The sequence below is a fragment of the Streptomyces roseifaciens genome (assembly GCF_001445655.1).
In the GTDB taxonomy this organism is placed as follows: domain Bacteria; phylum Actinomycetota; class Actinomycetes; order Streptomycetales; family Streptomycetaceae; genus Streptomyces; species Streptomyces aureoversilis.
Genome location: NZ_LNBE01000009.1, coordinates 1 through 53,326, shown reverse-complemented (window position 1 = coordinate 53,326; position 53,326 = coordinate 1). Strand labels below are relative to the sequence as shown.

22 protein-coding genes and 1 pseudogene are annotated in these 53,326 nt (G+C 72.2%); 21 read left to right on the top strand and 2 right to left on the bottom strand.

The annotated features are described in order from the left end of the window. The 13 genes from AS857_RS36650 to AS857_RS36590 form a co-directional block, all read left to right on the top strand. Positions 1 to 3,500 (top strand): SDR family NAD(P)-dependent oxidoreductase (locus AS857_RS36650; protein ID WP_144440937.1); only part of this gene is annotated, 3,500 nt, incomplete at its 5' end. A gap of 46 nt (positions 3,501 to 3,546) precedes the next feature. Then, entirely contained in the window at positions 3,547 to 13,617 is a 10,071-nt protein-coding gene (locus AS857_RS36645; RefSeq protein ID WP_058047815.1) for a type I polyketide synthase, read from the top strand. Between the two features lie 61 nt (positions 13,618 to 13,678). Continuing rightward, positions 13,679 to 14,935 (top strand): crotonyl-CoA carboxylase/reductase, encoded by a 1,257-nt coding sequence (gene ccrA / locus AS857_RS36640; protein WP_058047814.1) that lies wholly within the window; start codon positions 13,679 to 13,681, stop codon positions 14,933 to 14,935. A 53-nt stretch (positions 14,936 to 14,988) separates the two neighbouring features. Next, positions 14,989 to 16,188 (top strand): cytochrome P450, encoded by a 1,200-nt coding sequence (locus tag AS857_RS36635; protein ID WP_058047813.1) that lies wholly within the window; start codon positions 14,989 to 14,991, stop codon positions 16,186 to 16,188. 327 nt (positions 16,189 to 16,515) lie between these two features. Next, a complete protein-coding gene (locus AS857_RS36630; protein WP_058047812.1) occupies positions 16,516 to 17,730 on the top strand; it encodes a cytochrome P450 in 1,215 nt (404 codons plus the stop codon). An 11-nt stretch (positions 17,731 to 17,741) separates the two neighbouring features. Continuing rightward, positions 17,742 to 17,936: a ferredoxin gene (locus AS857_RS36625; RefSeq protein WP_058047811.1), complete on the top strand. Its 195-nt coding sequence runs from the start codon at positions 17,742 to 17,744 to the stop codon at positions 17,934 to 17,936. A 426-nt stretch (positions 17,937 to 18,362) separates the two neighbouring features. Beyond that, positions 18,363 to 19,019, top strand: a complete 657-nt coding sequence (locus AS857_RS36620; protein WP_420824012.1) for a PAS domain-containing protein — start codon at positions 18,363 to 18,365, stop codon at positions 19,017 to 19,019. A gap of 207 nt (positions 19,020 to 19,226) precedes the next feature. Continuing rightward, positions 19,227 to 22,037 (top strand): helix-turn-helix transcriptional regulator, encoded by a 2,811-nt coding sequence (locus AS857_RS36615; protein ID WP_058047810.1) that lies wholly within the window; start codon positions 19,227 to 19,229, stop codon positions 22,035 to 22,037. A 14-nt stretch (positions 22,038 to 22,051) separates the two neighbouring features. Then, the gene (locus AS857_RS36610) at positions 22,052 to 22,852 is read left to right on the top strand and encodes an ATP-binding protein (protein WP_058047809.1); all 801 of its coding nucleotides are present in this window, start codon (positions 22,052 to 22,054) and stop codon (positions 22,850 to 22,852) included. A 246-nt stretch (positions 22,853 to 23,098) separates the two neighbouring features. Beyond that, the gene (locus tag AS857_RS36605) at positions 23,099 to 24,697 is read left to right on the top strand and encodes a LuxR family transcriptional regulator (RefSeq protein ID WP_144440936.1); all 1,599 of its coding nucleotides are present in this window, start codon (positions 23,099 to 23,101) and stop codon (positions 24,695 to 24,697) included. After that, positions 24,694 to 27,435: an AAA family ATPase gene (locus tag AS857_RS36600; protein WP_058047807.1), complete on the top strand. Its 2,742-nt coding sequence runs from the start codon at positions 24,694 to 24,696 to the stop codon at positions 27,433 to 27,435. The genes AS857_RS36605 and AS857_RS36600 overlap by 4 nt, the downstream gene beginning before the upstream one ends. 406 nt (positions 27,436 to 27,841) lie before the next feature. Further along, positions 27,842 to 29,452, top strand: a complete 1,611-nt coding sequence (locus AS857_RS36595; protein WP_058047818.1) for a GMC oxidoreductase — start codon at positions 27,842 to 27,844, stop codon at positions 29,450 to 29,452. Between the two features lie 130 nt (positions 29,453 to 29,582). Beyond that, entirely contained in the window at positions 29,583 to 30,296 is a 714-nt protein-coding gene (locus AS857_RS36590; protein WP_058047806.1) for a thioesterase II family protein, read from the top strand. Positions 30,297 to 30,330: 34 nt separating this feature from the next. Here AS857_RS36590 and AS857_RS40215 read toward each other — a convergent pair whose 3' ends face one another. Further along, positions 30,331 to 30,507, bottom strand: coding sequence for a hypothetical protein (locus AS857_RS40215; RefSeq protein WP_160330294.1), 177 nt, complete (start codon positions 30,505 to 30,507; stop codon positions 30,331 to 30,333). 355 nt (positions 30,508 to 30,862) lie between these two features. On the opposite strand from AS857_RS40215, the gene AS857_RS42500 reads away from it, so the two are divergent. The 7 genes from AS857_RS42500 to AS857_RS36555 all read left to right on the top strand — a co-directional run bounded on the left by AS857_RS42500 (position 30,863) and on the right by AS857_RS36555 (position 40,476). Continuing rightward, positions 30,863 to 31,738 (top strand): hypothetical protein, encoded by an 876-nt coding sequence (locus AS857_RS42500; RefSeq protein ID WP_144440935.1) that lies wholly within the window; start codon positions 30,863 to 30,865, stop codon positions 31,736 to 31,738. Positions 31,739 to 32,376: 638 nt separating this feature from the next. Further along, positions 32,377 to 33,441 (top strand): alpha/beta fold hydrolase, encoded by a 1,065-nt coding sequence (locus AS857_RS36580; protein WP_058047804.1) that lies wholly within the window; start codon positions 32,377 to 32,379, stop codon positions 33,439 to 33,441. 11 nt (positions 33,442 to 33,452) lie between these two features. Beyond that, positions 33,453 to 33,647 (top strand): hypothetical protein, encoded by a 195-nt coding sequence (locus tag AS857_RS36575; RefSeq protein WP_058047817.1) that lies wholly within the window; start codon positions 33,453 to 33,455, stop codon positions 33,645 to 33,647. 275 nt (positions 33,648 to 33,922) lie between these two features. Then, positions 33,923 to 35,557: a ribosomal protection-like ABC-F family protein gene (abc-f, locus tag AS857_RS36570; RefSeq protein ID WP_058047803.1), complete on the top strand. Its 1,635-nt coding sequence runs from the start codon at positions 33,923 to 33,925 to the stop codon at positions 35,555 to 35,557. 295 nt (positions 35,558 to 35,852) lie between these two features. Beyond that, positions 35,853 to 36,413, top strand: a complete 561-nt coding sequence (locus AS857_RS36565; protein WP_058047802.1) for a CGNR zinc finger domain-containing protein — start codon at positions 35,853 to 35,855, stop codon at positions 36,411 to 36,413. 106 nt (positions 36,414 to 36,519) lie between these two features. Further along, the gene (locus AS857_RS36560; RefSeq protein ID WP_058047801.1) at positions 36,520 to 37,125 is read left to right on the top strand and encodes a TetR/AcrR family transcriptional regulator; all 606 of its coding nucleotides are present in this window, start codon (positions 36,520 to 36,522) and stop codon (positions 37,123 to 37,125) included. Between the two features lie 192 nt (positions 37,126 to 37,317). Beyond that, positions 37,318 to 40,476: an AfsR/SARP family transcriptional regulator gene (locus AS857_RS36555; protein ID WP_245700797.1), complete on the top strand. Its 3,159-nt coding sequence runs from the start codon at positions 37,318 to 37,320 to the stop codon at positions 40,474 to 40,476. A 41-nt stretch (positions 40,477 to 40,517) separates the two neighbouring features. Here AS857_RS36555 and AS857_RS36550 read toward each other — a convergent pair. Then, positions 40,518 to 52,079 (bottom strand): annotated as a pseudogene (locus AS857_RS36550) (amino acid adenylation domain-containing protein); the annotation flags it as partial. A gap of 82 nt (positions 52,080 to 52,161) precedes the next feature. Between AS857_RS36550 and AS857_RS36545 the strand changes: the two are divergent. Then, positions 52,162 to 53,326 (top strand): AMP-binding protein (locus tag AS857_RS36545; protein WP_476718239.1); only part of this gene is annotated, 1,165 nt, incomplete at its 3' end.

The following is a 53,326-nucleotide window of genomic DNA, read 5'->3' as shown; positions in this document are numbered from 1 at the left end:
CGCGCCGTGCCGCCGTGTCGTCCTTCGGTGTCAGCGGCACCAACGCCCACACCATCCTCGAACAGGCGCCGCCGGCACCGGCCGAGGAAACCATCACCACACCGGCCCCGGCCCTGCTGCCGTGGGTGCTCTCCGCCAAGAGCAGCGCAGCCCTGCGCGATCAGGCGCGACGACTGCTGTCCTTCGTGAAGGACGGCATGTCACCGGCCGATGTCGGCTTCTCGCTCGCCACCACCCGGAGCACCCTGCGCCACAGGGCAGCGGTCATCGGCGAGAGCTGTGACGACTTCCGGCGCGGACTGGGCTACCTGGCCGCCGGAATGCCGTCGCCCGGAGTCGTCCAGGGCCGGCCGGGAGGCAAGACAGGCTTCCTGTTCTCCGGCCAGGGCTCGCAGCGCATCGGCATGGGTCGTGAGCTGTACGAGGCCTACCCCGTCTTCGCCGAGGCCTACGACGAGGTGTGCGCGCGTCTGGATGCGCCGGTGGACGTCGACTCGGAGGAGCTGAACCGGACGGGTTCGACGCAGCCCGCCCTCTTCGCGATCGAGGTGGCGCTGTTCCGGCTCCTCGAATCCTGGGGCGTGCGGCCGGATTACGTGGCCGGTCACTCCGTGGGCGAGATTGCGGCCGCGCATGTGGCCGGGGTGCTATCGCTCGACGACGCGGCGAAGCTGGTCTCTGCCCGTGCTGCGCTGATGCAGGCGCTGCCCTCTGGCGGGGCGATGGTGGCGGTCCAGGCGACCGAGGACGAGGTGTTGCCGCATCTGACCGACGGGGTCGGCATTGCGGCGATCAACGGGCCTCAGTCCGTGGTGATTTCCGGCGCCGAGGACAGCGTGCTGGAGATCGCCGAGGTCTTCACGCAGCAGGGTCGTAAGACGTCGCGGCTGAAGGTGAGCCATGCCTTCCACTCGCCGTTGATGGACCCGATGCTGGAGGACTTTGCCGAGGTCGTCCGCGGCCTCACCTTCAGCGAGCCGCGGATCCCGGTGGTCTCCAACCTCACCGGCCGCCTGGCCGAGCCGTACACCCCCGACTACTGGGTCCGGCACGTCCGCGAAGCGGTCCGCTTCGCCGACGGCATCCGCACCCTGCACGACCTGGGTGTCACGACGTTCGTGGAGATCGGCCCCGGCGGCGTCCTCAGTGGAATGGCGCAAGGCTGCCTGGACGAGGCCGTCACCGTGCCCGCCCTGCGCGCCGACCGCCCCGAGCGGCAGGCCGTCGTCACGGCCCTGGCGCACCTGCACACGCACGGCGTCCCCGTGGACTGGACCGCGTTCTTCTCCGGTGCCCGGACGGTCGACCTGCCCACGTACGCGTTCCAGCACGAGCGGTACTGGGTGGACGCGCCGGAGACCGCTGCTGCTGCGGCCGTGGCGGACCCGGTGGATGCGGAGTTCTGGGAGACCGTGGAGCGCGAGGACCTGCAGGCCCTCGCCGGCACCCTCGACATCCGTGCCGAGGACGCGTTCAGCGACGTCCTGCCGAGGCTGTCGTCGTGGCGGCGGCAGCGCAAGGAGCAGTCCACCGTGGACGGGTGGCGCTACGGCATCACCTGGAAAGGGATCCCCGACCCCGAGAGCCCGGCCGACCGGAACGGTGTATGGCTGGTTCCGGTCAGCGCTGCGCAGCTCGGCGACGACTGGGTCGCCGCCTGCCTCCGCGGGCTGACCGACCGCGGCCTGGCTCCGCTGCCGGTCCCGGTCGACCCGGCCACCGGCCGCGACGACCTGGCCGCGCAGCTCGCCGGGGCAGCCGGTGACGAGACCGTGGCGGGCGTCCTGTCGCTGCTCGCCGTCGATGGCGAGCCCGCTCCGGCGGCCGCGGCGCTGACCACCGGCGTCGCGCTGTCCGTCCTGCTCGTCCAGGCCCTGGGCGACGCGGGCGTCGGCGCCCCGCTGTGGTGCGCGACCCGGAACGCCATGGGCGTCGGCCCCGCCGACGAGGTGGCGGACGCCTTCCAGTCCCAGGTCTGGGGCCTGGGCCGGGTGGCGGCGCTGGAGCACGCGCAGCGTTGGGGCGGTCTCGTCGACCTGCCCGGGACGATCGACGACCGGATCGCCGGCCGTCTCGCCGCGGTGCTCGGCCAGTCGGCCGAGGACCAGGTCGCGATCCGCGACCGCGGGGTGTTCGGGCGGCGTCTGTCCCGTCTGCCCGCAGGCAGGACCGGCCGTTCCTGGTCGCCGCGCGGCACGGTGCTGATCACGGGTGGTACGGGTGCGCTGGGCGGCCATGTCGCCCGCTGGCTGGCGGGCGCGGGCGCCAAACACCTCGTGCTGACCAGCCGCCGGGGCCTCGATGCGCCCGGCGCCGGTGAGCTGAAGTCCGAGCTGGAGGAGCTCGGCGCCCGTGTGACGGTCGCGGCCTGTGACGTGGCCGACCGCGAGGCGCTGGCCGCGCTGCTCGCCGAGCACCCGGTGAACGCCGTCGTCCACACGGCCGGCACCGCCGAAGCGGGCATGCTCGCCGAGACGAATCTCGGCGACTTCGCAGCGACGGTCGCCGCGAAGGCCCTCGGAGCCGTACACCTCCACGAACTGCTCGGGGACCGGGACCTGGACGCCTTCGTCCTCTTCTCCTCCATCTCCGGGGTGTGGGGCGGCGGCGGGCAGGCCGCGTACTCGGCCGCGAACGCCTTCCTCGACGGCCTGGCGCAGCACCGGCGGGCCCGGGGCCTCGCCGCGACCGCGATCGCCTGGGGCCCGTGGGGCGAGGGCGGGATGGTCGCCGACGCCGGGGACGAGGAGCGGCTGCGGCAGCGCGGTCTGACCGTGCTGCGGCCGGACCGGGCGATCTCCGCGCTGCACGGTGCGCTGAGCGACGGCGACGGCGCGGTCACCGTGGCGGACGTGGACTGGGAGCGGTTCATCGTCCCGTTCACCGTCAGCAGGCCGAGCGTGCTGCTGAGCGAGCTGCCCGAGGTCAGGGACGCCCTGGCCGAGGAGCCCGCCGAGCGGGCCGCGGAGCCGTCCGCGCTGCAGGAGAAGCTGTCCGGGCTCTCCGAGGGCGAACAGCAACGCCTGCTCGTGGACACGGTCCGCGCGCACGCGGCGGCCGTCCTCGGCCACAGCGGCACGGCGGCGGTGGAACCGGACCTGGCGTTCCGGGACCTCGGCTTCGACTCCCTCACGGCGGTCGAGCTGCGCAACCTGCTCACCGCTGACACCGGCCTGACCCTGCCCGCGACCCTGGTCTTCGACCACCCGACGCCCGAGGCGATCGCCCGGTACCTACGGACCGAACTGGCCGGCGGTACGGGTGCGGCCGAGGCATCGGTCTTCAGCGAACTGGACCGGCTGGAGTCGGTGATCTCGACGGCCGCCTCCGCCGAGGAGACGGTCCGGTCAGGGGTGCGGAGGCGCCTGCAGGAGCTGCTGGCCCTGGTGAACTCCGCCGGGGAACAGGGAGCGGAATCCGCTGACGCACAGCGGCAGCTCCAGGACGCGACGATCGACGACATCTTCGATCTGATCGATCAAGATCTAGAAAATTCCTAGTTCTTGGCGCTCTACCTTTAACGACAGCCGAGGACGGACGGGGCGGATGAGCAGCAACGAAGACAGGCTTCTCGAGTATCTCAAGCGCGTCACCGGGGACCTTCGCCAGGTCCGGGAGCGCCTTCGCGAGGTCGAGGAGAAGGACCAGGAACCCATCGCGATCGTCGGCATGGCGTGCCGGTATCCGGGCGGGGTGCGCTCGCCGGAGGACCTGTGGCAGCTGGTGGTCTCCGGTGGCGACGCGGTCGGGGAGTTCCCCGCGGACCGGGGCTGGGACGTGGAGGACATCTACGACCCGGACCCGGAGGCGTCGGGCAAGACGTACGCGCGGCACGGTGGATTCCTCTACGAGGCGGGGGAGTTCGACCCGGGGTTCTTCGGGATCTCGCCGCGTGAGGCCGTGGCGATGGATCCGCAGCAGCGGTTGCTGCTGGAGACCACGTGGGAGACGTTCGAGCGGGCCGGCATCGACGCCGAGTCGGTGCGGGGGAGCCGCACCGGTGTCTTCGTCGGCTCCGGCTACCAGGACTACGTCAACCTCCTGCTCGGCGTGGCCGGCGAGGCCTCTGACGGCCACGTCGGGACCGGCAACTCGGCCAGCGTGATGTCCGGCCGCATCGCCTACACCTTCGGCCTGGAAGGCCCGGCGGTCACCGTCGACACGGCGTGCTCGTCGTCGCTCGTGGCGCTCCACTGGGCGATCCAGGCGCTGCGCAGCGGCGAGTGCTCGATGGCGCTGGCCGGCGGTGTGCAGGTGATGACCACACCCACCGCGTTCGTGGAGTTCAGCCGCCAGCGCGGACTGGCCCCGGACGGGCGGTGCAAGCCGTTCGCCGCCGCGGCGGACGGCACCGGCTGGGCCGAGGGTGTCGGCATGCTCCTGGTGGAGCGGCTCTCCGACGCCCGCCGCAACGGGCACCGGGTGCTGGCGGTCGTGCGCGGCAGCGCCGTCAACCAGGACGGCGCGTCCAACGGCCTGACGGCGCCGAACGGGCCCGCGCAGCAGCGTGTCATCCGCCAGGCGCTGGCCTCGGCCGGTCTGTCTCCCGCCCAGGTCGACGCGGTGGAGGCGCACGGTACGGGTACGACGCTGGGCGACCCGATCGAGGCGCAGGCGCTGCTGGCGACGTACGGCCGGGAGCGGCCGGAGGGACGGCCGTTGTGGCTGGGGTCGCTGAAGTCCAACATCGGTCACTCGCAGGCGGCGGCCGGTGTCGGCGGCATCATCAAGATGGTCATGGCGATGCGCCATGGCGTCCTGCCGCAGACCTTGCACGTCGATGAGCCGACGCCGCACGTGGACTGGACCGCCGGTGACGTCCGGCTGCTGACTGAAGCGATGGACTGGCCGGAGTCGGACCACCCGCGCCGTGCCGCCGTGTCCTCCTTCGGTGTCAGCGGCACCAACGCCCACACCATCCTCGAACAGGCGCCGGCCCAGGACGAGGAGCCCGCAGGGGCTCCCGCCACCGGCCCCCTGGCGTGGGTGCTCTCCGCCAAGAGCGACGAGGCGCTGCAGGCCCAGGCGGCCCGGCTGTTGTCCGTCACCGACGGTGACGTATCGCCGACGGACGTCGGAATGTCGCTGGCCACGACCCGGGCGGCCCTGCGACACCGGGCCGCGGTGGTGGGGGAGAGCCGTGAGGAACTCCTCCACGGTCTGCGTGACTTGGCCGCCGGTACCCCGTCGCCCGGTGTGCTGCTGGGCCGCCCGGCGGGCGGCAAGACCGGGTTCCTGTTCTCCGGCCAGGGCTCGCAGCGCATCGGCATGGGTCGTGAGCTGTACGAGGCCTACCCCGTCTTCGCCGAGGCCTACGACGAGGTGTGCGCGCAACTGGACGCGCCCGTCGACGTCGATGCGGAAACGCTTCACCAGACCGGGTGCACCCAGCCCGCGCTGTTCGCGATCGAGGTGGCGCTGTTCCGGCTCCTCGAATCCTGGGGCATCCGGCCCGACTTCGTCGTGGGCCACTCCGTGGGCGAGATCGCGGCCGCACACGTGGCCGGCGCGCTGTCGCTCGCCGACGCGGCCAAGCTCGTGTCCGCCCGTGCCGCGCTGATGCAGGCGCTGCCGGCCGGCGGTGCGATGGTCGCCGTGCAGGCCACCGAAGAGGAGATCCTGCCGCACCTCACCGACGAGGTGAACATCGCCGCGGTCAACGGGCCGCAGTCGGTGGTGATCTCCGGTGACGAGACGGCAGCCCTGGCGGTCGCCGCGGCCTTCGCCGAGCAGGGCCGAAAGACGTCCCGGCTGAAGGTCAGCCACGCGTTCCACTCGCCGCTCATGGACCCCATGCTCGACGAGTTCGCCCAGGTGGTGCGCGGACTGACCTTCGAGGAACCGCAGCTCCCCGTCGTCTCCAACGTCACGGGCCGGCTCGTCGACGCGTACACGGCCGAGTACTGGGTCCGGCACGTCCGCGAGGCGGTCCGCTTCGCCGACGGCGTGCAGACCCTCGCCGACCTCGGCGTGACGACGTTCGTGGAGATCGGCCCCGGCGGCGTCCTGAGCGGCATGGCGCAGGGCTGCGCGGACACGGCCGTCACGGTTCCGCTGCTGCGCGCGGACCGTCCCGAGCGCCAGGCGCTCGTCACGGCTCTCGCGCAACTGCACACCCACGGCGTAGCGGTGGACTGGAACGTCTTCTACTCCGGTGCGCGGAAGACCGACCTGCCGACGTATGCGTTCCAGCACGAGCGGTACTGGGTGGACGCGCCGGAGGCCGCCGCTGCCGCAGCGGTGGATCCGGTGGACGCGCAGTTCTGGGAGACCGTGGAGCGCGAGGACCTGCAGGCCCTCGCCGAGACCCTGGACGTCGGTGCCGAGGACGCGCTCAGCGACGTCCTGCCGGCGCTGTCGTCGTGGCGGCGGCAGCGCAAGGAGCGGTCCGCCGCAGAAGGCTGGCGCTACCGCGAGTCGTGGAAGCGCCTGGGCGAGCTCGCGCCGGCCGGCCCCGGCGGCACCTGGCTGCTGGCCGTGCCGGAGGAGGAGAACGAGCAGATCGCCGCGGTCCGCACCGCGCTCACCGCCCGCGGCGCCGATGTGCGGACCCTGGTCGTCGGCTCGGCGAGCGACCGCGCAGGGCTGGCCGGGGAACTGGCCGGGCTCGGACCCGTCGACGGCGTGCTGTCCCTGCTCGTCACCGACGACCCCGTGCTGCCCACCCTGCTGCTCGTCCAGGCCCTGGGCGACGCGGGCGTCGACGCCCCGCTGTGGTGCCTCACCTCGGGCGCGGTGGCCGTCAGCGCTTCCGACGCCGTACGCAACGCACGGCACGCCCAGGTCTGGGGACTGGGCCGCACGGTCGCCCTGGAGCTGCCCCGGCGCTGGGGCGGCCTGATCGACCTGCCCGAGACCGTCGACGAGCAGGCCGCCGCACGCCTCGCCGGAGTGCTGGCACAGGCGCGGAGCGGCCGGTGGGACGAGGACCAGCTCGCGGTCCGCGCCTCCGGCGTCTTCGCCCGGCGGCTCGCCCACGCACCGGCCCGCCCGGCCACCGGCCGCTGGCAGCCCCGGGGCACCGTCCTGATCACCGGCGGTACGGGTGCGCTGGGCGGCCACGTCGCCCGCTGGCTGGCGCGCAACGGCGCCGAGCACCTCGTCCTCGCCGGCCGCCGGGGCCCGGACGCGCCGGGCGCCGCCGCCCTGCGGGCCGAACTGGAGGCCCTCGGCGCCCGCGTCACCGTCGCCGCGTGCGACGTGGCCGACCGCGACGCCGTCGCCGCCCTGCTCGCCGAGCACACCCTCACCGCCGTCGTGCACACGGCCGGAGTCGCCGACGCCGGCATGACGGACGCCACGACGCCGGCCGCCTTCGCCGCCGCGCTCGCCGCGAAGGCCGGCGGCGCGGCCCACCTGGACGAGCTGCTGGGCGATCAGGAGCTCGACGCCTTCGTCCTCTTCTCCTCCATCTCCGGCGTCTGGGGCAGCGGCGGCCAGGCCGCCTACGCCGCCGGCAACGCCTTCCTGGACGGGCTCGCACGGCAGCGCCGTGGCCGGGGCCTCACCGCGACCGCCGTCTCCTGGGGCCCCTGGGCCGACGGAGGCATGGTCGAGGACGGGGACGACGAGGAGCGCCTGCGCCGCCGCGGGCTCCGCGCGATGACCCCCGACTCGGCGATCACCGCCCTGCAGCGCGCACTCGACCGCGACGAAACGCTGCTGACCGTGGCCGACGTGGACTGGTCGCGCTTCATCGTGCCCTTCACCCTCGGCCGCCCCAGCCCGCTGCTCGGCGACCTCCCCGAGGTGCGCGCGACGCTCGCGGAGGACGCCCCCGGCACGGGCCCCGGCTCCGGGGCGCTCGCCGGGAGCCTGGCCGGGCTGTCGCCCGAGGACCGCGAACGCGCCCTCGTGGACCTCGTGCGCACGCACGCCGCCGCCGTCCTCGGCCACCGCGGAGCGGGCGCGGTCGAGGCCGACCGGCCCTTCCGGGACCTCGGCTTCGACTCCCTGACCGCGGTGGAGCTCCGCAACCGGATCAACGAGGCGACCGGCCTGGCCCTGCCCACGACCCTGGTCTTCGACCACCCCACGGCCGCGGACCTCGCCGCCCACCTGCTCGCCGAACTCACCGGCGGGGAGGACCCGGAAGCCACGGCCTCGGCCGCCGCCGCCGTACTGGACGAGCCCATCGCCATCATCGGGATGGCCTGCCGCTACCCCGGCGACGTGCGCTCGCCCGAGGACCTGTGGGAGCTGGTCGCCTCCGGCCGCGACGCGATCTCCCGCTTCCCCGGCAACCGCGGCTGGAACGTCGAGGCGCTCTACCACCCGGACCCCGACCACCCCGGCACCACGTACACCACCCAGGGCGGATTCCTGCACGACGCGGACGAGTTCGATCCCGCCGTCTTCGGGATCAGCCCGCGCGAGGCCGTCGCCATGGACCCGCAGCAGCGCCTGCTGCTGGAGACCACGTGGGAGGCCTTCGAACGCGCCGGGATCGCCCCGCACACCGTGCGCTCCACTGCCACCGGCGTGTTCGTCGGCTCCGGCTACCAGGACTACACCGCCCGCCCGCTCAAGGTGCCCGACGGCGTCGAGGGCTACATCCCCAGCGGCAACGCGGCCAGCGTGATCACCGGCCGCCTCTCCTACGCCTTCGGCCTGCAGGGGCCGTCGGTCACCGTCGACACCGCGTGCTCGTCCTCGCTGACCGCCCTCCACCTCGCCGTGCAGGCACTGCGCAACGGCGAGTGCTCCATGGCGCTGGCCGGTGGCGTGATGGTGATGGCCGGCCCGTCCGCGTTCACGATGTCGAGCAGGCAGCGCGCGCTGTCCGCCGACGGCCGCTGCAAGGCGTTCTCCTCGACCGCCGACGGCACCGGCTTCGCCGAGGGCGTCGGCCTGGTCCTGGTCGAGCGCCTGTCCGACGCGCGCCGCAACGGGCACGAGGTGCTGGCCGTCGTACGGGGCAGCGCGGTCAACCAGGACGGCGCCTCCAACGGCCTGACCGCCCCCAGCGGCAAGGCCCAGCAGCAGGTGATCCGGCAGGCCCTGGCCAACGCCCGGCTCGCCCCGGGCGAGGTGGACGCCGTGGAGGCCCACGGCACCGGCACCAAGCTCGGCGACCCCATCGAGGCCCAGGCACTGCTGGCCACGTACGGCAAGGAGCGCGAAGCGCACCCGCTGTGGCTCGGCTCGCTGAAGTCCAACATCGGCCACTCCCAGGCGGCCGCAGGCGTCGGCGGCGTCATCAAGATGGTGATGGCCATCCGCAACGGCGTCCTGCCGCAGACCCTGCACGTCGACGAGCCGACCCCGGACGTCGACTGGACCGGCGGGAACGTACGCCTGCTGACCGAGCAGACCGCCTGGCCCGACCGGGGCAGGCCGCGGCGCGCCGCCGTCTCCTCGTTCGGCATGAGCGGCACCAACGTGCACACCATCATCGAGCAGGCCCCGGAGACCGGGCCCGCCGCCGAGGACGAGCAGACCCGCGCAACCCCGGACGACACCGCCACCGCCCAGGCCGTGGACGTGTTCCCGTGGGCCCTGTCCGCGAAGTCCGCGCGGGCCCTGCGCGAGCAGGCCCGCCGGCTGCTGAACCACCTCGACCGCACCGAAGACCTCTCCCTGCCCGACGTGGGCCGCGCCCTCGTCACCACGCGGACGCAGCTTGAGCAGCGGGCCGTGGTCGTCGGCCGCGACCGGCACGAACTGCGGGCCGGGCTCGCGGCGCTCGCCGAGGGCGAGCCCGCGGACACCGTGGTCCAGGGCTCCACCACGGCCTCCGGCAAGGTCGTGCTCGTCTTCCCCGGCCACGGCTCGCAGTGGACCGGAATGGCCGCGGAACTGCTGGAGACCTCCCCGGTCTTCGCCGAGCAGGCGAAGGCCTGCGCCGAGGCCTTCGCCCCCTATCTCGACTGGCCGCTGCTCGACGTCCTGCGCGCCGAGCCGGGCGCGCCGGGCATGGCGGACGTGGAGGTCGCCCAGCCCGCGCTGTTCACGGTGATGGTGTCGCTGGCCGCCCTGTGGCGCTCCTACGGAGTGACGCCCGCCGCCGTCGTCGGCCACTCGCAGGGCGAGGTCGCCGCCGCGTACGTCGCGGGGGCGCTGACGCTGGACGACGCGGCCCGGATCGTGGCCCTGCGCAGCCGCACGCTCACCAAGCTCATCGGCAAGGGCGCGATGCTCGCGGTCGCGATGCCCGCCGACCGGGCCCGCGCGAGGCTGGAGAAGTACGGGGACCGGCTGTCGGTCGCCGCCGTCAACGGGCCCGCAGCCCTGACCGTCTCCGGGGAGCCCGGCGCGGTCGACGAACTGCTGGCGGAGCTCGAAGGCGAAGGCGTCCGCGTGCGCAAGGTCCGCGGCGCCACCGGCGCCGGGCACTCCGCCCAGGTCGAGAGTCTGCGCTCGGAGCTGCTGGAGCTGCTGGCCCCGGTCGCGCCGCGCACGGGGGACGTCCCCTTCTACTCCACGGTGACCGGCGCGGTGCTGGACACCGCCACCCTGGACGCCGAGTACTGGTACCGCAACGCCCGCCGCACGGTGGAGTTCGAGCAGACCGTACGGACGCTGCTGGACGACGGGCACGGGGTGTTCGTCGAGTGCAGCCCGCACCCGCTGCTGGCCGGTGCCGTGCAGGAGATCGCGGAGGAGGCAGGCGCCGACGCCGTGACCGGCGCGTCGCTGCGCAGGGACCAGGGCGGCATGGACCGCTTCCTGCGCTCCGTGGCCGAACTGCACGTCAACGGCGTGCACGTGGACTGGACGGTCCCCTTCGCGGGGCACCCCGAACAGCGCGTGGACCTGCCGACGTACGCGTTCCAGCGGCAGCGGTACTGGCTGGAGGGCGCCGACCCGGTGCCCGCGGGCGCCGACCCGGTCGAGGCCCGCTTCTGGGAACTGGTCGAGAACACGGACCTGCCCGGGCTCGCCGGTGAGCTCGGGGCGGACGACGCCGCCCTCATCGGCCCGGCGCTGCCGGTGCTGTCCGCCTGGCGCCGCCGCAGCCAAGAGAAGTCCACGGTGGACGGCTGGCGCTACCGAGTCGCCTTCCGGCAGCTGACCGACGCCCCGGCGGCCCCGGACCTGGACGGCCTGTGGCTCGCCGTCCTCCCCGCCGGACTCGCCGACGAGGAGTGGGCGCCCTGCGTCGTCGGCGTGCTCGGCGCCCACGGCGCCAAGGTGCGGGTCGTCGAACTCCCCGTCGACTGCGACCGCGCGGACGCCGCGAACCGGCTCGCCGAGGAGCTCGGCACCGAACAGCCCGCCGGAGTCCTCTCGATGCTCGGCCTCGCACCCGGCCGGCACCCGGCCCACCCGACGCTGTCCGCGAGCCTCGCCGCGACCGTGACCCTGCTGCAGGCACTGGGCGACCTCGACGTCCAGGCACCGCTGTGGTGCGCGACCCGCGGCGCCGTGTCCACCGGCGCCTCCGACCCGCTGCGCGACGCCGACCAGGCACAGCTGTGGGGCCTGGGCATCGTCGCGGCACTGGAACTGCCCCGGCGCTGGGGCGGCCTGGTCGACCTGCCCGAGGCGCTGGACGAGCACGCACTGCGCCGCCTGGCCGGAGTGCTGGCCCAGCATGACGAGGACCAGCTCGCCGTACGCGCCGACGGCGTGTTCGGCCGGCGCATGGTCCGCGCACGGCCCGCCGACGCGGAGCCCGCCACGCCGTGGCGGCCCCGCGGCACCGTCCTGGTCACCGGCGGCACCGGCGGCGTGGGCCGCAACCTCGCCCGCTGGCTCGCCGGGGCGGGCGCCGAGCACCTGGTCCTGACCAGCAGGAGCGGGCCCGACGCCCCCGGAGCGCAGGAACTGCACGCGGAGCTGACCGCACTGGGCGCCGAAGTCACTATCGCCGTCTGCGACATCGCCGACCGCGACGCGGTCGCGCGGCTGCTCGCCGGCATCGAGGACCGGCACCCGCTCACCGCGGTGCTGCACGCCGCCGGTACGGCACGGTCGTCCATGCTGGCCCACGCCGGCCTCGACGAGTTCGCCGAGGCCGCGGCCTCCAAGGTCACCGGTGCCGTCCACCTGGACGAGCTGCTCGACGGCCGTGACCTGGACGCCTTCGTCCTCTTCGCCTCCGGCGCCGGCGTCTGGGGCAGCGGCGGACAGGCCTCCTACGCCTCCGCCAACGCCTTCCTCGACGCGCTGGCACTGCGGCGGCGGGCCCGCGGCCTGACCGCGACCTCGGTCGCCTGGGGCGGCTGGGCCGGCGGCGGCATGGTCGACGACGCGGTCCAGGAGCGCGGCGAGAAGCGGGGCCTGGGCTTCATGCCCCCCGAGCTGGCCATCTCCGCACTGCGCCAGGCGGTCGAGCACGACGAGGCGGCCCTGACCGTCGCCCCGATCGACTGGGAGAAGTTCCTGCCCGCCTTCACCGTCGGACGGCCCAGCCCGCTGCTGGCCGACCTCCCGGACGTACAGCGGCTCCTGGAGGCCGAGCAGGCCGCCGGCGAGGAGACCGGCGCCGAAGCGGGCCTGGCGGCCGAACTCGCCGGACTCGCCCCGGCCGGGCAGGAGGAGCGGCTGCTGGAGCACATCCGCTCCCAGAGCGCCGTCGTCCTCGGCCACGCGTCGGCCGAGGACGTGCCGCCCACCGCGCAGTTCCTGGAGCTGGGCTTCGACTCGCTCACCGCGATCGACCTGCGGCGGCGCCTGTCGGCCGCGACCGGTCTCAAGCTGCCCGCAGGACTGGCCTTCGACCACCCCACGCCCGCCAGGCTCGCCAAGCACCTGCTGACGCGGCTCGGCGGCGCCGGCCGCGGCGCCGCCGCGGAGGAGGAGAGGCCGGCCGACATGCTGGTGCAGCTCTACCAGCACGCGAGCGAGAACGGCACGGCCGCCGAGGCCATGGGCATGCTCATGGATGCGGCCCGCTTCCGGCGCTCCTTCGAGCGGCCCGAGGAACTGGACCGGCCGCCCGCCCCGGTGCGGTTCTCGCAGGGCGACCGGCCCTTCGCACTGATGTGCTTCTCGCCGTACGTCGTACCGGCCGGGGCGCACCAGTACGCCCGGTTCGCCGCACCCTTCCGCGACCGGATGGACATGTGGGCGCTGACCCACCCCGGCTACGAGAAGGGCGAGCCGGTCCCCTCCGACGTGGAGGCCGTGCTCAGCCTGCACGCGCGGACCGTGCTGGAATGCGCCGGCGGCAAGCCCGTCGTCCTGCTCGGCTACTCCTCGGGCGGCTGGATCGCCCACGGCGTGGCGGCCCGCCTGGAGGCCATGGGCGAGAAGCCCGCGGCCGTGGTGATGGTCGACAGCTTCAGCCGCGAGATCCCCTTCGACCGCCAGGTGCTCAACGCCATGGCCCAAGCGCAGTCGCAGCGCCTGGACTTCATGAGGTCCGGCGGCGAACAGCTCACCGCGATGGGCCGCTACATGCACCTGTTCGACGACTGGGCCGCGCCGGAGATCGCCGCGCCGACCCTGCTCGTGCGGGCGGGCGAGCCCATGCCGGCGGCCGGCGCAACGGACGGCGACGGACGCGCGGCACCGCCCGAGCACGTCGGCACGACCGTCGAAGTGGCCGGAAACCACTACTCGATGATGGAGGACCACGCCGGCACCACCGCGGCGGCGGTGGAGTCCTGGCTGGCGGACATCGTCACGGATCCGTCCGGCCCCGCCGTCCCTCCGGACGCAACGACCTGATGACCGGCCCGCGACCACCGCGAGCACCCCGGACCAGACAGAGCAGATGTGGGAGACAGACATGACGAAGGCTCTCTACGAGATCGGCGAGACCCCGCCGCTCGGTGAGGTCCCGCCGCAGATGTACGCCTCGGTGATCCGGCAGAACCGCTTCGGCCAGCCGAAGCAGGCGTTCCGCACCGAGGTCGTCGACACCCCCGCCGTGGGCCGGGGCCAGGTGCTGGTCTACGTGATGGCCGCCGGCATCAACTACAACAACGTGTGGTCCTCGCTGGGCACGCCGGTCGACGTCATCGGGATGCGTCAGCGCCAGGGCCGGCCCGAGGACTTCCACATCGGCGGCTCGGAGGCCTCCGGCGTGGTCTGGGCCGTCGGCGAAGGCGTCCGCAACGTCAAGGTCGGCGACCAGGTGCTGGTCACCAGCGGCCAGTGGGACGAGACCGCCGAGGACATCCGGCTGGGCACGGACCCCCTGGTCTCGGAGAGCATCAAGGCCTGGGGATACGAGACCAACTACGGCTCCTTCGCGCAGTTCTGCCGCGTCGACGAGTACCAGTGCCACCCCAAGCCCGCCCACCTGTCGTGGGAGAAGTCGGCGGCCTTCCTGCTCACCGGGCCCACCGCCTACCGGCAGCTCCTGGGCTGGCAGGGCAACACGGTCCGCCCCGGCGACCCCGTCCTCATCTGGGGCGGCGCGGGCGGCCTCGGCTCGATGGCCATCCAGATCGTCAGGCTGGCCGGCGGCATCCCGATCGCCGTGGTCTCCGACGAGGACCGCGCCGCGTACTGCCGCAGCCTCGGGGCGGAAGGCACCATCAACCGCCGCGACTTCGACCACTGGGGCCGGCTGCCCGACGTCGGGGACGCCGAGGCGTCGGCACGGTTCCTGCGCGGCGCCCGCGGGATCGGCAAGAAGATCTGGGAGATCCTCGGCGAGCGCAAGTCCCCGCGGATCGTGCTGGAGCACAGCGGCCAGGACACCCTGCCGACCTCGATGTACCTGTGCGACAACGCCGGCATGGTGGTGATCTGCGGCGGCACCTCCGGCTACAACGGCGACGTCGACCTGCGCCACCTGTGGATGCGCTCCAAGCGCCTCCAGGGCTCGCACTACGCCGGCACCCGCGAGTGCCGCGAGGTCATCAGCCTCGTCGGCTCCGGCATGCTCGACCCCTGCCTGTCCGCCTGCGAGGGCTTCGAGGACATCGGGCGCATGCACCAGATGATGCACGACAACGTGCACCCCTCCGGGAACATGGCCGTCCTCGTGAACGCGCCCCGGCGCGGTGAGACGACGCTCGCACTCCCCGCCGCCTGACCGATCCCGCCGCAGGAACCCTCCCCCTCCCACCAGCAAGTGCAAGGAGAGTCATGTCCCAGCCCACCGCCGGCGCGCCCGCCGTCCCCAAAGCCCGCAGCTGCCCGTTCCTGCCGCCGGACGGCTTCGCCGACATCCGGGAGGCCGCCCCGGTGACCCGGGCCACCTTCACCAGCGGCCGGGAGGCGTGGCTGGTGACCGGCTACGAGCAGGTCCGCGCCCTGCTGCGCGACCCCTCGTTCAGCGTCCAGGTGCCCCACGCGCTGCACACCCAGGACGGCGTCGTCACCCAGAAGCCCGGCCGCGGCAGCCTGCTGTGGCAGGACGAGCCGGAGCACACCGCCGACCGCAAGCTGCTCGCCAAGGAGTTCACCGTCCGGCGCATGCAGGCGCTCCGGCCGAACATCCAGCGCATCGTCGACGAGCACCTCGACGCCATCGAGGCGCAGGGCGGCCCGGTCGACCTGGTGAAGACCTTCGCCAACCCGGTGCCGTCCATGGTGATCTCCGACCTGTTCGGCGTCCCGGTCGAGCGGCGGGCGGAGTTCCAGGAGATCGCCGAGGCGATGATGCGCGTCGACCAGGACGTCGCCGCCACCGAGGCCGCCGGCATGCGCCTGGGCGGGCTGCTCTACCAGCTCGTCCAGGAGCGCCGGGCCAACCCGGGCGACGACCTGATCTCGGCGCTGATCACCACCGAGGACACCGACGGCGTCGTCGACGACATGTTCCTCATGAACGCGGCCGGCACCCTGCTGATCGCGGCCCACGACACCACCGCGTGCATGATCGGTCTCGGTGCCGCGCTGCTGCTCGACCGCCCCGACCAGCTGGCCCTGCTCCGCGAGGACCCGTCGCTGATCGGCAACACGGTCGAGGAGCTGCTGCGCTACCTCACCATCGGCCAGTTCGGCGGCGAGCGCGTCGCCACCGAGGACGTGGAGCTCGACGGCGTCCGCATCGCCAAGGGCGAGCAGGTCGTCGCGCACGTCCTGGCCGCCGACTTCGACCCCGCCTTCGTGGAGGAGCCGGAGCGGTTCGACATCACCCGCCGCCCCGCGCCGCACCTGGCCTTCGGCTTCGGCGCCCACCAGTGCATAGGCCAGCAACTCGCCCGGATCGAGCTCCAGATCGTCTTCGAGACGCTCTTCCGGCGCTTCCCGACCCTGCGCCTGGCCAAGCCCGTCGAGGAGCTCCGCTTCCGCAACGACATGGTCTTCTACGGCGTGCACGAGCTCCCCGTCACCTGGTGACCCCCGCGCCCCGGTGAAGCCCCCACCCGGTGAGCAGCGCCCGCGGCCCGCGGGCGCTGCTCACCTTTCCGGCGCCGGGTCGTGCCGGGAGGACCGGGAGGGCCGCGAACACTAGGGGTTGCCCTACTTCCGGGCGCATAGCCTGGCGGACATTGGGATTCCGACGAGGCGGCGGTCCGGTGCGGCTCCTTCGGCAATTGTCCGAGCCAGGGTCCGGGACTGAACGATCAGGCGTTGACCGAACCGCGAAAGGCCTTGCTGACGGATTGAATTTACTCGCCAGTATCCATGAATGACGGCTCCGCTGATCGTTTTGAAAGGCACGACATGACCGAGACCGATATCCGCTCCACCGGGTCGCCGGACCTCGCCTTCCCCCAGGACCGGACCTGCCCGTACCAGCCGCCGAAGGCCTACGCGGACGGGCGGGGCCAGGGCCCGCTGTCGCGGGTGGAGCTGTTCGACGGCCGCCCGGCGTGGATGGTGACGGGGCATGCCGAAGGGCGTGCGCTGCTCGCCGACCCCCGGCTGTCCTCCGACTGGGGCCACCCGGTCTTCCCCGTCGTCGTCCGGCGCACGGAGGACCGCGGCGGCCTCGCGTTCCCGCTGATCGGTGTCGACGACCCCGAGCACGCCCGGCAGCGCCGCATGCTGATTCCCAGCTTCGGCGTCAAGCGCATGGCCGCCATGCGCCCCCTGATCCAGGACCTCGTCGACCGGCTGTTGGACGACATGCTGGAGAAGGGGCCGACCGCGGACCTGGTGTCGGCCTTCGCCCTGCCCGTGCCCTCCATGGCGATCTGCGAGCTGCTCGGCGTCCCGTACGGCGACCACGACTTCTTCGAGGAGCGTTCGCGCGACTTCGTGGGCGCCGCGACCTCCGCGGAGGCCGACGCGGCCTTCGCCGCGCTGTACGGCTACCTGCACGGCCTGGTCGCGAAGAAGCAGGCCGAACCCGGCGACGGCCTGCTGGACGAGCTGATAGCACGTCAGCTCGAAGAAGGCGCACTGGACCACAACGAGGTGGTCATGATCGCGCTGGTCCTGCTGGTGGCCGGCCACGAGACCACCGTCAACGCGATCGCCCTCGGCGCCCTCACGCTCCTCGAACACCCCGAGCAGCTCGAAGCCCTGCGCAACGATCCCGGCCTGATCTCCGGAACGGTCGAGGAACTGCTGCGGTTCACCTCCGTCTCGGACTACATGGTCCGGATGGCCAAGGAGGACATCGAGGTCGGCGACGAGACCATCAAGGCCGGGGACGCCGTGGTGGTCTCCATCTCGCTGATGAACCGCGACGCCAAGGCGTACGAGAACCCCGACGCCTTCGACGTCCGGCGGAACGCGCGGCACCACGTCGGCTTCGGCCACGGCATCCACCAGTGCCTCGGGCAGAACCTCGCGCGTGCCGAGATCGAAATCGCCCTCGGCACGCTCGTCACCCGCATCCCGGGCCTGCGGCTGGCCGTACCCGTCGATGCCGTGCCCATCAAGGCGGGCCACGACGCCCAGGGCCCGGTCGAGCTCCCCGTGACCTGGTGAGGGCCGGGGCCATGCGCATCACCATCGACCGCGACCGGTGCATCGGCTCGGGCCAGTGCGTCATGACCGCGCCCGGCGTCTTCACCCAGGACGACGACGCGGTGGTCGCCCTGCTCCCCGGCCAGGAGGACGGGTCGGGTGACCCGCGCGTGCGCGACGTCCCGATGGCCTGTCCGGTCCAGGCGGTCACGATCTCCGGCGACTGAGCCGCGGGGACCGGAAGCCGTGGGGGCCGCGACCGTGCATACGGTCGCGGCCCCCACGTGCATGGCCGGGGTCGTGGCCGGCCCGGGGCTCCCGCCGCCTCCGGGAGAAATGATTGACGACTTTTTACCGGCGTGTCATCCCCCGGTAATAGTCCGCGTATGGGGAGTGAAAGACCGGCTCAAGCCTGGCGCAAAGGCGGGGGGCGCTGGCGCGACTTCGACCGTACCGAACCCCGTAGTCGTAGCGGGCCGGGTACCGAACCATTGCCGCGGAGCCGCAGCTTTAAGCCCGCACTGCCGGGTGGTCGTTGACCACGCGTCTCGCCGCTAACTAGCCTCTAATTGATTTCACTTTCCATAAGTTTCCTGAAGGGGAACCCTTCCTTGTCGAATGCAGCCCCTACCGCCATTGATCCGGCCCGTTCCGTGGCTCACGACACGCCGTTCGGCGGCCGGGGACGGTACGCGGACACGCATCAGCAGCCCGACCATCCGGGCCTGTGCATGGCGAGCCTCGATAGGGCCCTGACCATCCAGCAGGCGAACCAGGAGTTCTTCCGGCAGTTCAACGGTTCGTCCGAGGAGATATGCGGCCGCAGCTTCCGCGATGTGGTGCACCCGAGCGTCCGGCAGCCGCTGATGCGCCAGTTCTCCCACCTTCTGGAAGGCAAGCACCAGCGCTTCGTCACTCCCGTCATCGCCGTGGGCCCCGGTGAGGAGCCGCCCTTCACCGTTCCCCTCACCGCGGTCGCGGTGCGCGGCGGCCTGCCCGGCACGACGGCGATCCTGGTCATGATGCCCACGACCCGGGACGCCGAAGGAACGCGCGTGGTCACCAACCGGAAGAAGATCCTCTCCGAGATGGACGCCCGCATCCTCGAGGGCATCGCCGCCGGCGTCTCCACCGTCCCCCTGGCCTCGCGCCTCTACCTGAGCCGGCAGGGCGTCGAGTACCACGTGACCTGCCTGCTGCGGAAGCTGAAGGTGCCCAACCGTGCCGCCCTGGTCTCCCGTGCCTACTCCATGGGCGTGCTCAAGGTCGGGACGTGGCCGCCGGAGGTCGTGGAGGACTTCGTGAAGTGAACGGACAGGCCCCCTCGCCTCCGCGCCACAGAGCAGCGACAATTCGGCCAGAATGCCTGTGTTCTGACTCAAAGATGAGTGGAACCATTCCATACGGTTTCTTACTGTTGTGCCGAGTGGATCATGTGAACCGGCTCCCCCGGAGGGCCGACCGCCGACGCACCGACCGTCATGGGGGGTCGCGTCGGACTTCATGAAAGGAACGCTTTGGCGGTCAGTGCTGAGACGCGTCACGAGACTTCCCAGGACCTGGTCGGCCGCTCCGCCGAACTGAACAGTGTGCTGCGGCAGGCCGGCCGGGCCCGGGCGGGGACCGCACAGGCCCTGCTGCTCCGGGGACCGGCAGGAATCGGCAGGAGCAGCCTGCTGGCCGCCGTCACCGGTCGCCTGCGAGCCGACGGCTTCACCGTGCGCACCGTCAGCGGCGGTTCCGCGCCCGGCCGGGTCGTCGACGTTCTCACCCCTCCCGCCGGGCCCGCGGCCGCGGACCCCGCCGGGCCGTCGCCCGACCTGTACACGAGCTGCCGCCGGTTCCACGGCGAGCTCCTCCGGCTGCTGGCCGACGGCCCGCTGGCCATCGTCCTCGACGACGCCCAGTGGTGCGACGAAACGTCCCTGCGCTGCCTCGACTTCGTCCTGCGCAGGACCGCCGCGCAACCCCTCCTCGTGCTCCTCGCCCAGCGCACGGAGAGCGACGGCCCCGGCACGGCCGCCCTTGCCGAACTCCTGGCCCAGGACCGCTGCACGCTGCTGGAGCTGGGGCCGCTGAGCGAGCCCGACACCGGCCGGATGATCGCGCGGGTGCTGGGCGGCCCCGTGACCCCGCTCTTCGCCCGGCGCTGCGCGGAGATCTGCGGAGGCAACCCGCAGCTGCTCGGGCGGCTGCTCAACGGGCTGCGCTGGGCCGGAATCCGCCCTGACCGCGGCGGCCTGCGCCGGCTGCGCGCGGTCCACCACAGCATCCTCGCCTCGCTGATCCCCGGCTTCCTGGCCGGTCAGCCCCGCCCCGTACAGCAGGTGGCCACGGCGCTGGCCGTTCTCGGCCGCGCCGAGCCCGATCTGCTGGGCGCACTGTCGGGCGTCCCGGCCCGGCACGTGGAGACCGCCCTCGGCGTGCTGCGCCGGTTCGAGGCCGTCGCCCCCGGACGGCGCGGCCCGGTGATGCGCGAACCCCTCCGCCGGGCCGTCCTGGCAGGCCTGCCGACCGGCACCTTGCACGAACTGCGGGCCCGGGCCGCCGGGCTGCTCAACGACGCCGGCCGGCCGGCCACCGAAATCGTCGGCCAACTCGTCTCCCTGGACCGCATCGACGAGCCGTGGATGCTCGCCGTGCTGCGCGACGCCATCGCCGAATCACCCGGCCGGGTCGCCACCAGGGACGTGGTCACCTGCCTGCGGAGCGCCCTGACGGCACGGCTCACGCCCGCCGAACGCAAGGACGTCCACCGCGAACTCGCCAGAGCCTGCGCCCTCACGGCACCCGCAGCCGCGCTCTGGCACCTGCACCAGGCCCTCGCCGCCGCCCCGGACGCCCGGGAGAAGGCCGCCATCGCCGTCGACTACGGCCTCTCGGCCGCCGGGACCCGCCACGCGGCCGACGCCGTGCGCATCCTCGGAGACGTCCTGGACGACCTCGACGCCGGCCTGGGCGGCGAACCCGGGAGCGCCGACCGCGAACTGCGCACCACCGTCGCCTCGGCTCTCCTCGTCACCGCCGTCAACGACACGACGGCCATGTCCGCGGCTCGCGAACGGGCCCTCACCTGGGAGCTGCCGTACGGCGACAGCCCCGCCGAGCGCCAGCTGCTGGCCGCCATGAGCGTCATGGCCTGCCTGGAGGGCCGGCCGGCCGGGGAGGCGGCCGCCCTCGCCCGCACGGCGCTACGGGTCGAGGACGAGGCCCCCGCCGCCGGCTGGTGGGTCATCGGCCCCTCCACCGTGCTCGGCCTGGCGGACGCCGTCGACGAGGCGCTGGCCGGCCTGGAGCGCTCCTGCGCCGGCGGCCTCGCCCGCCACGGCGCGAGGGTGCGGGTCCCGGCGCTGGCCGGCCGTTCCCTCGCCCTCCACGACGCCGGCGACATCCCCGGCGCCCTGCGGCAGGCGCAGGCCGCTCTCGTGCTCGCCGAGCGGGACGGGCAGGGCGACCCCGCGCCCATGGCCCACATCGCCCTGGGCAGTTCCCTGCTCTCCGCGGGCCGCACCGCCGACGCGTGCGTCGTGCTGGACCGCCTCGTGCGCACCGACTTCGTGCTCGAACACCGCCTCTTCGAGTGGCACCACTACCTCTACGTCCGCGGCCGGGCGCTGCGCGAACAGGGCGACCTGGAAGGCGCCCTGGCGGTGTGGCGCAGGTGCGGCCGCAGCCTGGAGGAGGCAGGCGTGGCCAACCCGCTCCTGGCCCCCTGGTGGCTGCCCGCCACCACCACCCTTGCCAGTCTCGGCCGGACCGCCGAGGCCGCCGGGATCGTCGAGCGGGTCCAGCCGGACATCCGGCGCTGGGGCACCCCCCGGGCCCTCGGCCTGGGCCTGCTCGCCGCGGCCTGCGTCGCCGAGGGCCGGGCCCGGCTGCGGCTGCTCGGCGACTCGGTGGACGCCCTGGCCTCCTCCCCGGCCCGCCTGGAGCTCGGCAAAGCCGAATTCCAGCTCGCCCACGAACTGCTGCGCCACGGCGACACCGACGGCGCCCGCCGCCACCTGCGCCGCGTCATCGAACGGGCCACCCACTGCGGATACCACCTGCTCGCCGCCATCGCGCGCAGACTGCTGGTCACCGCGGGCGGACGGATGCCGCAGCTCGCCGCCAGCCCGCTGGACTCCCTCACCGCCGGCGAGCGCCGCGTGGCCGCCCTGGCCCACGACGGAGCGAGCAACAAGAAGATCGCCGAGACGCTGTTCGTCACCACCCGCACGGTCGAGATGCATCTGACCAACGTCTACCGCAAGCTCGGCGTACGGGGCCGCGCCGAGCTCCCCGGCGGCCTTCGCACCCCCGCCGGACTGCAGGCGACGGGCCGGTGACCGGGAGAAGGGCCATGTCACCGGCCACCACCCCGCAGCCCGCCCCCCGTACGCCCGGCGACGGACCCGGCGCACCCTCGCCGCTCGCCGGCCGTGAACGGGAAGAGGCCCTGCTCTCCGCCGCACTGCAGCATCTGCGCCGGGGCCGGCCCGTGCTCGCCGAGGTGCACGGGCCGCCCGGCACCGGCCGCAGCGCCCTGCTGGAGCGCGCGGTCACCCTGGCCGGGCAGGCCGGCATCCCGGTCGCCGCCGCCCAGGCCTGCCCGGAGGAGACCGGCCTGCCCTACAGCCTCGCCGCCGAACTGCACAGGGCCCTGGCGCGCAGCGGCCACGCCGCGGCCCCGCCGCCGCACCAGGGCCCGTGGGAGCCGGAACGAGCCGCCCTGTGCCGTACCTTCCTCGCCGCCGCCCGCAGCGAGCCGCTGCTCCTCGTCGTCGACGACCTCCAGTACGCCGACCCGGCGAGCCTGAGCTGGCTGCAGGCACTCGGCCGCCGCCTCGCGGGCACCTCCCTGATGCTGCTCACCTCCCGCAGCGACGCCGCCCCCGCCGGACCCGGGGACCGCATCGACGCGTGCCCGCTGGACGGCGAGCACACCGTCGCCCGTCACGCCCTCGCCCTCGGCCCGTTGCCGGACCCTGCCGTCGGCGACCTCCTCGCCCGGGCATGGGACACCCCGGCCGACCCCGCGTTCCAGGAAGCGGCGGCACGCGCCGTCGACGGGAATCCCGCCCTGCTGCGTTCGGTCACCAGTCAGTTCGCATGCCACGGATGGCGGCCGGCCGCCATCCGTGGCATGCGAACTGACTGGTGACCGAACGCAGCAGGGCGGGATTCCCGTCGACGGCGCGTGCCGCCGCTTCCTGGACGGCCTCGTCCCCGCCCTCTGGGCGGGCGCGGCCGCGGTGGCGCTCGGGGCGCTGGCGGCGACCCTGATCCCGCCGCGGCGTGACACGCCCCGGGCGGGGCGAGGCCCCCCGCCCCCCGGCGGGGGGGGGCCGCCCGCCACCGCACCGCCGGCCGGACGGCCGACGCCGCCCCCGACAGCGCGGTGGCCCGCATGCTGCTGGGCGCGCGGCCCGACGGCGCCGCCTGGGCCGTCGGCCTCCTGCGCGGCGAGGCCGCCCGCCACCGCACCGCCGGCCGGACGGCCGACGCCGCCCGGCTGCTCCGGCGCGCCCTGCGCGAACCGGCCCCGCCCGCGCAGCGCGTCCCGCTGCTGACCGAACTCGCGGCCGCCCTCCTGCCCTCCGACCCGGAGGCCGCCGACCGGCACCTGCGTCAGGCCCTGCTCACCCCCGCCGACGCCACCGCCGGGCGCGCCTGGGTGCGCGCCGCCGAACTCCTGGTGGCCCGCGGCGACATGACCGCCGCCCAGCCGCTGATCGCCCTGGCCGCCGAGCGCGCCGCACCGGACGGCGACGACGCGGGCGCCCTGCGCGCCCTGTACTGGCTCGCCGAACAGAGCGAGCCGGAAGCCGCCCACGAGCTGGACCGCCCTCCGGTCCCGCCGCTGTCCCCGCAGCCCGCCGGACCGGCGGAGGCCGCGGCCGCAGCCTGGCGCACCGCTCTGCGCGGCCAGGACATCGGCCTCGCCCGCCGCCTGGCCCGCACCGCCCTCGCCCCGGACACCCGCCGTACCGTGCCGCTCCTCCTGCAGGTCGCCGCCTGCCACGTGCTGGTGCTCAGCGGCGACCACGAGGAGGCCTGCACCGCCCTCGACGCGGTGCTCGTACGCGCCCAGTACGCGGACGTGCGCCCGGTGGCCGGCCTGGCCCTGCTCGTCACCGGTCTCGCCGAACTGGGCCGCGGACGGCCCGGCGCCGCGTCGGACGCCCTGGACCGGGCCGCGGAGGCCATGCTCGGCAAGTGCCGCTCTCCGTTCCTCACCCCGGGGCTGATCGCCCTCGCGGCCCTGGTGCAGCTGGAACAGGACGATCCGGACGAAGCCGAACGGCTCCTCGCCCTGGCACAGCCGTACGGCACCACAGCCGGACTGGCCGGGGCCCTCCTGTTCTACGCCCGGGGCCGGACCCACCTGGCCCGCGGCCACCGGGAGAAGGCCCTGGCCGATCTGCTGGAGTGCGGGCGCCGGCTGCTCGCCCGGCAGGTGACCAACCCCGCGTTCCTGCCCTGGCGCTGGGTCGCCGCCTCGGCCTGCGGCACTCCCGCGGACGACCCCGTGGCCGCAGGCCTCCTCGCCGAGGAGCAGCACCTCGCACGTGCCTGGGGCGTCCCCGGGGCCCGGCCCGGGGACGCCGCGGACGGAGGACGGCCGCCCGCGGACCCCGGTGCTGCGGAGCCCGCCGGCCGGCGCACACCTGGCTCCTCCCGGCGCGCCGCCCCCACCGGGCACCGCAACCAGGCCCGCGGCGGCAGGCCGCCCGCCGCCCTCGCGGAGGACCGGCGTGCGGAGGACCGACGGCTCCCGCCCCACCCCGCCCCCGCACCGGCACCCCGGCAGGAACTGACCGGCGCCGAGCTGCGGGTGGCCGCGCTGGCCGCCGACGGCCTGCCCAACCGGGCCATCGCGTCCCGGCTGTCGGTCACCCCGCGCACCGTCGAACTGCACCTGACCAAGACCTACCGCAAGCTGGGCATCCAGGGCCGGCCCGAACTGGCCGCCGCGCTGGGGCACCGAACGAAGGCAACATCATGAAACCGCTTCGCGGACGGCAACGCGAACTCGACCTGATCGCCGCGGCGATGGACTCCGCCCGCCGGGGCGACGGCCGCCTGCTGGCCGTGACCGGCGGCATCGGCAGCGGCAAGACCGCCCTGCTGCGACGGCTGCCCGCACTCGCCGAAAAGCACGGCCTGCGCGTCCTGACCGCCGCCTGCGCCCCGCAGGAGCAGGACTTCCCCTTCGGCGTCGTGAGCCAGCTCCTCGACCCGCTCCCGGGCTGCCGGGCCCTCGACCCCGTACCCGGCCCGGACCGGTTCACCGAACTCCTCTCCTTCGTCACCGAGTACAGCGCCGGCAAACCCCTCCTGGTCCTCGTGGACGACCTCCAGTGGGCCGACCCTCCCTCCCTGCGCTGGCTCGGCGCGCTCGCCAAACGGCTGCCCGGCTTGCGCACCACCATGGTCGTCGGAGTACGGGAGGGCGAGCCGGGCGCGGACGCACCGCCGGTGCAGGCCCTCACGGAACGCGCCGGCCCCCTCCTCCACCTGCCCCCGCTGCCCGTGGAGACCGTCGAGGCCCTCGTCGCCGACCACCTGGGCCACCCCGGCGACCCCGCGCAGATCGCCGCCTGCCACCAGGCATCGGGCGGCAACCCCCTGTTCCTCACCGCGGCTCTGGCCGCCCTCGCCCCGGACGAACCGCTGCCCGGGCATGCCCTCGCCGTGCCCGAACCCCGGCTCGTCGTGCTGCACGAGCGCCTCACCGTCGCCCTGCGCACCCAGCCGGCCCCGGTGCGCCGCCTCGCCCGGGCACTGGCGGTCCTCGACGAGGACGCAGGCCTCGAACTGGCCGGCCAGCTCGCAGAGCTCGACACCGCCGGCAGCGAGGAGGCCGCGCGATCCCTGCGCCGCCTCGGCCTGCTGACCGACGGCCCCGCACCGCGCTTCGTCCACCCCTCCGTACGGGAGGCCGCCGAGGAATCGATGACACCCGCGGAACACGAGGACGTCCACCTGCGTGCCGCGCAACTGCTGCACAGCGGAGGCCACCCGGCCGAAAGGGCGGCCGCCCAGCTCCTCGCCGTCACCTCGTGCCACGAGGACTGGACCGTCGAGGTACTGCGGTCCGCCGCAACCGCCGCACGACGGCGCGGAGCCCCCCAGGAAGCGGCCCGCTACCTGCGCCGGGCCCTGCTCGGCAGCTCGTCGTCCGGCGCCGACCGCGCAGCCCTGCTGCTCGACCTGGCCGCTTCGGAGCGCGACACCGACCCGCAAGCCGCCCTGCGGCACCTCTCCCAGGCCCTCCTCCTGCTCCCCACCCCCGCCGAGCGCGCGCTCGCCGCCGCCCGCACCCCTCCCTTCCTGCTCGGCAGCTGCCCCCCGCCGGTCATCGACACCGTCGCCGAGGTGGCCGCCGACCTGGGCGACCCGGACGGCCTCACCGGCGTCGAACGCCAGGCCGCCCTGCGGCTCGAGGCCCGGCTGCGCCACATCGCCGTGGCCGGACCGGGCGAGATCGGACGCTGTGCGGAACGGTTGCGCGCCCTGGGCGGCATGCCCCCGATCCACACCGCCGCCGAACGCGAACTGGTCACCGTTCTCCTGCACGGCGCCACCGTGACCCAGCAGATGGCCGCCGCCGACGTCGCCTTCCAGGCCAACCGCGTCCTCCAGCACGAACCCGCGGCCCCCTCCCACGTCCACACCGCACTGCCGCACCTGAGCGGCGTCCTGGTGGCCGCGGAATCGCTGGAGGCCATCGGCCCCTGGCTGATGATCGCGCGGGAACGCGCCCGCCGGGACGGCGCTCCCGTGCCCCGGGCGGTGATCGCCACCGAGCTCGCCCACCTCCAGCTGGCCCGGGGACGCCTGCAGGAGGCAAGGGCCCACGCCGAGGAAGCCCTCGGACTCGGCATGACGGAGTGGGCCACGCTGTCCTCCATGGCCGCCCTCGTCATGGTCACCGTCCACAGCCGGGACACCAGGCTGGCCCGACGGCTGCTCGCCCACCACCGCGAGGTCGCCGACCACGACTTCCGGCCCTCGCCCCTCCAGCTCCTCAGAGGCTCCGTCGCGGCCGTCGAGGGAGACCTGGCCACGGCCCTGGAGTACATCCTCGACTGGGGCCGCTCGGCGGAACGCGCCGAATGGCGCAACCCCGCCCTCGTCCCCTGGCGCACCTGGGCGGCCGGGCTGTACCACCGCCTGGGCCGGACCCAGCAGGCCCTCGACCTCGCCGACGAGGAGTACGAGCGGGCCGTGGCCTGGGGCACCCCCGTCACCATGGGCCGCGCCCAGCGGGTCAAGGGCGCGGTCACGGCGGGGGAGCGGGGCATCGAGCTGCTGCGCGAGTGCGCCGCCCTCCTGGAGGACTCCGTGAACACCATGGAAGCGGCACGCACCGAACTGCTCCTCGGCCGGCGGCTGCTGGCCGCCGGGCGGCACGCCGAGGGCGAGGTCAGGCTGCGCAGGGCCCGCGACCAGGCCCTCGCCTGCGGTGTGCCGTGGATCGCCGAGCGAGCGTCCCGGGAACTCGCCGACCCGGCCGGCTCCCGCACCCCGGTGGCGGTGGCGGCACTCACCCGCTCCGAACGCAGGGTCGCCGGGCTCGCCGCCAACGGGGTGCCCAACAAGGACATCGCCGAACGGCTCGAGGTGAGCTCACGCGCCGTGGAGAAGCACCTCACCAGCGCCTACCGCAAGCTCCACGTCGCCGGACGGGCCGAACTGGCCGCGTTCTCCCTCCTGCTGCCCGGCCCGGCGGACGGCTGACCGGGTCACCGACCGGGCGGCCGAGGACCGCCGGGCGCAGGGCCGAGCGGCCCACGTGCCCGAAAGCGGCCCGTACCGAACCGAAGCTCCCCTACCTGGGGTAACCGTACCTCCGGGCCCGGAATCCACAGGGTTAGTGCGGGCCCGTCCGGATTTGTTGACAGCCTTCTCGGGGTCTCCATACCGTCCACTTCGTGGTGCTCCAGGAGGCTCACCACCCGGCCCCGCACGCCGAGTGGACGTCTCCGGTCACCCGGACGAGAAGCGTGAACGGCCGCCGGCACCGGACCGCACCGGTACATCCCCACGGCCGTGCCGTCCCGCTCGCCCTCGCATTCGCCTTTCCTCTCCCCGAAAGCTCAGGAGAAACAGCGTGGTAGCACACCAGCCCCTGTCGCGCCGCCGCATGCTCGGCCTGGCGGCCTTGGGCGCCGCCGCACTCGCCGGCCAGACCACGATCACCGCCGCCCCCCGCGCGGCCGCCGCCGCCCGGACCGGCGGCGGGAGCGGGACGTTCGTCCCCGCCGTCGTGGTCGGCACCGGCTACGGCGCAGCCGTCTCCGCGCTGCGCCTCGGCGAGGCAGGGGTCCCCACGCTGATGCTGGAAATGGGCCAGCTGTGGAACCAGCCCGGCCCGGACGGCAACATCTTCAGCGGGATGCTCAAGCCCGACAAGCGCTCCAGCTGGTTCAAGACCCGCACGGAGGCCCCGCTGGGCTCCTTCCTGTGGCTGGACCTCGCCAACCGGGACATCGACCCCTACGCGGGCGTCCTGGACCGGGTGAACTTCGACCAGATGTCCGTGTACGTGGGACGCGGCGTCGGCGGCGGCTCGCTCGTCAACGGCGGCATGGCGGTCACGCCCCGGCGCTCGTACTTCGAGGAGGTGCTGCCCCAGGTCGACGCCGCCGAGATGTACGACCGGTACTTCCCGCGCGCCAACTCCACCCTCCGCGTGGGCAACATCGACAAGAGCTGGTTCGAGCAGACCGAGTGGTACAAGTTCGCCCGCGTCTCCCGCGAGCAGGCCGCGAAGGCCGGCCTGGGCACCACCTTCGTGCCCAACGTCTACGACTGGGACTACATGCGGCGCGAGGCCGACGGCACCGTGCCCAAGTCCGGGCTGGCCGCCGAGGTCATCTACGGCAACAACCACGGCAAGGTCTCCCTCGACAAGAGCTACCTGGCCGCCGCCCTGGGCACCGGCAAGGTCACCATCGAGACCCTGCACCAGGTCAAGACGATCCGTCAGCAGAAGGACGGCACGTACCTGCTGACCGTGGAGCAGAAGGACGCCGACGGCAAGCTGCTGGCGACCAAGGAGATCTCCTGCCGCCACCTCTTCCTCGGCGCCGGCAGCCTCGGCTCGACCGAACTGCTGCTGCGGGCCCGGGAGACCGGCACCCTGCCGAACCTCAGCTCCGAGGTCGGCGCGGGCTGGGGCCCCAACGGCAACATCATGACCGCCCGCGCCAACCACATGTGGAACCCCACGGGCACCAAGCAGTCGTCGATTCCCGCCCTGGGCATCGACGACTGGGACAACCCCGACGCCCCCGTCTTCGCCGAGATCGCGCCCATGCCGGCGGGCGTGGAGACCTGGGTCAGCCTCTACCTGGCCATCACCAAGAACCCCCAGCGCGGCACCTTCGTCTACGACGCGGCCAAGGACCGGGCGGACCTGCGCTGGACCCGGGAGCAGAACGCGCCCGCGGTCGCCGCCGCGAAGTCGCTGTTCGACCGCATCAACAAGGCCAACACCACGATGTACCGGTACGACCTCTTCGGCAAGCAGCTCAAGGCCTTCGCCGACGACTTCTGCTACCACCCGCTCGGCGGCTGCGTGCTGGGCAAGGCCACCGACAACTACGGCCGGGTCGCCGGTTACAAGAACCTCTACGTGACGGACGGCTCGCTCATCCCCGGCAGCATCGGCGTCAACCCCTTCGTCACCATCACGGCGCTGGCGGAGCGCAACGTCGAGCGCATCATCAAGCAGGACATCACCACGTCCTGAACCGCGGGCCGCAGGAACCCCGAGGAGGACCGGCCCCGGCCGGCCCTCCTCGGGGCGGCCCGGCAGGAGAACGCGGGCGGATGCTCGGAACTCCGCTGCTCCCTTCCCCACCCCGGAAAGGAACACCCCCGTGCACACCCCGCCCACCACGGCCGACGGCCTGTGGATCCGCAGGTTCCACCCGCGTCCCGACAGTCGCGTCCGGCTGGTGTGCCTGCCCCACGCGGGCGGCTCCGCCGGCTTCTACCTCCCCCTGTCCCGGGCCATGCCCGACAGCGTCGAAGTGCTGTGCGTGCAGTACCCCGGCCGCCAGGACCGCCGCACCGAACCGCTCGTCGACTCCGTACCGGTTCTCGCCGACAAGGTCTTCGGCGCCCTGCTCCCCTGGACCGACCGCCCGCTCGCCCTGTTCGGCCACGGCATGGGCGCCTCCCTCGCCTTCGAGATCGCCCGGCGCCTGGAACGGGCGGAGGACACCGCGCCCGCAGCCCTCTTCGTCTCCGGGCGCCCCGCCCCGTCCGCGCACCGCAGAGAGCGCGTCCACCGGCTGCCGGGCGACGAGGAGGTACTGCGCATGATCCTCCCGGCCAACCGGGCCGCCGACTACCGCGCCGCCGAAACGTACACCTGGGAACCTGGCCCACCCCTGCGCAGCCCCGTGACCTGCCTGGTCGGCGACGACGACCCGAAGGTGACCACGGAAGAGGCCGCAGCCTGGTCCGGACACACCGACGGCGCCTTCCTGCTGAAGGCCTTCCCCGGCGGGCACTTCTTCCTGGCCCAGCACTCCATGGAAATCGCGCACCTCCTGGCCGAGCAACTGGGGACACCCGTACGGGCGTAGGCCGGGGCTGCCCTTGCCGCTGGCGAGCCTCGTACTACGACGGGGCATCCGCATCATCTTCCATGCCGCCACCCCTGCTCCGTTGGCGGCGCCGGGCTGAGGAGAGGGCGCGGGCTGCGGCGATGGTCGTCGAGCTGAGCAGGGCCGCGAGATAGCCGCCGAAGACGTCGTGCAGGAGGAAATCGAGGGCGTCGCAGAGAGGTCGGGGCATGCGGCCACCGTGAACCCTCCCACCGTGCTGCCGGACGCCGGGGAACGCCGAAGGCCACTTCCCAAACTCCCGGGCACGACGGCGAACGAAGTGGAATGATCCGGGATGGGCGCGAACGGTTCCGAACATCAGGAGGAGAGGCATGGGGCGTTCGGGTCGGTTACGCATGCCGGACCTCCCGCCAGGCTCACGCCGTCGGCTCAAGACCCGGTTGCACGAACTGCACCTCAAGGCGGGAGCACCGTCCATCGCGCAGATCGTCAGAGAGACCCCGGAGGCGGAGCGGTACTCGCGTGCCGTGGTCCACGGGGTCCTGGCCGGTGCAGCCGTGCACCAACGGGACCAGGTGGCGTCCGTGGCCGCGACGTTGACCCGCCGCATCCGGCATGCGGACGTGGAGCAACTGGCCGACGAGATCTACGAGCTGTGGGAGGAAGCGTGGCAGGAGGAAGCCGGCCTGCCTGCGGACGACGCCCCCTCGCCGGATAACGAGGAGTGGGCCGAGTCCGCCGGTCCGTCGGCGCGACGCAGCCCGAACCTCCGCCTCGCCGACCTCTTCGCGCTCACGAATTGGACCAGGTCGGAGCTCGCGAGTATGGCGAACCGGCAGGCAACCGTCATGGGTCACCCCCATGTGGCGACCGATGTCTCCAGAGTAGGCCGCTGGATCGACAAGGGTGAGACACCACGGGATCCCATGCCCCGGGTGCTTGCCGTGCTGTTCACGGAACGGCTTGGTCGTGTGGTCTCCATGGAAGACCTCGGTTACGGTCACGTGGCGAAGAAGAACAGGCGTGCCTCGGAGGGTGGGCTGCCCTGGCCCGCCGAGCGGACAGCAAGTGTCCTCACCGAGTTCACTGGCAAGGATCTGGTACTCAACCGCCGTGGCCGCTTGGGGAGCGGCCCGTTGAGTATGAGGAGCGGCTCCGCGGTCATGGAACCGCTGCTGGCCCCGTTGCCTCGGCCGCGTCGGCCGGAGGAACCGAGATTGGCGCCGGGAGTCTGCCTGATGTGCGGCGGAGCCCCGGTCACGGGCAGCCCGCTGGCTCTGCCTGCGACCGGAACCGAACGGCTAGTCCTCCCGCCCTCGAGGGGGCGGCGCGAACGCTGCCTCGTCTGCGGAAATCCCTCCGAGGAGACAATGCTGCGCCTCCCCTCGGCACGCGGTGGGGTCTGCAGCACCTGCGCGCGAGGGCTTGGCCACGCGGCCCGGCGGGCGGACGGCGTGTAAGGCACCATCCGTCAGTGTCGCTGGGCGGATGGGTTCTTGTCACGGACGTGGGCCATCCACAGTGGCCCGAAGTACCCCGCCCCGTAGTCCTCCGCTATGCCGGCCGGGCTCCTTGCCCCTGGGGATCTCCACCAGGGTCTGGACGGTTTCCCAGCCCTCAGCGAGGGAGGGGTGGCGCTGGAGCAGGGTCTGGGTGACTCCGGAGGTCGGGTCCGTGGGGTCCGCGGCCCCATGGGGCCGGACGCTGCGGCCGTGACCGCCGGGGTGAGGGCGGTCACGCCGAGGGTGCCGGCGGCGGCTGCGCCTCCGTTACGGATCGGGGTGCGGCGGTCGATCATCATCGGGCTCCGTTCCGGGAGTCTTCAAGGAAGAACGATCGTTCTTTCTGCCCCGGTAGCGTGCGACCCTGCCGCGGGGGAGCGCAAGAGGAAGTCGCATCATTTTCGGACGACTTTGATGGTCAAACTCCCCTGGAGTGCGAGGACTTGGCGCCCATCACCTGTTTGACCGGTGACGCATGCTGTGCCACAGTCGTCTGGCACGCCCACGGCGGTCGCCGGGACCCCCGTGCGCGTGGATCTCCTGCGAGGCGCGGATCGCTCGCAGGCCGGCACTTCGAGACGCGCGGAGGGCTTCGCATGATCGACAGGCGTACGTTCGGCAGGGCTCTCGGCTTGGGTGCCGGTGGTGCGGTTGCCACGACACTGGTGGGACCGACGGGGCCGGCGCATGCCTCGGCCGCCACAGGGCAGCTGGCCGGTACGGCCGCCGCACCCGCGGCCGGTCCCCGTGGCCGTACCGCGTTCCCCCCGCTCAAGAAGGTCAGGGCCGGTCTGCTGGAGATCGGCTACGCCGAAGTCGGGCCGGCTCACGGGACGCCGGTCATCTGCCTGCACGGCTGGCCGTACGACATCCACAGCTTCGTCGATGTCGCGCCCCTGCTGGCGGCGGAGGGCTACCGAGTGATCGTTCCGTATCTGCGCGGCCACGGCACGACGCGCTTCGTCTCGCCACGGACCTTCAGAAACGGGCAGCAGTCGGCCCTCGCCCTCGACACCATCGCCCTGATGGACGCGCTGGGGCTGGAGAAGGCGGTGCTCGCCGGATTCGACTGGGGAGCGCGGACCGCCGATGTCATCGCGGCGCTGTGGCCCGAGCGCTGCAAGGCCCTGGTGTCGGTGGGCGGTTACCTCGTCATCAACCTCGAAGCGAACCTCCAGCCGCTGGCGCCGGTGACCGAGCACGCCTGGTGGTACCAGTACTACTTCTCCACGGAGCGGGGCCGGATCGCCATGGAGGACAAGGCCAAGCGGCACGACCTGACGCGGCTGGTCTGGGACACCGTGTCCCCGACATGGAACTTCGACGACGCCACCTTCGAGCGCACGGCCGCCGCCTTCGAGAACCCGGACTACGCCGCCATCGTCATCCACAACTACCGCTGGCGGCTGAGCCTCGCCGAGGGGGAACGGCGTTACGGGCCGTACGAGGAGCGGCTCGCCGCCCGGCCGGTCATCGCCGTGCCGACGGTGACGCTCGACGCCGAGCGCGACCCGTTCACGGTTCCGGGCGACGGGGACGCGTACCGGGACAGATTCGCGGGCGCGTACGACCACCGCGCCTTGAAGGGTATCGGCCACAATGTGCCGCAGGAAGCACCCGGGGCGTTCGCCCGGGCCGTCATCGACGCTGACCGACTCTGATGAGGCTGACGATGGAAGACCACAACACACAGGACAGCGGCTCGGCGATGCGCCACGCGCGGTTCGGCGCGCTGCCGGAGCGGATCGCCTACGAGGACATGGTCGAGACGAAGGAGGCTTCGCCGAGGGGCGCGGCGCGAGGCACCGGTAGCCCCGAAGGGGCGGGGAATCTGCTGTCCTGCCTGGCGTGGGACCTGGTGCTCTAAAGCGCTTGCGGGCGGCCGCACGGCGCCTGATACGGTGGCCGCGGCAGTGATCCTTCGTAGAGGAGTTCAGACATGGCGGGTGACGACGACATCTCCGGGTGATACCCGGATCTGATCGACCACCGGCAGGCGCACCCTTGGCAGTGCCGCCGTCGTGGTCATCTCGTCTTCCCCTCTTTCCCTGTCTCAGGGGCAGTACCTTTCGCGTGAAGGATTTCCGCACAGCGGTTTCCTCGCGGAGCGGCCTGCCCTCTTCTCCTCACGAGGTCATCCCCATGTCCGACGCTTCCGTCATCTGCTCCCAGCTCGCCTTCTCCTGGCCCGACGACACCCCTGTCTTCCAGGGCCTGTCCTTCACCGTCGGCGCCGGCCGTACGGGTCTCGTGGCACCCAACGGCTCCGGCAAAAGCACCTTGCTGAAGCTGATCGCCGGTGAACTGCGCCCCGCAACAGGGTCGTTGACCGTGAACGGCACGATCGGCTACCTCCCGCAGAACCTCCCCTTGACCGGTGAGCCGACGGTGGCCGAGGTCCTGGGTGTCGACGCGGTGATCCGCGCCATCGACGCCGTCGAGTCCGGCGATGTGAGCGAGGAGCACTTCACGGCCATCGGCGACGACTGGGACATCGAGGAGCGCACCCGAGCCCAGCTCGACCGGCTCGGCCTCGCCCATCTCGCCCTCGACCGGACCCTGGGCACGCTCAGCGGCGGCCAGATCGTCAGCCTCGGCCTGGCGGCGCAGCTGCTCAAGCGCCCCGACGTACTGCTGCTGGACGAACCGACCAACAACCTCGACCTCGAAGCCCGGCACAAGCTCTACGACGTGCTCTCGGACTGGAGCGGCAGTCTGCTGGTCGTGAGCCACGACCGGGCCCTGCTGGACCGCATGGAGCGCATCGCCGAACTCGACCGCGGTGAACTGCGCCTGTACGGAGGAAACTTCACCCAATACGAGCAGGCCGTACGGGCCGAGCAGGACGTCGCGGAGAAGAACGTACGCAACGCCGAACAGGAGCTGAAGCGGGAGAAGCGCGAGATGCAGCAGGCCCGGGAACGCGCCGAGCGCCGCGCGAGCAACGCCGCCCGCAACCTCAAGAACGCGGGCCTGCCGCGCATCTTCGCCGGGAACATGAAGCGCGGCGCCCAGGAATCCGCCGGCCGGGCGGGCCAGATGCACGCCACCCGCCTGAACGAGGCACAGGCCCGGCTCGACGACGCGGGACGCGCTCTGCGGGACGAGCAGCGGCTCGTCCTGGAACTGCCCGACACCGACGTCCCCGCCGGACGCACCGTCATCCTGGGCGAGCGGATGCAGATCCGCCGCGGCGAGCGGAACCTGTTCGCGGGGGACGGCGCCCACCTGACGATCCGCGGCCCCGAACGCATCGCGCTCACCGGCCCCAACGGCGCGGGCAAGACCACGCTGCTGCGGCTGATCGCCGGTGACCTCGCTCTGGACGGCGGGAACATCAAGCGTGCCGAGGGGCGGATCGCCTCCCTGTCGCAGCGCCTGGATCTGCTCGACCCCGACCGCACCGTGGCCGAGAACTTCGCGGAGTTCGCCCCGCACCGGCCTGAGGCGGAGCGGATGAACCTGCTCGCGCGCTTCCTCTTCCGCGGCCCCCGAGCACACCTGCCCGTGCGCGTACTCTCCGGCGGCGAACGCCTGCGCGCCACGCTCGCTTGCGTCCTGTGCGCCGAACCAGCCCCGCAGCTCCTGCTGTTGGACGAGCCGACGAACAACCTCGACCTGGTCAGCGCGGGCCAGCTGGAGAGCGCCCTGCAGTGCTACCGCGGCGCGTTCGTGGTGGTCAGCCACGACGAGCGCTTCCTCGAACGGATCGGCGTCGACCGGTGGCTGCGGGTCGCCGACGGCGAACTGACGGAGACAGGGGCACCGCACTCCTGAGCCGCTGACGTGCCGCCCGCGCCCACGCCCGAGGTACCCCAAGGATGCCCCAGGCCACGCGGAACCGCTCGACGCCTACGCCCGCCACCTCGAACACGCCCGGCAGGCGTCCCGCGCCTCGAGTTGGAGTCCGCGCTGGGTACGGGGCCCGGCGCGATCGTCCTGGCCGGCCACGACCGCCGGCTGCGGCGGCGCCGGCCGGGCCGCGAGCTCCGGCTGAACGCCACGGAGGGAGGCCCCGCCGTAACGGCTGACGAACCTTGCGAGCGCCATAGCCACCCGTCAAGATGGCGACGTGAACTTGGATCACGTCTTCGTGTGCGGCAATCCGGCCCTGGACTTCGCGGCCACGCTGCGGGCACGCCGCACGGCGCGATTCGAGATGTTCGCGGCGCCGGAACGCTTGGACGCGTGGTACGTGGAGTCCGGCATCGCCGACTCCGTCTCGCCCGCCCGGCAGGCCGACGTGGGGCGGGCGACGACCGTGCGGGAGGCCGTCTACCAGCTGATCACGGCGCGGCGCCTTGGCGCGGACTTCGACGACGAGGCGCTGGCCGCGGTCAACGACGCGGCCCGCAGGCCTCCCGCGGCACCGCAGCTGACCCACTCCGGCCGCTGGACGGCGGCGACGCAGCGAGAAGCGCTGTCCACCATCGCCCGGCACGCGGTGGAACTGCTGAGCGGCCCGGACGTACCCCTGCTCAAGGAGTGCGGCAACCCCGAGTGCACCCGCGTCTACATCGACCGCTCGCGCGGGCGACGGCGCCAGTGGTGCGGCATGGAGTCCTGCGGCAACAAGATCAAGGCCGCCGCGTACCGCGCCCGCAGGAGGACCGCCGTCACGTCCACGGGGTGACCGTGGCACCCGGCCTCCCTGCCGCATGCCCCTGAGGGGGTTCTCCTCCTGCCCTGAGCAGCCATGGCGCATCCAACCGGACGCGCTTCACACACAAGGAGGACATGTGTCGTTGACCCGTAAGGGCGCCGCGACCAAGCAGCGCATCGTCGAGGGAGCCGCCGAGGAGATCCGGAATCAGGGCGTATTCTCCCTGCGGCTCGAGGACGTCATGGATCGCACGGCGACCAGTAAGAGCCAGTTGTTCCACTACTTCCCCGGCGGGAAGGACGAACTGCTGCTGGCCGTGGCCCGGTACGAGGCGGCCCGGGTCATCGACGACCAGCAGCCGGAGCTGGGCTCTCTGACCAGCTGGGCCGCGTGGTGGCAGTGGCGGGACAAGGTCGTCGCCCGCTACCGCGAGCAAGGCGAGAACTGCCCGCTGCACGCGGCCGTATCCCAGCTGGGAACGGCCACGGACGCAGCGCGGACCGTGGCCCGCGAGCTCCTGCAGCGGTGGCAGGACCAACTCGCCGCAGGCATCCGCCACATGCAGGACATCGGCGAGGTGACCCCCGAACTGGACGCAGACCGCGAGGCCGCGGCCCTCCTCGCCGGAGTCCAGGGCGGCGTGATGATCCTCCTGACGACGGGCGGCATGGACCACCTGGAAGCCGCCCTGGACCAGGGCATCGCACGCCTGCGGGGCCTGCCCGCCCCAGCCTCCGCCTGAGGAGGCGCCCCCGCTGCGGTGGCCGAAAGCAGTCGCATCTCCGGATCGCGGCGCCGAGAAGCATGGCTTCTACAGATTCAACGTGGTCATATGGGGAAAAGGAGCCGTTCAACGGCTTATGCGTGATGGGCTATTGAGGGGTGTCCTGTGGTGGCAGTTGCGCTTGGGGCCCGTGTGCAGGTGCTCGGTCCGGTGCGATGGGTTCCTGCCGGGGGCTCGGCCGTCTCCCCGGGAGCGCCGGGGCCGCAGGCCGTGTTCGCCGCCCTGGCGCTGCGGGCCGGACACCTCGTCTCCGCCGACCAGCTGGTCGACGACCTTTACGACGACGAACCGCCCGTTACCGCACGCCGCGTGATCGTCAACTACGTCCACCGCCTGCGGTCGCGGATCGACGCCGCCGAGCCGTCCGCCGCCTCCGGCAGCGCGGCCACCGGCAGCGCGGCCACCGGCAGCGCGGCCACCGGCAGGCCCGGCGCGGCCCGGGCCGTCCGGGCGGAGGCAGCCCGTGCGGAGTCGGTCATCGAATCGGTCGCCGGCGGCTACCGGTTACGCATCCCGAGCGAGGCCGTCGACGCCCTGAGGTTCTGCGAACTGGTGGAGCAGGCCCGGCCGGCCATCGCGGGAGGAGCGCCCGAGACGGCCGTGACCATGCTGGAGGAGGCGCTGGGCCTGTGGCAGGGCTCGACGCTCGCCGGCGTGCCGGGCCCCTACGCCGACGCCCAGCGACGCGCCCTGGAGGAACAGCGGGCGACGGCCACCGAATGCCATCTGGAACTCATGCTCCAGTGCGGGCGGCACATGGCCGCGATCCCCGGCGTCCTCGCCGCCCTGGAGATCCACCCCTACCGGGAACGGCTGTACATCACGCTGATGCTGGCCCTGTACCGGTCCGGCCGCAGCGCCGAGGCCCTCGCCGCGTACGACCGGGCCCGGACGGTCTTCGCCGGGGAACTGGGCATCGACACGGGATCGGAGCTCAAGGAGCTCCATGCGGCGGTGCTGGCCGGGGATCCCGTGCTCCTGGAGGTCCCCGCCCCGGCACCGGTCGGCACCCGCAGGCCCGACCCGGCACCCGGCGCCGGCCGAGGGGCCGGCGACACCGTCCCCCGCCAGCTCCCGCCGCCGCCCGCCGACTTCGTCGGACGCGCCGATGAGAACGCCCGGCTGACCGGGGCGCTCACCGAAGGCGACGACCACGCCGTGGCCGTCGTCACCGGAATGGGAGGGGTCGGCAAGACCTCGCTGGCCCTGCGGGCCGCGCACGCCGTGGCATCGCACTTCCCCGACGGCCAGTTGTACGCCGAGCTGCGCGGAGCGGACGGCGCGCCGACCGATCCGGCGGACGTCCTGGAACGCTTCCTGAGCGCGCTGTCCGTCCCGCCCGGCCGCATCCCCCTGCGGGTCGACGACCGGGCAGCCCTCTTCCGCACCCTCGCCTTCGACCGGTCGATGCTGATCGTCCTGGACAACGCGGCCGGCGCCGAACAGGTCCGGCTCCTGCTGCCCGGTGCGCCGCACAGCGCCGTTCTCGTCACGGCGCGCACCCTCGCCTCCGTACCCGCCACGCTCCGGCTCCCCCTCGAAGGGCTCAGCGGCGCGGATGCCTTCGCCCTGCTGAGCCGGCTCGCCGGGCAGGACCGGATGGAGCGCGAACCGCAGTCGGCCTCGGCCCTGGCGCGTGCGTGCGGCCACCTGCCGCTCGCGCTGAGGGTCACGGCGGCCCGGCTGGCGGCCCGGCCGTCCTGGACGGTCGAGGAAATGGTCTCCCGGCTCTCGGACGAGGTCCGGCTGCTGCGCGAGCTCCGCGTGGAGGACCTGTCCGTCGAGGCGGCCTTCGAAGTGTCGTTCGCCCAGCTCAATCCGGAGCAGACCCGGGCGTTCCTGATGCTCTCCCTGCCGCACAGCCTCGACTGGGGCGTCTCGTCCGCGGCAGCGGTCCTGTGCCTGCCGGAGCTGGACGCCGAGACGGTCCTGGAGTCCCTCGTGGACGCCGCACTGCTGGAGTCGCCGGCTCCCGGCCGCTTCCGCTACCACGACCTGGTCGGCGTCTACGCCCGCTCCAAGGCGCACGCCGAACTGACCGATGACGAGCGCCTCGACGCCGTCCTCCGGGCGGTCGACCACGCCGCGGCCTGCATCGTCAACGCCGTGCGGGCCACCCACCCGCTGGGCGGCCCGCTGACGCGCGAAGCCCATCCACGACGCTCCCGGGGCGCCGACCTGAGCGTCCGGGCCGAAGCCGTCGAGTGGGTGCGCCGCGAGGTGCCGACACTCGCCGCACTGGCCGAACAGGCCGCGACCACCGGCTCCCCGGACGCCATCGCCCACGGCGTGGACATCCTCGCCCTGCTCCCCGCCTTCGAGGAGACGCTGCCCCTGGCAGTGGCGGTACGCGCGGCCACGGAGCTCGTACCCGCAGCCGAACGCTGGTGCGGCGAGGACGTGACCGGCACGGCCTACTACGCGGCCGGGGTGCTCCACCGCAACCGGGCCTCGTCCGCCCGCGCCGAGCACTACCTGACCCGGGTGCTCGACCACCTCGGAGACTCGCCCACCCTCACCGACGGCGTCCGGCGCTTCCTGTGCGTCCTGTTCGCCCTGTCGATGCTGTCCGACCTGCACCTGCAGTGCGGCCACTTCGAGTCCGCCCGCCGCTACGGCCTGCGAGCGGTGTCCCTGGCCGAGACGACGGGCGACCACGGACTCGTGCAGCGGAGGCGCACGGTCCTGCTGCGCATCGAGGTGCGCGACCCCCGCCGCCGCAGGGCCCTCACCCGTATCAGGGACGAATGCCGCGCCCTCGCAGCCGAGTTCACCGGGAGCGGCGACCACGAGTCGCTGTTCGCCGTACGCCTGGCGGAGGCCGAGAGCTACTCCCAGGAGGGGCGGTACGCGCACGCGGCGCGGCTGTACGGTGACGTCCTCGAGCGGATACGGGTCAGCGGCCGGATCCGAACCGAGGCGGAGTGCCGCTACCGGCTGGCCGAGACCCTGCTGGCCACGGGGGACACCGCCGCCGCGCTGGAGGAGGCGTCCCAGGCTCTCTCCGCATCCCTCCTGGCACAGGAGAACCTGCTCATGGCGCGCAGCCACCGGGTGCTCGGCAGGGCCCTGCGCGCGGTCGGGGACGGGGCGGCGGCGGAACACTTCGTCAAGGCGGCCGGTCTCCAGTACGAACTGGGGCTCGACACCGCCGGAGACGAAGCGGGCCACCGCCCGGCCCCGGCCCCGGACCCGGCCCCGGCCCCGGGAATCCGCTTCGACCGTAACCCGGGACTCCGCCTCGACGGTGACCCGGGGTACCACTTCGACGGTGACCCGGGATACCGCCCCGGGCCGTCGGCCGGCTGACCGGACGGGCCGGCCGGCCGACGGCACCGCCGCCCGCCTCGCTACGCCTGCCCTTCCCCGCCGCACCAGGCGGCGACGACCGGGCCGATGCCGGCCAGGTGAACGGGCCGGGTCAGCTCACCGTGGAGCCCCGCCACTTGGTGTACGTGCACCCTCCCTGTCACGTGTGCCGCCCACGCGTCGGGCCGCAGCGCCCCCTCCGGCTTCCCCTCGGTGGCCTCGATCAGGAGGACGTCCCCCCGGAACGTGCGGGGCGTGAAGGCGTCCTGCATCGCCGCGTTCTCCGTGAAGACGCGCGTCACCGCCTCCAGCTTCCCTGCGCCCAGCAGCGCGAGCGGGCTGCCGGGCTCCGCGGCCGCGTCCGGATCGTGGCCCAGCGACTCGAAGACCGCCCGGACGGCGGCGGGGTCCCGGGGGTCCTGCAGGCCCGGAAGGTCCGGGCCCGTAGCGGCGGGGGCGGCGGGAGTGCTGGGAGCACCGAGAGCGCCGGGAGCGCCGGCGGGACCGTTCGGGTAGCTGTCCATCAGGACGAGGGCCGACACCTCCTCGCCCTCCTCCTGGAGGCGGACGGCCAGCTCGTGCGCCACGATGCCCCCGAAGGACCAGCCGAGCAGCGCGTACGGGCCGTGCGGCTGCACGGACCGGATCGAGGCCAGGTAGTCCTCCGCCATCTCCTCGATGCTCCGGGGCGCCGCAGCCTCGTCGGTGAGACCACGGGCCTGGAGGCCGTAGACGGCCCGGCTCCGATCCAGGTGACGCAGCAGCCCGGAGTAGACCCAGCTGATGCCGGCCGCGGGATGGATGCAGAAGAGCGGCGCGGATGCCGTGCCCCCGTCGTCCCCGCCGTTCGTCCCCTTGCGCAGGGGCAGCAGCACGGAGAGCGGGTCGTGAGCACTCCCGACGGCGCCCCCGGCGGCCAGCCGTTCGGCCAGGCCCGCGACGGTCGGCGCGTCGAACAGGTCACGGATGCCGATCTCCGCGCCGAGCGCCGTACGGGCCCGGCTGACCAGCTGGGCAGCCTTGAGGGAGTGCCCGCCCAGGAGGAAGAAGTCGTCATCGATACCGACGGCCGGGATCGACAGGACCTCGGCGAACACCTCGCACAGCACCCGCTCCTCGACGGTCCGCGGACCGCGCCCGCCCGGCTCGCCCCCGGCCTCCGGCGCCGGCAGCGCGCGGTGATCGAGCTTCCCGTGCGGGGTCATGGGCAACGCGTCCAGGACGACGACCGCGCCGGGAACCATGTGCCGCGGCAGCAGCCCGGACAGGTACCGGTGCAGATCAGCCGCTCCGACCGCGGGCGCAGTGTCCTGCCCGGGGACGGCGTAGGCGACGAGTCGTACGTCGCCGGGTCGGTCCTCACGGGCGATGACGGCGGCCTGGACGACGGCTTGGTGGCCGGTGAGGGCGGCGGCGATTTCGCCGGGTTCGATGCGGAAGCCGCGGATCTTGATCTGGTCGTCGGCGCGGCCTATGTATTCCAGGACACCGTCGGTGGTCCAGCGGGCGAGGTCTCCGGTGCGGTACATGCGCTCGCCCGGGGCACCGAAGGGGCAGGCGACGAAACGCTCCGCCGTCAGACCCGGACGGTTCACGTAGCCGCGGGCAAGACCCGCGCCCGCGATGTACAGCTCGCCGACCACACCGGCAGGCACCACGCCCAGCCCCGCATCCAGCACATAGGCCCGGTGGTTGCCGAGCGGCCGGCCGATGACCGGGCGCTCGTGCCCGCCCACCCGTGCGTACGTGGTGTAGACCGTGCACTCGGTGGGGCCGTAGGTGTTGTACGTGACCGTGCCCGACGCCCGGCCGAGCTCCGACCACAGCGCCTCGTCCACTGCCTCGCCGCCGATCTCCAGGAAGGATGGGCGGGAAGGCCGGTCGTCCGCGAGCAGCCCCAGCTCCAGCAGCTGTCGGCAGTACGTCGGCGTCATCTCCATGTAATCGATGCCCGCCGCCGCGGCGTACGCGACCAGAGCCTCGGGCGAACGGCGCGTCTCGTCGTCCACGAGGTGCAGCTCATGACCGGCCACCATCCACAGCAGCGGGCTCCACGCGGCGTCGAAGGTCGTCGCCCCCGTCAGCGCGGCCCGGAGGGGACGCCCGCCCGGAACGGCCGGCGCATCCGCGTACACAGCACCGACGTGCTGGTGGAAGAGGTTGGTCAGGGCCCGGTGCTCGACCAGTACGCCCTTCGGGCGGCCCGTCGACCCCGACGTGTAGACGATGTACGCAGGGTCGCCGGGGCGCAGCGGCGCGGCGCGCTCGCCCGGCGCGAGGTTGCCGTCCGGCTGCCGGGATACGGCGCCGCGGACGGAGGGGTGGTCCAGCCGCAGCACCACGGTCGGCTCCCCGGGAACCGGTGTCAGCCTCTCGGCCCCGCGGACGTCGGTGAGCAGGACGGACGGCACGGCATCGGCCAGCATCAGCCCGATGCGGTCGGCCGGGTACTCCGGATCGACCGGGACGTAGCAGGCACCGGCCTTCATGACGGCCAGCAGTGCCACGACGAGCTCGGCCGAGCGCGGCAGCAGCACCGCCACAGGGTCACCGGGGCCCACCCCCGTGCCAAGCAACAAACGGGCCAGCCGGTTCGCCCGCGCGTTCAGCTCCACGAAGGTGACGGCCGTACCGTCGGCCACCAAGGCGGTTGCCCCCGGCGCCCGCCGGGCATGGCCCTCGAACACCTCGGGCAGCAGCCGGGCGTCCGGCAGGGCGCGAGCGGTGTCGTTCCAGCCGGTGACGATACGGTCCCGCTCGCCGGCACCGAGCAGCTCGACGGCGCCGATGGGAGAGTCCGGATCCGCCGCCGCGCCTTCGAGGATCAGCCGCAGCCGGTCCGCCATCGACCGGGCGGTCGCCCGGTCGAACAGGTCCGCGGCGAAAGCCACCGAACCGCTGATACCCGTCGGAGCCCCGGCAGAGTCGCGCCCCTCGGAGAAGGTGAAGTCGAGGTCGAACTTGGGCGCGCCCACGCCGAACGGCTCGGCTTCCAGGGTCAGGCCATCAAGGCCGATGGTTCCTTCGGTGTTGTTCTGGAGGACGAGCATGGTCTGGAAGAGCGGGTGGCGTGAGCCGGCCCGGTCGGGGTTGATCGCTTCTACGAGGCGTTCGAAGGGGATGTCCTGGTGGGCGAAGGCGCCGAGGTCGGTGTCGCGGACGCGTGCGAGGAGTTCGGTGAAGGCGGGGTTGCCGGATGTGTCCGTGCGGAGGACGAGGGTGTTGACGAAGAAGCCGACGAGGTCGTCGAGTGCTTCGTCGGTGCGTCCGGCGACGACCGTGCCGAGGGGGATGTCGGTGCCGGCCCCGAGGCGGGTCAGGAGTGCGGCGAGACCGGCTTGCAGCACCATGAAGAGGGTCACGCCTTGCCTGCGGGCCAGGTCGTCCAGACGGGTGTGAAGGTCGGCATCGAGCGCGAACTCCACCAGCCCGCCTTCGTGACTGGGTGCGGCAGGGCGTGGGCGGTCGGTCGGGAGTGCCAGTTCCTGGGGTGCGCCGGAGAGTGTCTTCGTCCAGTAGGCGAGCTGGTCGTCGACGATTTCGGTGAGCAGGTCCCGCTGCCAGAGGGTGTAGTCGGCGTATTGGACAGGCAGTGGCTGCCAGTCTGGGGGGTTTCCTGTGGAGCGTGCTTGGTATGCGGTGGTGAGGTCGTTGAGGAGTGGGCGTTCGGACCAGCCGTCGCTGGCGATGTGGTGGAGGGCGAGGACGAGTACGGATTCGGGTTCGGGTTCGGGTTCGGTTGTGTTGCTGAGGGTGAGCAGTGTGGCTCGGAGGGGGATCTCCGTCTCCAGGTCGAACTGGGTGAACGCTGTTTCCGAGATGCGTTCTGCGAGCTGTTCCTCTGTGCACTCCGCCACGGTGAGGTCCAGATGTGCCTCCTGGGGAGACAGCACGTGTTGCCGGGGTTGGCCGTTGGTGGTGGGGAATGTGGTGCGGAGTGCTTCGTGTCGGGTGATGACGTCGTTGATGGCTGCTTGCAGGGCCGGCAGGTCGATATGGCCGTGGAGTCGGTAGGCGAAGGGTGCGTTGTAGGTGGCTTGCTTCTCGAAGCGTTCGAGGAACCACAGGCGGTGCTGGGCGGAGGAGAGCGGCAGTGTGTCGGGGCGTTCTGTGGGGCGGAGTGCTGTGCGTGCGGTGGCTGCGCCGTCGAGTCGCTGTACGAGGCCGGCGACGGTCGGAGCGTCGAAGAGGTCGCGGATGCCGAGTTCTGCGCCGAGCGTGGTGCGGATGCGGCTGATGAGGCGCGTGGCCAGCAGCGAGTGCCCACCCAGGACGAAGAAGTCGTCATCGACACCGACGGCCGGGATCGACAGAACCTCCGCGAAGATCCCGCACAGGATCTCCTCCCTTACGGAACGCGGCCCGCGACCACCCACCTCACCTCGGACCTCGGGTGCGGGGAGGGCGTGGCGGTCGAGTTTGCCGTTCGAGGTGAGGGGCAGTGCGTCGAGGAGGACGACTGCGCTGGGAACCATGTGGCGGGGGAGCAGGGCGGCTGTGTAGCGCCGAAGTTCTTCGGGGCCGGGTGTGTGGTGCCCGGCGGGGACGGCGTAGGCGACGAGTCGTACGTCGCCGGGCCGGTCCTCACGGGCGATGACGGCAGCCTGGACGACGGCTTCGTGGCCGGTGAGGGCGGCGGCGATTTCACCGGGTTCGATGCGGAAGCCGCGGATCTTGATCTGGTCGTCCGCGCGGCCGATGTATTCGAGTGTTCCGTCGGTGGTCCAGCGGGCGAGGTCTCCGGTGCGGTACATGCGCTCACCCGGAGCGCCGAAGGGGCAGGCTACGAATCGCTCAGCCGTCAGACCCGGACGGCTCACGTACCCTCGCGCCAGTCCCGCGCCGGCGACATAGACCTCGCCTACGACGCCTGCCGGGACCGGATGCAGTCTGCTGTCCAGGACATAGGCGCGCTTGTTGCCCACGGGGCGGCCGATGGGGAGTCGGCTTGCTGCGAGGTCGTCGGTGGTGATGGTGTGGCAGGTGGTGAAGCCCATGCTTTCGACGGGTCCGTATCCGTTGCCCACGTGCAGGTCGGGGAAGAGCTGCAGGATCTTTGCCACGTGGGCGACCGATCCGGCTTCTCCGCCGGTGAAGGCGATGCGTACGCCGCGGAAGGCGTCGGGGTATTCGTCGACGAGGTGGTTGAAGAGACTCGCGGACAGCTGGAGCATGGTGACGCCATGCTCGGCGACCAGGCGCTCGATGCCGATCGGCTCGGGACTTTGTCCGGGCTGGAGGACGCACGTCGCGCCGTGCAGCAGCGCACCGAACAACTCCAGTGCGAAGCCGTCCCAGGACACGGGCGAGCATTGCAGGAACACTTCGTCCGGGCCGAAGTCGGCGTAGTCCTGGCCGAGGTAGGTGCCCAGCAGGGCACCGTGCGAGGTGGCGACACCCTTGGGGCGTCCCGTCGAACCCGACGTGAACATCACACACGCCACATCATCCGCACACACATCACGGATCCGGGCCGTGCCGGGGCGTTCGGTCAGCGCATCGACGCACACGGTCGCGGTACCGAGAGCAGAGACCGCCTCATGGAGTCCGATGCGGGTGATCACCAACGGCACGTCGGCCTCGGAGAGGACACTCGCCACACGTTCGGCGGGGAATTCCGGGTCCAGCAAGGTGTATCCGGACCCGGCCTTGAGGGTGGCCAGGAGTGCCGCCACCATGTCCACCCCGCGCTCAAGGTGGATGCCGATGACCGCGCCCGCATCCACGAGCCAGGGTACGAGCCGGTCGGCCCGCTCGTTCAGCTCCGCGTACGTCACGCGCTCGTCTCCGAAGACCAGCGCAACGGCGTCGGGAGCGTGCCGTGCCTGTTCCTCGAACACCTCGTGGAGCGTCCGGTCCAGCACTCCCGGCGCCACCCGGTCCGTGTCATTCCACACCGACACGATCGTGTTCCGCTCGTCGGCGCCGAGCAGCTCGGCCGATCCCACGGTCGCCTCGGGGTCAGTGGCAGCACCGGTCAGCAGACGAACGAGCCGATCGGCCATCGCCTGCGCCGACGACTGGTCGAAGAGATCCGTCGCGAACAACAGCTCCCCCCGGATTCCGGACGGAAGGCCGGCAGCATCCTGCTGCTCCACGAAGGCGAAGTTCAGGTCGAACTTCGCCGGAATCGAACCGACCGACTCCGACTCCACGGTCAGGCCGTCCAGCTCAATGCTTCCTTCGGCGTTGTTCTGGAGCACGAGCATGACCTGGAAGAGCGGGTGCCTGGCCGCTGACCGCTCCGGATTGATTTCCTCGACGAGGCGTTCGAAGGGGATGTCCTGGTGGGTGAAGGCGGCGAGGTCGGTGTCGCGAATGCGCGTGAGGAGTTCGGTGAAGGCCGGATCACCGGATACGTCCGTGCGGAGGACGAGTGTGTTGACGAAGAATCCGACGAGGTCGTCCAGGGCCTCGTCCGACCGTCCGGCGACGACGGTGCCGAGGGGGATGTCGGTGCCAGCTCCGAGCCGGGACAGGAGTGCGGCGAGGCCTGCCTGCAGCACCATGAAGAGGGTCACGCCATGCCGGCGGGCCAGGCTCTCCAGGCGGGCGTGCAGGCCGGCATCGAGCTCGAACTCCACCAGACCGCCCTCGTGGCTCGCCACAGGAGGCCGGGGGCGGTCCGTAGGGATGTCCAGCTCCTGGGGCATACCTGACACGGTCCGCCGCCAGTAGGCGAGCTGGTCGTCCAGCACCTCGCCCAGGAGTTCCTCGTGCCAGAGGGTGTAATCGGCGTACTGCACCGGCAACGGTTCCCAGGCCGGAGCCTCACCTGCGCACCGGGCCCGGTACGCCGTGGCCAAGTCCTCGAACAGTGACCGCTCGGACCAGCCGTCGCTCGCAATGTGGTGCAGCGTGAGGACGAGCATGGACTCGCTCTCACTGAGGCGGAGCAGCGCGATTCGAATCGGTATCGCCGTCGTCAGATCGAACGCCGCGAATGCCGCCTCCGCAATCCGCTCCGCGAGCTGCTCCTCCGTGCACTCCAGCACTGTGAAGTCCACGTGCAAGTTCTCGGTGTCCAAGACCAGCTGCTGCGGTTCGCCCTCGACTGTGGGGAAGGTCGTGCGGAGTGCTTCGTGGCGGGTGACGACATCCGTTACTGCGGCTTGGAGGGCCTGCACGTCGATATGGCCGTGGAGTCGGTAGGCGAAGGGTGCGTTGTAGGTGGCTTGCTTTTCGAAGCGTTCGAGGAACCACAGGCGGTGCTGGGCGGACGACAGTGGCAGTACCTCGGGACGTACTCGTGCCGTGAGCGCTGTGCGGGTGTCGTCTGTTGCTGTGCGGAGCCGCTGGGCGACTCCGGAGACGGTGGGGTTGCGGAAGAGGTCGCGGATGCCGAGTTCTGCGCCGAGGACGGTGCGGATGCGGCTGATGAGGCGTGTGGCGAGGAGGGAGTGTCCGCCGAGGGCGAAGAAGTTGTCGTCCGTGCCGACGACGGGGGTGTCGAGTACCTCGGCGAAGAGACCGCAGAGGATTTCCTCCTGTGCCGAGCGCGGGCCACGGGCACCCGGCCGCTCGGACCGCTCAGCCTTCGCCTCGTCCTCGGCCTCGGCAACCGCGAGTGCGGACCGTGTCTGCTCGGCTCGTGCCAGGCAGGCCCGTTCCGCCTCCACCGACTCGAAGAGCTGCAGCGATCCGATGGGGGAGTCCGGATCCGCCGTCGCGGCTTCGAGGGCCAGCTGCAGCCGATCCGCCATCAGCTGTGCGGTCGCCCGGTCGAACAGGCTCGTGGCAAACAGCACCGTTCCCCTGATGCCGATGGGGATCCCGGAACTGTTGCGGTCTTCCACGAAAGTGAAGTCGAGGTCGAATTTCGAGGGGACCGATCCGAAGGGCTCGGCTTCCACGGTGAGCCCGGGGAGATCCAGCTCGCCTTCGGTGTTGTTCTGGAGGACGAGCATGGTCTGGAAGAGCGGGTGGCGCGAGCTGGTCCGGTCGGGGTTGATCTCCTCGACCAGTCGCTCGAAGGGGATGTCCTGGTGGGCGAAGGCGCCGAGGTCGGTGTCGCGGACGCGTGCGAGGAGTTCGGTGAAGGCGGGGTTGCCGGATGTGTCCGTGCGGAGGACGAGGGTGTTGACGAAGAAGCCGACGAGGTCGTCCAGGGCCTCGTCCGACCGGCCGGCGACGACGGTGCCGAGGGGGATGTCGCTGCCCGCGCCCATACGGGAGAGGAGGGTGGCCAGGGCGGCCTGCAGGACCATGAAGAGGGTGGCGCCGTGGCGGCGGGCCAGGTCGTCCAGGCGGGTGTGCAGGTCGGCGTCGAGCGCGAACTCCACCAGCCCGCCTTCATGGCCGGCTACGGCAGGGCGCGGGCGGTCGGTCGGGAGTGCCAGTTCCTGAGGCGCACCGGAGAGCTCCTCCGCCCAGTAGGCGAGCTGATCGTCCAGAACCTCGTCCAGGAGTTCCCGCTGCCAGAGGGTGTAGTCGGCGTACTGGACCGGCAGTGGCTGCCAGTCTGGGGGGTTTCCTGTGGAGCGTGCTTGGTATGCGGTGGTGAGGTCGTTGAGGAGTGGTCGTTCGGACCATCCGTCGCTGGCGATGTGGTGGAGGGCGAGGACGAGTACGGATTCAGGCTCGGGTTCGGGTTCGGTTGTGTTGCTGAGGGTGAGCAGTGTGGCTCGGAGGGGGACCTCCGATTCCAGGTCGAACGGGGTGAACGCTGTTTCCGAGATGCGTTCTGCAAGCTGTTCCTCTGTGCACTCCGCCACGGCGAGGTTCACGTAGGCGGCATCCATATCGAGGATGTGCTGCCGGGGTTGGCCGTTGGTGGTGGGGAAGGTGGTGCGGAGTGCTTCGTGGCGGGTGATGACGTCGTTGATGGCCGCTTGCAGGGCCGGCAGGTTGACCTGGCCGTGGAGTCGGTAGGCGAAGGGCGCGTTGTAGGTGGCTTGTTTCTCGAACCGTTCGAGGAACCAGAGGCGGTGCTGGGCCGAGGAGAGCGGCAGGGTGTCGGGGCGTTCTGCGATGCGGAGTGGTGTGCGTGCGGTGGCTGCGCCGTCGAGTCGCTGTACGAGGCCGGCGACGGTCGGAGCGTCGAAGAGGTCGCGGATGCCGAGCTCTGTGCCCAGTGTGGTGCGGATGCGGCTGATGAGGCGTGTGGCGAGGAGAGAGTGTCCACCGAGGTCGAAGAAGCTGTCGTCGACGGTGATGTCCTGGACGCCGAGGATTTCGGTGAACAGGCCGGTCAGGGTCTGTTCCTGCTCGGTTCGCGGCTGACGTCCTTCGGCCGATGCCGCGTATTGGGGTGCGGGAAGAGCACGGCTGTCGAGCTTGCCGTTCGAGGTGAGAGGCAGGGCGTCGAGAAGGACGATTGCGGCGGGGACCATGTGGCGGGGGAGCAGCGCGGCGATGTAGCGGCGTAGTTCCGCCGGGTCGGGATTCTGCTGCTCGGCGGGGACGGCGTAGGCGACGAGTCGTACGTCGCCGGGCTGGTCTTCTCGTGCTGTGACGGCGGCCTGGACGACGGATTCGTGGCCGGTGAGGGTGGCGGCGATTTCGCCGGGTTCGATGCGGAAGCCGCGGATCTTGACCTGGCTGTCGGCGCGGCCGATGTATTCGAGGACACCGTCGGCGGTCCAGCGGGCGAGGTCTCCGGTGCGGTACATGCGCTCACCCGGAGCGCCGAAGGGGCAGGCTACGAATCGCTCAGCCGTGAGACCCGCACGATTGACGTAACCACGAGCCAGTCCCGCGCCGGCGACGTAAAGCTCGCCCACAACGCCGGCCGGCAGCAGGTGGAGACCACTGTCCACGACGTAAGCACGCTTGTTGCCGATAGGGCGGCCGATGGGCAGCTGCGTCCCGGTCAGGTCGTCGGTGGTGATGGTGTGGCAGGTGGTGAAGCCCATGCTTTCGACGGGTCCGTATCCGTTGCCCACGTGCAGGTCGGGGAAGAGCTGCAGGATCTTTGCCACGTGGGCGACCGATCCGGCTTCTCCGCCGGTGAAGGCGATGCGTACGCCGCGGAAGGCGTCGGGGTATTCGTCGACGAGGTGGTTGAAGAGACTCGCGGACAGCTGGAGCATGGTGACGCCGTGCTCGGCGACCAGGCGCTCGATGCCGATCGGCTCGGGACTTTGTCCGGGCTGGAGGACGCATGTCGCGCCGTGCAGCAGCGCACCGAACAACTCCAGTGCGAAGCCGTCCCAGGACACGGGCGAGCATTGCAGGAACACTTCGTCCGGGCCGAAGTCGGCGTAGTCCTGGCCGAGGTAGGTGCCCAGCAGGGCACGGTGCGAGGTGGCGACACCCTTGGGGCGTCCCGTCGAACCCGACGTGAACATCACACACGCCACATCATCCGCACACACATCACGGACCACGGTGTTGCTCGGCTTGTCGGGCAGTGCATCGACACACACCGCCGACACGTCAAAGCGGGTGAGCGCATCAGAGAGACCGGTGCGTGTGAGCACCGTGCGCACGCCGGCTTCGGCGAGGACGCCTGCCACCCGTTCGGCCGGGAACTCCGGGTCCAGCAGGGTGTATCCGCCACCCGCCTTCAATACGGCCAGCAGGGCGACCACCATGTCCACCCCGCGCTCCAGGCGGACACCCACCACCGCGCCTGCATCCACCAGCCACGGCACGAGCCGGTCAGCCCGCTCGTTCAGTTCGGCGTAGGTGACACGTAGGTCTTCGAAGATCAGAGCTGTGGCGTCCGGTGCCCGCTTCGCCTGCTCTTCGAACACCTCGTGGAGCGCCCGGCCCAGAACTCCCGGCGCCACCCGGTCCGTGTCATTCCACACCGACATGATGCGACGCTGCTCACCAGCGTTCAGCAATGAGAAGGAGCTGATGGGAACCGCGGGGTCCGCGGCTGCTCTTGTCAGCAGGCGCGCCAGGCGATCCGCCATCGACTGTGCCGAGGAACGGTCGAAGAGCTCCGTCGCGAAGAGCAGTTCTCCGCGGATGCCCATCGGGTGGCCAGCGCTGCTCCGCTCCTCCGTAAAAGTGAAGTTCAGGTCGAACTTGGCCCGGGTCTCATCGACCCATTGAGGCTCGGCCGTCACTCCGGGCAGCTCGAGCCGGCCTTCCGCGTTGTTCTCCATGACCAGCATGGTCTGGAAGAGCGGGTGCCGTGCCGCCGCCCGGTCGGGGTTGATCTCCTCGACCAGTCGCTCGAATGGCACGTCCTGGTGGGCGAAGGCTGCGAGGTCGGTCTCCCGGACCCGTGTCAGCAGCTCACCGAACGCAGGGTCGCCGGACACGTCCGTGCGGAGTACGAGTGTGTTGACGAAGAAGCCGACGAGGTCGTCCAGGGCCTCGTCCGAGCGTCCCGCGACCACCGTGCCGAGGGGGATGTCGGATCCGGCGCCGAGCCGGGACAGAAGTGCGGCAAGACCTGCCTGCAGCACGATGAAGAGGGTCACGCCGTGCCTGCGGGCAAGATCGTCCAACTGCGCGTGCAGCTCGGCGTCCAAGTCGAAGTGGACGACGCCGCCCTGGTGACCGGCGACTGCCGGCCGTGGGCGGTCGGTCGGAAGGTCGAGCTCCTGCGGGGCGCCGGAGAGCGCGTCCCTCCAGTAGGCGAGCTGATCGTCGAGCACCTCGCCCAGGAGTTCCTGGTGCCAGAGGGTGTAGTCCGCGTACTGCACCGGCAACGGCTCCCACGCCGGAGCCTCACCCGCACACCGGGCCCGGTGTGCGGGTGAGGCTCCGGCGTGGGAGCCGTTGCCGGTGCAGGCCGAGGCGGACCTGCCGGACCGGCCCGCGCCGGCCATCGAGGGCATCGCGTACTTCACGGTCTCCGAGCTCCTGCAGGGCGAGCTTCACCTCGCCGTGCGCGTCGTCGACCATCCGGGCGGCCGCCTCCGGGTCCTCCTCCAGCTCCCACACCCGCTCCGCGAGCCCGGCCAGCCCGCTGCCCCCGGCCGTGGACGCCCCGCCGCGGCCGTCGTCGCCCTGCTGGCCGTATTGAAGGCCGGTGCCGGATACACCTTGCTGGACCCGGAGTTCCCGGCCGAACGGGTGGCAGGTGTCCTCGCCGAAGCCGGCGTGCGCACGGTGGTCACGCGTACGGGACTCAGCGACGCGATCTCCGCATCCGCTCCGGGGGTGTCGGCGGTGTGTGTCGACGCCCTGGCCGATGCGCCGAGCGCGGTCATGGCCCGTGTGCGTGATGTACGTGATGTGTGTGATGTACGTGCGAATGATGTGGCGTGCGTAATGTTCACGTCCGGCTCGACGGGACGCCCCAAGGGTGTCGCCACCTCGCACCGTGCCCTGCTGGGCACCTACCTCGGCCAGGACTACGCCGACTTCGGCCCGGGCGAAGTGTTCCTGCAATGCTCGCCCGTGTCCTGGGACGGCTTCGCACTGGAGTTGTTCGGTGCGCTGCTGCACGGCGCGACATGCGTCCTCCAGCCCGGACAAAGTCCCGAGCCGATCGGCATCGAGCGCCTGGTCGCCGAGCACGGCGTCACCATGCTCCAGCTGTCCGCGAGTCTCTTCAACCACCTCGTCGACGAATACCCCGACGCCTTCCGCGGCGTACGCATCGCCTTCACCGGCGGGGAAGCCGGATCGGTCGCCCACGTGGCAAAGATCCTGCAGCTCTTCCCCGACCTGCACGTGGGCAACGGATACGGACCCGTCGAAAGCATGGGCTTCACCACCTGTCATACCGTCACCACCGACGGCCTGACCGGGACGCAGCTGCCCATCGGCCGCCCCATCGGCAACAAGCGCGCGTACGTGGTCGACGACAACCTGCGTCTCGTACCCGCCGGCGTGGCCGGTGAGCTGTATGTCTCCGGTGCCGGTCTGGCTCGTGGTTACGTCAATCGTGCGGGTCTCACGGCTGAGCGTTTCGTCGCCTGCCCCTTCGGCGCTCCGGGTGAGC

Bases quoted from the DNA above. Each gene is read 5' to 3' on its own strand.
- AS857_RS36645 (WP_058047815.1), top strand. From the start codon at position 3,547: ATGAGCAGCAACGAAGACAGGCTTCTCGAGTATCTCAAGCGCGTCACC.
- ccrA (WP_058047814.1), top strand. From the start codon at position 13,679: ATGACGAAGGCTCTCTACGAGATCGGCGAGACCCCGCCGCTCGGTGAG.
- AS857_RS36635 (WP_058047813.1), top strand. From the start codon at position 14,989: ATGTCCCAGCCCACCGCCGGCGCGCCCGCCGTCCCCAAAGCCCGCAGC.
- AS857_RS36630 (WP_058047812.1), top strand. From the start codon at position 16,516: ATGACCGAGACCGATATCCGCTCCACCGGGTCGCCGGACCTCGCCTTC.
- AS857_RS36625 (WP_058047811.1), top strand. From the start codon at position 17,742: ATGCGCATCACCATCGACCGCGACCGGTGCATCGGCTCGGGCCAGTGC.
- AS857_RS36610 (WP_058047809.1), top strand. From the start codon at position 22,052: ATGTCACCGGCCACCACCCCGCAGCCCGCCCCCCGTACGCCCGGCGAC.
- AS857_RS36605 (WP_144440936.1), top strand. From the start codon at position 23,099: ATGCTGCTGGGCGCGCGGCCCGACGGCGCCGCCTGGGCCGTCGGCCTC.
- AS857_RS36600 (WP_058047807.1), top strand. From the start codon at position 24,694: ATGAAACCGCTTCGCGGACGGCAACGCGAACTCGACCTGATCGCCGCG.
- AS857_RS36595 (WP_058047818.1), top strand. From the start codon at position 27,842: ATGCTCGGCCTGGCGGCCTTGGGCGCCGCCGCACTCGCCGGCCAGACC.
- AS857_RS40215 (WP_160330294.1), bottom strand. From the start codon at position 30,507: ATGCCCCGACCTCTCTGCGACGCCCTCGATTTCCTCCTGCACGACGTC.
- AS857_RS36580 (WP_058047804.1), top strand. From the start codon at position 32,377: ATGATCGACAGGCGTACGTTCGGCAGGGCTCTCGGCTTGGGTGCCGGT.
- AS857_RS36575 (WP_058047817.1), top strand. From the start codon at position 33,453: ATGGAAGACCACAACACACAGGACAGCGGCTCGGCGATGCGCCACGCG.
- abc-f (WP_058047803.1), top strand. From the start codon at position 33,923: ATGTCCGACGCTTCCGTCATCTGCTCCCAGCTCGCCTTCTCCTGGCCC.